Below are 44,210 nucleotides of genomic sequence, written 5' to 3' on the forward strand. Positions count from 1 at the left end.
CGTAGGCCGGGATCAGCAGCCCCTCCAGGATCATCAGCCAGGCGATGTAGCCGATGGGGGTGCCGGATGCGCGGACCCCCACGCCGTCGACGACCGTGTACGAGGCGATCGACAGGCCGGTTGCGAGGGCGGCCAGCAGGGCCGGCCAATGGGGCCGCGTGTCGGTGCCGCGGAAGCCCCAGAGAGCGACGCCGACGAGGCCCGCGGAGGCGACCGCTACACCCGCCAGCTGCCAGGGGCCCAGGCTCTCGCCGACGAAGACCGCGGCCAGCACGGTCACCACGAGCGGCGCCGTGCCCCGGGCGATCGGATACATCTGGCCGAAGTCGCCCAGGGTGAACGACCGCATCAGCAGCACCTGGTAGCCGACGTGCAGCAGCGCGGAAGCGATGAGGTAGGGCCATGCCGCGGCGTGCGGCAGCGGGGTGAGGAAGGCGGTCACCGCGCCGATCACCGCCGCGCCGCCCCCGATGAGCGTGAAGGCGACGAGCTGGTCCTTGATGGTGTGGGCGAGCGCGTTCCAGCCGGCGTGCGTGACGGCGGCCAGGAGCACCGCCGCGGCGACGAGCAGGGTCATGCGGTGCGCTCGCGTACGTCCGCGACCGTGGCCCCGGCGTGGGCGATCAGGGACCCGGGGGCGAGCGGGAACACCGTGTGCGGGTCCCCGGCCGCCGCCCAGACGACGTCATGCTCCAGCAGGCCCCGGTCGGCCACCACCCGGGTCTTCGTCCGGTGTCCGAACGGCGGCACACCCCCGATCGCGTAGCCCGTGGTCTCCCGCACCAGGTTCGCGTCCGCGCGCCTGACCGACGACGCCCCCAGCTCGCGGCGCAGCAGTTCCATGTCCACCCGCGACGAACCGTCCATCAGCACCACCACCGGCACCCGGTCCGCCTCGAAGACCAGCGACTTGACGATCTCGCCGACGTCGCAGCCGATGGCGGTGGCCGCCTGTGCGGCGGTGCGCGCCGCGTCCGGGAAGCGGCGTACCTCGACCTGCAGACCCAGCTCTCGCAGAGCCTCGGCGAAGCGGGGGTGGGCAAGCGATTCGGATGAGCTCATGGCCCGCACGCTAGCGTTGGTTGTACGGGCCATGCGACACCGTTTCGGTCCCTCGCTCAGCGTGCGTTCAGCACCGCCGCCACCAGGGGGCCGGCGGCGTCGCCGCCGTGCCCGCCCGAGTCCACGACCGCGGCGGCTGCCAGGTCGTCGGCGAATCCGGTGAACCAGCTGTTGGACGTGGCGTTCCCGTCGACCTCCGCCGAGCCGGTCTTCGCCCCCTTGTCCCCGCCGACCGACGCCATCGCGCCGGCACCGGTGCCGCTCGTCGCCGTACGCCGCATCATGTCGCGCAGCTGCTGGGCGACGGAGCCGGGCAGGCTGCGCGACGCGGTGGCCCGCTCACGGCCGTCGAGGTCCAGCGGCACGATGATGGGCTGCTTGAACGTGCCGCTCCTGGCGGTGGCGGTGATGGACGCCATGTTGAGGGCGTTCATCTGGACGGTGCCCTGCCCGATGTACTGCGCGGCCGCCTCGCCGCCCGTCTCCTCCGGCACGCTCCCGTCGACGGACGGAATGCCGGTCTGCCAGTCGAGTCCGATGCCGAAGACGTCCCGGGCCTCCTTCGCCAGCCCGGCGTCGTCCTTCGTGTCGTCGATCAGCTTGATGAAGGCGGTGTTGCAGGAGCGCGCGAAGCTCTGCGCGAAGGACCCGCCGTCGATCGTGAAGTGCTTGAGGTTGTTGAAGGTCCGTCCGTAGTACGTGGCGTACTCCGGGCACTCGACCGTGCGGTCGGCCGCCACCAGGCCCTTCTCCAGCAGCAACGCGGAGGTCACGATCTTCATCGTCGAGCCGGGTGCCTGCTTGCCCAGGAACGCGGCATTCCAGCGCCCCTCCCGGTTGTTGGCGACGGCCCGCACTTCACCCGTGCTCGCCTTGACCGCGACGACCGACGAAGCGCCGAACTTCATCACCGCCTTCTCGGCGGCGGCCTGTACGTCGGCGTCGAGCGTCGTCGGCAGCTCGCCCGGCTCCCCTTCGGAGAGCGCGAGGAGCACCTTGTCGGGTCCGCCCGTGCCGCTCTCGGCGACGAGCTCCACACCAGGCTTGCCGCCCGCCTTGTCGCCGTACTTCTTCCGCAGTTCGTCCAGGACCGGCCCGAGCGACGGGTACTTCTCCTTCGTCAGCTCCTCGCCCTTGCGATCGACCGCCTTGACCGGCGGCGTGGAGGAGGGGCCCGTCCGCAGCGAATCACCCTTGCCCAGCTGCGGATGGAGGACTGCCGGCCTCCAGTCGACGAGCGGCCTGCCGGTCGTCAGCCCACGCACGACGGTGAGTTCGGACTCGTACGTCAGGGGCTTGCGCTGCCCCTCGTAGGAGACCTCCGCGCTGACGCTGAACGGCACCTTGGTGCCCGTCGGCTGACCCGGTGTCAGCTTCACCCCGGAGATGTGCGCGCTGTCCTCGTACCCGGCGAGCGCCGGTTTCGCCTCGGTCGCGTTGTTGGTCAGATCCGCGGCAGCCCCGGCGTCCCCGCGCGCCCACGCGGCGAGGAAGTCCTCGGCCGTCGTGCGTATCTCCTCGGCGCTCGGGGGTCCGGTCTCCCCGGTGGCGGACAGGGACGTGGCGTCCGTGCCGCCGTCTCCCGAGCCGCCCGTCAGTACGTTGTACGCACCGTAGGTCACTCCCCCCGCGAACACGATGAACACGCCGCCGATGACGGCGACCTTTGCCCCACTGCGCATTGCTGCAGTCCCTCCCCCTGTGTGCCGGGTCCCTGCACGGTCCCCGGGCCTGAGCATGAACGCGTTCAAGTGGACGTGCTCACGATAAGTGGCAGCGGTGACTGCGGAGACGCCCGTTACCGGACCGGAATGGGAGAGGTCTAGACCCCATAGGATCCCGTCCTGCGGCGTCCTCGACGGCGGGCATCGCGGCCGCCCGGACCGGGGCGGCCTCCGGACGTCGCCCCGGCACTCCCGGGTGCCGGTGCCGGGCCCACCGTCATGCCTGCTGCACCCGGGAGTCGGACCACACCTGTTGCGCCACGCCTCCATCGGGATCGCGTCGCCCACGACTGTGCCACCGCGAGATCCCCGAACTGCCGCCCGGGGTACGGTCTGCACGTGATCTACCTGATAGGCGGCCCGCCACGGGTGGGCAAGAGCACCCTCGCATGGATGCTGCTGGAACGGGACGGCATCCCGGGATGTCCCACCGACGCTCTGGTCTCGATGCTGCAGCGCGCCGCGCCCCAGCACGGCGTGCGCCACGGCACGCACGCGGACAAGGCCGTACGGGCGCAGCCCTTCCTCCTTGAGTTCGTCCGTGCCACCGCGGAGAGCCTCGACGACTCCGATCCCCTGGACGGCTATGTGGTCGAGGGCGACATCGTCACACCGGCGGCGGCCACCGCCGCCGCCGGTCTCGGGATCCCGCTGAGCTGCGTCTTCCTTGGGAACGCGGAGCTGACCACCCAACACTTGAGGGCCGCCCCGGACTGGCTCGACGGAGCCGATGACACCACCTACCGGGAGATCGCCGCGTGGGTCAGGGAACAGAGCACTGCCCTGCGTGAAGCCTGTGCGGCCGGCGGGCACGTCTACGTCGAGTTGGGGGCCGGCTACGCCCAGGGCCTTGAGAGGGCCTACTCGACACTGGTGGAGAGGCGCTGACCGCCCACCGTCAGCACCCGCGGCGCGGGCGTGTTGGGGGGTCTCCGAACCCGGTGCGCACCCGGAACGCCGTTCCGGCGGGTGCGGACGGCGCGGCAGGTCCCGTAGGACCCGCCGGTGGCGGGGCGGCCACGCGCATGAGCGGGACGCAGCTTGACCCAGGGCCCTCCCTGGCCAGAGGCGTGAGGGGCGCGCCCCGTGGATCCTTCCCGGGCGGTCCGTGGGCCGTCTGTGGGCCGTCAAGCGACGGCCCAGGACGACCAGAGACGCCCATCAACGATCACGGCGGGCCCGGCACAACCACATGCCGGGCCCGTCATCGTGCCGGCTACACCCAGGTGTCGAACCACATCCTGTTGCGCCACTCGTCCATCGGGATCGCGTCGCCCGTGTAGATCGGCCAGAAGTAGATGAAGTTCCAGATGATCAGCAGGACCAGCACGCCCGCACCCACCGCGCCGATCGTCCTGCGCCGTTCGTCCGAGCCCGGTGGGCCGACGATCGCGCCGATCATCATCGCGACCGCGAGACAGAGGAACGGCACGAAGACGACCGCGTAGAAGAGGAAGATCGTGCGTTCCTGGTAGAAGAACCAGGGCAGCCAGCCCGCTGCGACCCCGCAGAGGATCGCGCCCGCCCGCCAGTCGCGGCGGAACGCCCAGCGCCACAGGACGTAGGCGAGTGCGAAGCAGGCCGCCCACCACAGCAGGGGCGTGCCGATCGCCAGGACCTCGCGGGCGCACTTGTCCACCGCCGTGGCCGGGCAGCCGTCCTGGCCGGCGGCCGGGTCCTCGTAGAAGTACGAGACCGGGCGGCCCAGGACGATCCAGCTCCAGGGATTGGACTGGTAGGTGTGACCGGACGTCAGATTGACGTGGAAGTTGTAGACCTCGGTCTCGTAGTGCCAGAGGCTGCGCAGCCAGTCGGGCAGCCAGGTCCAGCTCCCGCCGGGCGACTCCCGCGTGGCCCAGTCGCGGAAGTACCCCTTGTCCGTGACGATCCAGCCCGTCCACGAGGCGACGTACGTGACGATCGCGACCGGCACCGTCGAGACGAACGCCGGCAGGATGTCGCGCCGCAGGACCGCCCGGTACGGCTGTACCGCACCGGCCGTGCGCCGGGCGCCCGCGTCCCACACCACCGTCATCAGGCCGAAGGCGGCCAGGATGTAGAGGCCGTTCCACTTGGTCGCGAACGCCAGGCCCAGCATCAGTCCGGCCGTGATCCGCCACGGCCGCCACCCCAGCCGGAGGTTCTCGGCGATACCGGCGTCCGGCCGCAGCACGCCTTCGTCGTCCACAGGCAGCGCGGCGGAGAGCCGTCGGCGCGCCCAGTCGCGGTCGATGAGCAGACAGCCGAACGCGGCCAGCACGAAGAACATGAGCACCTGGTCGAGCAGGGCGGTGCGGCTCATCACGAAGTGCAGACCGTCCACGGCCAGCAGCGCGCCGGCGAGGCAGCCGAGGAACGTCGAGCGGAACAGCCGCCGCCCGATCCGGCAGAGCATCAGCACCGACAGCGTGCCGAGCACGGCCACCATGAACCGCCAGCCGAACGGCGTGAAGCCGAACAGCTGCTCGCCGATCCCGATGACCCATTTGCCGACCGGCGGGTGCACCACATAGCCCGGCTCCACCGGGACGGCGACCGCGTCCGGATTCGCCAGAATCGACTTGTCGATCTCCTTCGGCCAGGAGCCCTCGTACCCCTGGTTGATCAGTGCCCAGGCGTCCTTCGCGTAGTACGTCTCGTCGAATATCACCGCCTTGGGGCTGCCCAGGTGCCAGAAGCGCAGCACCCCCGCCACCAGGGCCACCAGCAGCGGCCCGCCCCACGCCACCGCGCGCTCCAGGGGCAGCACAGCCGTCGGCGGCACACCGAGCAGCGACCAGAGCCGCGTGGACGGACGGGTGTACGGCGGCACGAGGCGTTCGCGCAGCCCGGGAACGGGCAGCGGCACATGGCCGAATCTGCGCATGCGCTGCTGCCAGGTGGGCGTCTGTTCCACGGCGTCCGTCCCGTGCAGGGCCTGTGGGGCAGTACTGGTCACCGCGCCATCGTAGGGAACGCGCACGCCGTCGTACGGAACGCGCCTGCGCACGAGGGGCCGGTACGTCGTGCATCGGAAGGGTTCCGCCCTGCGAGGATGGCTCCCGTGACTGGATCGGTGACTGGAATGCTCGTACTCGCAGGGACGCCCATCGGCGATGTGGCGGACGCACCGCCGCGGCTGGCGGCGGAGCTGGAGACCGCCGATGTGGTCGCGGCGGAGGACACCCGGCGACTGCGCCGGCTCACCCAGGCGCTCGGGGTGCACACGAGTGGCCGGGTCGTCTCGTACTTCGAGGGCAACGAGGCGTCCCGCACCCCCGAGCTGGTCGAGGCGCTGGAGGGCGGCGCCAGGGTGCTGCTCGTGACCGACGCCGGAATGCCGTCCGTCTCCGACCCCGGCTACCGCCTCGTCGCCGCCGCCGTCGAGAAGGACATCAGGGTCACTGCCGTGCCGGGCCCGTCCGCCGTGCTGACCGCACTGGCGCTGTCCGGGCTGCCCGTGGACCGTTTCTGCTTCGAGGGGTTCCTGCCGCGCAAGGCGGGCGAACGGCTCGGCCGGCTGCGCGAGGTCGCGGACGAGCGGCGCACCCTCGTCTACTTCGAGGCGCCGCACCGCCTCGACGACACCCTGGCCGCCATGGCCGAGGTGTTCGGCCCGGACCGCAGGGCCGCCGTCTGCCGCGAGTTGACGAAGACCTACGAGGAAGTGAAGCGGGGCGGCCTCGGCGAACTGGCCGCGTGGGCGGCCGAGGGCGTACGCGGCGAGATCACCGTCGTCGTGGAGGGCGCCCCGGCCGCCGGCCCCGCCGAGCTGGACGCGGACGAGCTGGTGCGCAGGGTGCGGGTGCGCGAGGAGGCGGGGGAGCGCCGCAAGGAGGCCATTGCGGCGGTGGCCGTGGAGGCGGGGCTGCCCAAGCGGGAGGTGTTCGACGCCGTGGTCGCGGCGAAGAATGCGGAGCGGCAGCCCGGCCAACGGTAAAGGACTAACCTGAAAGGCAAAGCCCAGACCGTGTGACGGGCCTTTCGGGCATGGGAAGGCCAAATTTCCTCCCATCAATCGACAGGCGCTGATGCGCTCCCGCCGAAAAGGGCGTCCACTGGTTCGGTGGAGAGGAGCTCACATGAGCGAGATCACGGGTATCCGTATCGCGCACGAAGCCTATGCCTTCGCCTGTATGCGCTGCGGATACGGCTGGGAGCAGGCATACGAGATAGAGCACCACGCTGACGCCTCGGGGCACGACTTCGTCGTCTACAAGGCCGACGGAACACGCGTTCCGTCGCCGCTGAGCCGGCCGACGTGCCTGAACTGCGGTGGGCACACGGTGCGCATCATGCGGGCGGGTCAGGTCTCGTCGGTGGTGAACCCGCTCAACGCGCATTACCACTATCCCGTCGCACCGGGTATCGCGGGGCCCGTCCCGGCGACGTACTCGTCCGCCGGGAGGACGCCGGAGACGCCGGAGCCCGCGACAGCCCCCGAGGCCGACGCCCCGCGGCCGGCACGGCGCAGGCGCCTGTCAGGTCTGTTCCGCTCCTCGGACCGGGGGAAGCAACCGTAGTAAGGCGGATGGGGGCCGTCCGGCAGCGCCGCCTAGGATCGCAGTCATGAGCCCCCAGTCCGACGCCACCCCTCCACCGCCGCCGGTACCACTGCGTGTGCCGGTCGCGGACTCGCACACCCACCTGGACATGCAGAGCGGAACCGTCGAGGAGGGCCTCGCGAAGGCCGCCTCGGTCGGTGTGACGGTCGTCGTCCAGGTGGGCTGTGACGTCAAGGGCTCCCGCTGGGCCGCGGAGACGGCGGCCGCGTACGAGAACGTGCACGCCGCCGTGGCACTGCACCCGAACGAGGCCCCGCGCATCGTGCACGGCGACCCCGGGTCCCAGCCCTCCGGGGCCGGGGGAGGCCGGGCACGGCAGAGGGCGAGGGAGGCGGGCGGTGAAGCCGCCCTCGACGACGCGCTCGCCGAGATCGACCGGCTGGCCGGCCTCGAGCAGGTGAGGGCGGTAGGGGAGACGGGGCTCGACTTCTTCCGCACCGGACCTGAGGGAGTCGCCGCCCAGGAAGCCTCCTTCCGCGCGCACATCGAGATCGCCAAACGACACGGCAAGGCACTCGTCATTCACGACCGGGACGCGCATGACGATGTGCTCCGCATTCTTGCCGAGGAGGGCGCCCCCGACCGGACCGTGTTCCACTGCTATTCCGGCGACGCGGAAATGGCCCGGATCTGCGCGGACGCCGGTTACTTCATGTCGTTCGCCGGCAATGTGACCTTCAAGAACGCCCAGCCGCTGCGCGACGCGCTCGCGGCCGCCCCGCTGGAACTCGTTCTCGTCGAGACGGATGCGCCCTTTCTGACGCCCGCGCCCTACCGCGGCCGCCCCAACGCGCCCTATCTCATCCCGGTCACGGTCCGCGCGATGGCCGCCGTGCGGGGGATCGACGAAGACACCATGGCGGAGGCGATCGCGGCGAACACGGCGCGTGCGTTCGGCTACTGAGCAGCAGGTCCCGGGGCCTCCGAGGCCATGGAGCGGACCGCCCGCGCACGGCGACACCGGGTGACCGGGGTGCTTTGGAGAGTGACGGGGCTCCGCTAGGGTCCCGGCCTCGTGAGCACTTCGCAGGGCGGTCATCGTGCCGCACCGGACGGGGGCCGCGCCGAGGAGCGCAGTGCTGCCCGCTGCCGCGGAACGGGCCGGTCGTTCGTGTCCGGTTCCGCCGAAGGCCTGCGCCGTATCGTCCCGCAGGCGCTCGTCGTGGCCTTCCTGGCCGGCGGCACCGCACTCTTCGTCGTCGCCGACAAGGAGGTCCGGCTCAGTGTGGACGGGGTGCCCCGCATCCTGCACACCTTTGCCGACGACGTGGACGAGCTGCTTGCCGACGAGGGTCTCGCCGTGGATGCGCACGCCATCGTCGCCCCTGCCGGCGGCACCGCGCTTGCCGACGGCGACGAGGTCGTCGTCCGCTACGGACGGCCCCTCACTCTCACCCTGGACGGCCACCGCCGCCAGGTGTGGACCACCGCCCGCACGGTCGAGGACGCCCTGCGCCAGCTCGGGGTGCGGGCCGACGGCGCCTTCCTGTCCGCGTCCCGCTCCATGCCCATCTCCCGCAAGGGCCTCGCACTGGACGTACGCACCGAGCGGACCGTCACCGTCATCGCCGACGGCCGTGGGCGTACGGTCCGTACGAACGCGGCGACCGTGCGCCGGGCCGTCGAGGAAGCCGGCGTCACCCTGAACGGCCAGGACACCGTCTCCGTGCCGCCCGGCAGCTTCCCTCGTGACGGCCAGGCCGTCACGGTCACACGGATCAGCAGCAGCCGCGAGGTCCGCGAGGAGCCGGTCCCGTACCGCACCGTGAGGACCGCGGACCCGGACCTGCGCGCCGGCACCGAGGTCGTGACACAGCAGGGAAGGGAGGGCGTGCGCCGCGTCACCTACGTGCTGCGCAAAGTCGACGGGGTCAGCCGCAGACCGGAGAGGATCTCCGAGGAGGTCGTGCTCGCGTCCGTGGCCCGGCGGATCAAGGTCGGCACCGGGGCGCGACGCCCGGATTCCGCCGCCGGCACGGCCGGACTCGACTGGAAGGCGCTCGCCGCATGCGAATCGGGCGGCAGGCCCGATGCCGTCGACCCTTCGGGCACCTACGGCGGGCTCTACCAGTTCGACCGTGGCACCTGGCGCTCGCTCGGCGGCAAGGGCAGGCCCCAGGACGCGCCGGTCTGGGAACAGACGTACCGGGCGAAGAAGCTCTACGGGCAGCGGGGGGCGAATCCGTGGCCGCACTGCGGCCGTAGGCTGTACCGGTGAGCACCACCGATCCCGATGCCCTCCTCGGCCCCGCCGACATCCGTGAACTGGCCGCAGCGCTTGGCGTACGCCCCACCAAGCAGCGCGGCCAGAACTTCGTCATCGACGCCAACACGGTCCGCCGGATCGTCCGCACCGCCGAGGTGCGCCCCGACGACGTCGTGGTGGAGATCGGGCCCGGACTCGGCTCGCTCACCCTCGCGCTGCTCGAAGTCGCGGACCGGGTCACGGCCGTCGAGATCGACGATGTGCTCGCGGCCGCGCTGCCCGCGACGATCGCGGCCCGCATGCCGGGGAGGAAGGACCGCTTCGCGCTCGTCCACTCCGATGCCATGCAGGTCCGGGAGCTGCCCGGCCCGGCACCTACCGCGCTCGTCGCGAACCTTCCGTACAACGTGGCCGTGCCGGTGCTGCTGCACATGCTGGAGCGGTTCCCGACCATCGAGCGCACCCTCGTGATGGTGCAGTCGGAGGTCGCCGACCGGCTCGCCGCCCGGCCCGGCAACAAGGTCTACGGAGTCCCGTCCGTCAAGGCCAACTGGTACGCGGAGGTCAAGCGGGCCGGCGCCATCGGCCGCAATGTCTTCTGGCCCGCGCCGAACGTCGACTCGGGGCTCGTGTCGCTGGTGCGCCGCACCGAGCCGGTCAGCACCACGGCCTCCAGAACCGAGGTCTTCGCCGCCGTGGACGCGGCCTTCGCCCAGCGCCGCAAGACCCTGCGTGCCGCGCTCGCCGGCTGGGCGGGTTCCCCGGCCGCCGCCGAGGCCGCGCTCGTCGCGGCCGGGATCTCACCCCAGGCGAGGGGCGAGTCGCTGACGGTGGAGGAATTCGCGCGTATCGCCGAGCACAGGACCGCGTACGCGTCGGAGCACGAGGGGGATTCGGGCAAGTGAGCGTCACCGTACGGGTACCTGCCAAGGTCAACGTCCAGCTGGCCGTCGGCGGCGTCCGGGACGACGGGTACCACGACCTGGCCAACGTCTTCCTCGCCGTCGGGCTGTACGACGAGGTCACCGTCACCCCCGCCGAGTCGCTGACCGTCAGCTGCTCGGGCCCGGACGCGGACCAGGTCCCACTGGACCGGACCAACCTCGCCGCCCGTGCCGCCGAACTGCTCGCCGCCCGGCACGGCATCGACCCGGCCGTCCACATCCACATCGCCAAGGACATCCCCGTCGCCGGCGGTATGGCGGGCGGCAGCGCCGACGGCGCGGGTGCGCTGCTTGCCTGCGACGCGCTGTGGCGGCTGGACTCGCCGACACCGGAACTCCTCGACATCTGCGCCGAGCTCGGCAGCGATGTGCCGTTCAGCCTGGTCGGAGGTGCGGCACTGGGCACCGGCCGGGGGGAGCGGCTCACCGGCCTGCCGGTCGGCGGTGCCTTCCGCTGGGTGTTCGCCGTCGCCGACGGGGGGCTGTCGACGCCCGCCGTGTACCGGGAGTTCGACCGGCTGCACGAGGGCGTGGACGTGCCCGCCCCGGTCGCGTCGTCGACGCTGCTCGACGCCCTGCGCAGCGGGGACGCGGTCGCCCTGGCCGGTGCGCTGGTCAACGATCTGCAGTCCGCAGCGCTCTCCCTGCGCCCGTCCCTCGCGGACACGCTGACGGCCGGTACACAGGCGGGGGCACTCGCCGGACTGGTCTCCGGCTCGGGGCCGACCACGGCCTTCCTTGCGAAGGACGAGACGGCGGCGCAGCAGATCGCCGATGCCCTGCTCGCCTCCGGCACCTGCCGTGCCGCGCGCGTCGCCTCGTCCCCGGCCCGGGGTGCGACACTGCTCCGGCGCCGTGAAGAAGCGCTGTGACGGGGGACTCTCCCGTCGCATCCACTCGTTCACGGAGCACCGGATACTCATACCGGAGTTGAGTACGGGGGCGCTGACGCCCCGGGGGTCCCCGGCGCCAACGTAGCCGTATGGGATCAAGTGTTCGTGAGCTCGCCGAGGCCACCCCGGACACCCGGGACCGCTATGTCGATCTGCTGCGGGTCGCGTCGCTGGGGACGGTGGTGCTCGGCCACTGGCTGATGGCCGCCGTCACGGCCGACGGTGTGGGCAATCTGCTCGCCGTAGTTCCGGAGTTGCAGATCCTCACCTGGGCCCTGCAGATCATGCCGGTGTTCTTCTTCGTCGGCGGCTTCTCGCACGCGCTGTCGTACCGCTCGCTGCGCCGGGGGCAGCCCCGGAGGGCACCGGTGTACGCGGTGTTCCTGCGCGCCCGGTTGCGGCGGCTGCTGCGGCCCACGATGGTCTTCATCGGCGTCTGGGGAGCCGTGGCCTCGGCCGTGCAGCTCCTCGGCGGGGGCGACGGGCTGACCGGGGTGTCGCTCCGGCTCGTGGCCCAGCCGCTGTGGTTCATCGGGATCTATCTGGCGATGGTGGCCTTCACCCCGCCGCTGCTCCGGCTGCACGAGCGGTACGGCTGGGGAGCGTTCGGGGCGCTCGCGGGCGGCGCGGCCTTCGTGGACGTGCTTCGATTCGCGTACGGGGTCCCCTTCGTGGAGTTCCTGAACTTCGGCTTCGTCTGGCTCGCCGTGCACCAGCTGGGCTTCCTGCGGGCGGACGGCCGGCTGCGGTCGCCGTCCGTGCTCGCCCTGGGCGGTCTGGCCGGAGCTGCCGCACTCGTGGCCGTCGGCCCGTATCCGCTCTCCATGGTCGGCATGCCGGGCGAGAAGGTGTCGAACATGGCCCCGCCCACCTTCGCCCTCCTCTGCCACGGCCTGTGGCTCGTCGGAGCGGTCGAACTGCTGCGGGGACCCGGGGCGCGGTTCGTGGCCCGGCCGAGGGTGTGGCGCACGGTCGTCGCCGCCAACGGCATCGCCATGACCGCCTTCCTGTGGCACCTCACCGCCCTGCTCGGGGTCTACGGCGCCCTCCTTGCCGCGGGGGTTCCGCTGCCCGCACCGGCTTCGGCGGCCTGGTGGGCCCACATGCCGCTGCGGATCGCCGCCGCGGTGGCGGTCACTGCTGCCCTCGTCGCCGCCTTCCGCCGTGTCGAGCGGCCCTCGCCGATGCCCTCCACCCCCGGTTCGGGCCCGCTCGCGGCGCTCGGGATCACTCTCTGTCTGTTCGGGGTGCTCGGTCTTTCGACGGTCGGCTTCGGCGGGCTCCTGGAGGGGCACTCGGCCACACTCGTCGCGTTCCCCGTCACCGCCCCGGCCGCCGTGGCGATGACCCTCGGAGGCTGGCTCCTGGTGGAGGGGGCCGGCCGGCGCGGCCGGACCGTCTGACGGGGGCCGCCGGGACCGCGCGGACGGGGCCGCCTCCGCCGACGACTAGGCTGGGAACTCGTTCGATCCCCTCATATGGAGCGTTGATGGCCGTCAACCTGGTCAATGTCGAGGCAGTCAGCAAGGTGTACGGCACCCGTGCCCTGCTCGACGGCGTGTCCCTCGGCGTGTCCGAGGGGGACCGCATCGGAGTCGTCGGGCGCAACGGGGACGGCAAGACCACTCTCATCCGGATGCTCGCCAAGCTGGAGGAGGCCGACACCGGGCGCGTCACCCACAGCGGCGGGCTGCACATCGGGGTGCTCACCCAGCACGACTCGCTCGACCCCGGCGCCACCATCCGGCACGAGGTCATCGGTGACCTCGCCGACCACGAGTGGGCGGGCAACGCCAAGATCCGCGATGTGCTCACCGGGCTGTTCGGCGGTCTGGACCTGCCCGGCTTTCCGCAGGGCCTCGACACCGTCATCGCCCCGCTCTCCGGTGGTGAGCGACGCCGGATCGCGCTCGCCAAGCTGCTCATCGCGGACCAGGACCTGATCGTCCTCGACGAGCCCACGAACCACCTCGACGTGGAGGGCATCGCCTGGCTCGCCCGCCATCTCCCGGCGCGCCGCTCGGCCCTCGTCTGTGTCACGCACGACCGCTGGTTCCTCGATCAGGTCTGCACCCGTATGTGGGACGTCCAGCGCGGCACGGTCTACGAGTACGAGGGCGGCTACTCGGACTATGTCTTCGCGCGCGCCGAGCGCGAGCGCATCGCCGCGACCGAGGAGACCAAGCGGCAGAACCTCGTCCGCAAGGAGCTGGCATGGCTGCGGCGGGGTGCCCCCGCCCGCACGTCGAAGCCGCGCTTCCGCGTCGAGGCCGCCAATGAGCTGATCAAGGACGTGCCGCCGCCGCGCGACACGTCCGAGCTGATGAAGTTCGCCTCGTCCCGGCTCGGCAAGACCGTGTTCGACCTGGAGAACGTGACCGTCCAGGCGGGACCGAAGGTGCTGCTCAAGCATCTGACGTGGCAGCTCGGCCCCGGCGACCGGATCGGTCTCGTGGGGGTGAACGGTGCGGGCAAGACCTCGCTGCTGCGCGCCATGGCCGAGGCGGCCCGCAGCGACGGCGAGAAGCAACCGAGCTCTGGTCGGATCGCCACCGGCAGGACCGTGAAGCTGGCCTATCTCTCCCAGGAGGTTGCCGAACTCGACCCGGCCCTGCGGGTGCTGGAGGCCGTCCAGCAGGTGCGCGACCGTGTCGACCTCGGCAAGGGCCGGGAGATGACGGCGGGGCAGCTCTGCGAGCAGTTCGGCTTCTCGAAGGAGAAGCAGTGGACGCCGGTCGGCGATCTCTCGGGCGGTGAGCGGCGCCGGCTCCAGCTGCTGCGGCTTCTCATGGACGAGCCGAACGTGCTCTTCCTCGACGAGCCCACCAACGACCTGGACATCGAGACACTCACCCAGCTCGAGGACCTGCTCGACGGCTGGCCGGGGTCGATGATCGTCATCTCCCACGACCGTTTCTTCGTCGAGCGGACGACGGACCGGGTGTTCGCGCTGCTCGGCGATGGCGCGCTGCGGATGCTGCCACGCGGTATCGACGAATACCTCGAGCGCCGGCAGAAGATGATCGAGGCCGCGGCTCCTTCGCCGTCCGCGGCGCCCGCCAAATCCGCGGCTCCGGAGAAATCCGCCGCTGACGTACGCGCAGCGAAGAAGGAACTCCAGAAGATCGAGCGTCAGTTGGACAAGGTCTCCGACAAGGAGAGCAAGCTGCACTCGCAAATCGCCGAAAACGCCACCGACTTCGAGAAGGTGGCGAAACTCGACGCGGAGCTGCGTGAACTCGCAGATGAGCGCGAAGGGTTGGAGATGCGCTGGCTGGAGCTCGCCGAGGACGCCTGAACGGGCGCGCGGAGAAGGTGTACAGAGCCGGTAACGGCGGCATCACGGGCCGGTCCTCCCTTGGGTACAGGGGCGGACCGGCCCGGCTTTTGGCGTCACCCGAGTGATACAAAGAAGGCCCGCTCGAATGACGTAACGTTGCGCCATCCACGTCCGATTCGCTCCTTTCCTTACGGCAAATGCCCTGAGGAATCGCGGGGGAGGCCGGTCGGGCTGTGGACCGCACGAAGGGGGGAGCGCTGACATGACTCAGCCGCCCAGCCAGCAACCGCCGCAGGGAGGCCAGGGCCACGAAGGGCCTTCGCCGGACCAGCAGAACCAGGTCCCCCAGGCACCGGGGCAGCCGCCCCAGATGCCGCCGGTCCCGCCCCAGGCCCCTCCGGCGGCCCCGCAGCCCGGTTACGGCTACCCGCAGCAGGCGCCGGGGCAGCCCGGCCCGTACAACCAGCCCGGCCCGTACGGCCAACAGCCCGGCCCGTACAACCAGCCCGGCCCGTACGGCCAGCAGCCGGGTCCGTACGGCCAGCAGCCCGGCCCCTACGGCAGCCCCCAGGGCGGTTACGGCTACCCCAACCAGCCGCAGTACCCCGGCGCCCCCGTCCCGCCGCCTCCCGGCGCGGGCGGCGGAAACCCCTTCAAGGGCAAGCCCGGTGTCGTCATCGGCGCGGCCGTGGCCGCCCTCCTGGTGGTCGTCGGCGGCGGCACCTGGTTCGCGCTGAGCGGCGGTGACGACGACACGAAGCCCAGGGCCAAGCAGAGCACGGGCCCCCAGCCGACCGGTTCGGAGTCCGTGGACCAGGGCGACGGCAGCGGTGACGGCGGCGGTGACGGCGACAACGGTGAGGAAGACCTCAACGCCGGGCGCAAGCCGGGCGAGGCGAAGGTCCTGTGGCTCGCCAAGAACGACGTCGACCTGCCGCGCAACGGCGCAGAGGTGCACGGTCCGTGGGTCGTCGGCGACACCGTCGTCAAGGGCATGTACAAGGAGCTCGTGGGCTACTCGGCCACCGACGGCAAGAAGAAGTGGACCCTTCCTTTCCCTGCCGAGCTGTGCGCCGCGGCGCCGCAGACCACGACCGACGGCAAGCTGGTCGTCGCCTACAAGGACGCCGAGGGCGACAAGGCCAACTGCACCCAGGTGCAGATGGTCGACGCCAACACCGGCAAGGGCGGCTGGAAGAAGACCATCGTCAAGAAGGGACTGTGGGACTTCACCTCCGACATCACGCTGGCCATCAGCGGTGGCACCGTGACCGCGGCCCGCACCGGCAACGCCGAAGCGTTCCGGGTCAGCGACGGCAAGGAGCTGTTCGGCAAGCTGCCGGGCAACTGCCAGCCGCAGGCGTTCGCCGGCGGTCCCAAGCTGATCGCCGCCGAGACCTGTCCGACGAGCGGCGGCAAGTCCCAGGAGCAGGTCCAGGAGCTCGATCCGGTCACCGGCAAGGCCAGGTGGACGTACCCGGTCAAGGCGGGCTGGGAGGTGGACAAGGTCTACTCGGTGAACCCGCTGGTGATCTCCCTGACCCACCGCGAGGACAAGAAGTGGAGCGTCATCGCGCTCAACGCGAACGGCACGCCCCGCTCGCAGATCGACGGCGGCAAGGACAAGTACCAGCCCCGCTGCGGTAGTTCCTTCATCGTCTTCGGCGCCCAGCTGGAGGGCTGCACCGGCGTCGCGGCGGACGCCGGCACCTTCTACATGGCGACCGAGGCCCAGACATCCGGCACGGCGCGAACCAACGCGGTGGTCGCCTTCGACCTCGGCACGGGCAAGCGGAAGTGGCGTGCCGAGGCGCCCGAAGGCCGTACCGTGTCGCCGCTGCGGATGGAGGGGGCGAACGTGCTCCTCTACATGGAGCCCTCGTACGACCAGGGTGGCGCGGTCGCGACCCTGGCGCCGACGGGCGGCAAGCCGAAGGTCATCCAGCAGCACTCCGCGTCCACCGTGTCGGCCGAGCGCGACTTCTGGTCGCCGAAGATGGTCTACCAGGACGGCCGGTTCTACATCGCCAGCGGCCGGGTCTCCGCGACCAGCGACGCCGAGGAGAAAGAGACCAAGACGATCATGGCCTTCGGGAAGTAGAGGCCCCGGAAACCGATGACTCATCACCATCATCCACCGACTCCGCCTGGACACAACCAGCCGGGCCCCCAGGCGCCGCAGGCGGGTCCCTACGGCAGCCTGAACCCGTACGGAGGCACTCAGGCGCCGGGCCCCGTGCCTCCCGGACCGGCCATGCCCGCCGCTCCGGCCCGGCGGCGGCTCACCGGCCGGCCCGCGATGCTGCTCGCCGCGGGCCTGGCCGCACTGCTGGCGGTCGGCGGCGGCACCTGGTTCGCCCTGTCCGGCGACGACGACAGGACCGCCGTCACCGCGAAGGACAAGAAGCCCGCGGCAGGGGCCAGTCCGAGCCCTTCCGGGAGCGCTCGCGGAGGACAGAAGGCGGACGACGTACCGCCCGGTTCCTCGGCACCCGACGCCGCCGTGGCCGCCCGCCTCAACACCGGTCGCAAGCCCGGCGACGCCAAGGTGCAGTGGTACCGCGCCAACGATGTGGACGTGCCCGCTCTGGGCGGCGATGTGTTCGGCCCCTGGATCGTCGGGGACACCGTCGTCACCGCCATGTACCGCACGATCACGGCCCATTCGGTGGCCGACGGCACCCTCAAGTGGAGCCTGCCGCTGGGCACCGGTATCTGCCGGGCCCCACAGCACGCCTCTCCGGACGGGAAGATCGTCATCGCCGTGGAGGAGCAGCCAGGCAAGGACGGCGACGAGTGCCGCTCGCTGCGGATGATCGACCTCCGTACGGGCAAGCAGGGCTGGCAGCAGAAGATCGTCAAGGAGGGCAACTTCGACTGGTTCGACGAGTACTCCATCACCATCACGGGGAACACCGTCACCGCCGGCCGGCACGACCACTCGACCGCCTACCGGCTCAGCGACGGCAAGCAGATGTTCGGCCGCTGGAAGGACAGCACCTGCCAGCCGTACGCGTACGCGAGTGACGGGACGACACTCGCCGCCGCCGTCGCCTGCCCGTTCAAGAACAAGGACCACACCAAGCCGCAGGAGGAGGTCCACGGGATCGACCCGGCAACCGGAGCCTCCCGGTGGAAGTACCGGCTGCCCGTCGGCTACGCGGTCGACCACGTCTACTCGGTCAAGCCCCTGGTCGTCTCGGCCACCGACCAGGCGGGCAACAGGCACGGTGTGCTCGTGCTCAATGACAACGGGACGAAGCGCAGCTCGCTCAAGGGGAATGACCAGTACGCCACCGGGTGCGCCGACGCGCTGTCCGACGAAGGCAATCTGCAGTCCTGTCAGGTGGTCGTGGACGGCAACACCCTCTACATGGCCACTGCCGAGGCGAGCCTGCGCAAGGGCAACGAGATCGTCGCCTTCAACCTGGACACCGGTACCGAGGTGCGGCGCATCAAGGCCCCCGGCAGGCACACGATCATGCCCCTGCGCATGGAGGGGAAGAACCTGATCGTCCACACCAGGGCGACCCTGGACGAGAAGGCGTCGGGTGCGGTGGCCTCCGTGGCGCCGGGCGGTACCCGGCCGCGCGACCTGCTCCGGTTCCCGCTGCGGACCGCCGACACCGAGTGGCGGTTCTCCAGCCCCAGGACGGTGTACGAGAACGGCCGCTTCATTCTCGTGAACCACAGCATCACCGGCATGGACGACGAGAAGGAGAAGGAGAGTCCGACGATGATGGCCATCGGCGAGTGATCCCGCCCGGGTGCACGCCCCGGACCCGGCCCCCCGACTCCCTTCCCTGCAGAGGTACCCACGCATGACACAGCCACCACAGCCGCCGAACCAGCCCCAGCAGCCGCCGAACCAGCCGCCGAACCAGCCCCAGCAGCCACCGCAGGGCGGCTTCGGCGCACCGCAGGACCCTCCCCCCGGCGGGTTCGGCGCGCCCACTCCGCCGCCGGACCCGGGTTACGGCTATCCCGGGACGCCCCCGCCGGGCCAGCCCGCCGGGTACGGCTATCCCCAGGCGCCGGGCCAGTCCATGGGCCAGCAGCCGTACGGCAACGGCTACGGCTACCCCGGTCAGCAGCCCGTACAGCCGCAGTATGCGCCTCCACCCGGGCCGGGGAAGAAGCTCAGCACCCAGGCGCAGATCATCATTGCTGCGGTCGTCGCGGTGGTCCTGATCGTCGGCACCGGCATCTGGTACGCCTCCACCAAGGGTGACGGGGACGCGAACAACCAGGCGCGGAACGGCTCGCAGCAGACGAAGGGCGACGGGGACAAGCCCGCGGGCGGGACCGAGAAGGTCCCGTCCGACCCCAAGTCGAAGACGCTGGTCAACGTTCCCCAGCCCAAGGTCGAGGACCTCGTGGACGTCGGGGGCTCCTGGCTCACCGACACGGTCTATGCCAAGTCCGACGTACTCAAGGTCGTCGGCTACGAGCTGACCAGCGGAAGTGTGAAGTGGACGCTCCCGCTCCAGGGTCAGGTCTGCGGCGCTTCCAGGCATGTCGCCGGAAACAGGACCGCGATCCTCTTCGAGCCCTCCAAGCGCAAGAACAAGAACGACCACAAGGACTGCTCCGAGGTCGGCGTCATCGACCTCGACGCGGGCAGGATGGTGTGGAGCGAATCCGCCAAGGGCGCCAACAGCGGTGACCAGAAGGTCGACTTCCAGGAGGTCACCATCAGCGGGAGCACCGTCGCCGCCGGCGGGCTCCAGGGCGGCGCGGCCTGGAACCTCGCCGACGGCAAGAGCCTGTGGACGCCCACGGCAGACAACAACGCCTGCTACGACGCCGGCTACGGAGGCGGCGAGGCCCTCGCGGCGGTGCGCAAGTGCGGCGACTACGACAACCGGTACCTGCTCATCCAGAACCTGAACCCGAAGACGGGCGCGCCCCTGTCCACGTACAAGATGCCCGCCGGTGTCGAGTACGCGAGCATCGTGTCCACCAAGCCGCTGGTCGTCGCCGCCGACGTCGGTGACACCGCGGGTGACGGCAGCGGTATCTCGGACTACTTCTCCATCGACGAGAAGACCGGCAAGCTGAAGGTGAAGATCGCGGCGGACGCCGATCGGTACGGTGCGGAGTGCCGCTCCACCGAGGTCGAGTCGTGCCATCTGGCGGTCGTCGGCAACGGCCGGCTGTACCTGCCCACCGAGGAGCACGAGGGCACCGGCGAGTACGGCGACACCAACGAGATCGTCTCGTTCGACCTCACCACCGGGAAGGCGACGGCGGACAAGGCCGATGCGGGCGACCGGTACACGCTGTTCCCGCTGCGCATGGACGGCTCCGACATCATCGCCTACAAGTGGCCGCCGTACGACAGGGGCGGACGGATCGTCAGCATCGACTCACGGACGATGAAGCAGACCGTGCTCATGGAGAACCCGGGCGAGGAGAGCATCCGCGACGCGGAGACCAGCTTCTCGGTGGACGACGCGGAGGTCCTGTACGGAAACGGCCGGCTGTTCCTGGCCGAGACGCTCATCAGCAAGCCGTACAGCGACGACGCCAGCCGCAAGGACTATCTGTTCGTCTCCTACACCACCGGCTGATGTGCCGGGGCGCGGTACCGCCCGTGGATCCGTGCGGTACCGCGCCCCGTCATCGCTCTTCGTGCCGCCCCGCTATGAGATCGACGAGTCGTCGAACGGCGCGTTCATCACCTTCGAGGCGTGGCAGCTCTGGATGACGTTGTTGCTGGCCTTGATCTTGCAGACCTCGAACCAGGCGCTCTTGATCCAGCCGCCGGGCTGGGCGTACGTCACCCAGCCGGCCTCGTCCTGCCCGCTGGGGATGGTGCGCATCTTCCAGGTGATCCTGCCCGCTGCGCCGTCCGTGACGAGGCGGACGCCAATGGCGTAGCCGTCCGTGGCCTTGTCCTTGACGTGGATCTGCACCGGGTCGAGCCGGTACGGGTTGAGCCTCCAGCCCAGAACCACGTTGCCCCAGTAGGCGGATGCCGAGACGGTTTCCTCGGTCCTGTTCGAGGCCGCGGCGGCGGGGCTCGCCATGAGCGGGGTGACCACGGCTGCCAGCGCTGCGGCCGTGGCGACCAGGCTCTTCCTGAAACGCAAGACTTCTCCCTGATATGTGTTCGTACGCAGGATCGGCACTTTACCCGCTCTTCGGGAGTATTCGATTAGGCGTCAACTCACCGCGGATCTGCCCGCATTAGGCATTCTGGGGGGCTTCTGGCACGTAAGGGGCGCGCAACGTCGAACAAGCGTGTAGCTTGCCGGGTCAGTAGGGCTGGGGGGCCGGGGGGCCGACTCCAGGGGTTATGGGGGGAGTTGCTCGATGGGTGTGCGGCTCGTGGTGGTCGACGATCACCGACTGCTCGCCGAGGCACTCGCGTCGGCGCTGAAGCTGCGCGGGCACCGTGTGCTCGCGGCGGCGGCGCCGACGGCGGGGGCGGCCGAACTCGTCGTCTCCAGGGCACCGGAGGTGTGCCTGCTGGGAACGGCGACACCGGCGGAGCCAGGGGTCTTCGAGCCGATCGTGCGGATCAAGCGGGAGCGCCCGCAGATGGCGGTGATCGTGCTGGGCCCCGTTCCGTCGCCGCGCGGGATCGCGGCGGCGTTCGCGGCCGGTGCGTCCGGCTACGTACGCCACGACGAGCGGATCGAAGGCGTCGAGCGGGCCATGATGAAGGCCCGTTCGGGCGAGGCGGCGGTGGCGCCCCAGTTGCTCCAGGGCGCCTTCACCGAGCTGCTCAATCCGGCTGCCCAGCCGGACGACGAGGGCCAGCGGCTGCTCCAGATGCTCACGCCGCGGGAGGTGGAGGTGCTGGTCCGGGTGGCGGAGGGTGAGGACACCCGGCAGATCGCGTCGGGCATGGGCATAGCCCCCAGTACGGCCCGTACGCATGTCCAGCGTGTGCTCATGAAACTGGGCGTGGGCTCCCGTCTGGAGGCCGCCGCGCTGGCGGCCCGCACGGGACTGCTGGACCGCGCGCCGGTGCCCCGCCAGGGTGCGGCCGAACCTCCCGAAGGGCACTGACCGGCCGCCCTGGACCGCACGCACCGGCCGGCCGGCCCAGGCTGAGCGCACTGACCGGCCTGCCGGCCCGAACTGTGCGCACTGACCGGACGCCCTGGACCGCACGCACCGGCCGGCCGTCCGGCCCGTACATCGGGCGAACTCGGCTGCCGCGGCATGCCCATTGACGTGATCTGTTCGGTCGTGCTTCTTTGTGTGGGCTTCTGTTTGCTTGTGTCCATGGGAGGAGAGCCGGTGTGAAGAAGACGGCGACCAGGCTCGCCGACGGCCGGGAGCTGCTCTACTACGACCGCCGTGACGACACCGTCAGGGAAGCCGTCGACCGGCGGCCGCTCGACACCGTGGCCACCACCGCCGAGATCCGCCACGACCCACTGCTCGGCGACGCGGTCGCCGTCGCCTCCCACCGCCAGGGCCGTACCTACCACCCGCCCGTCGGCGAGTGCCCCCTCTGTCCGTCCCGGGACGGCTGGCTCAGCGAGATCCCCGACAGCGACTACGACGTCGTCGTGTTCGAGAACCGCTTCCCCTCACTCGCCGGGGACTCCGGCCGCTGCGAAGTCGTCTGCTTCACCCCCGACCACCACGCCTCGTTCGCCGCTCTCACCGAGGAGCGGACGGCCCTCGTCCTGGACGTCCTGACCGACCGCACCGCGGAACTCTCCGGGCTCCCGCAGGTCAGACAGGTGTACTGCTTCGAGAACCGGGGCGCGGAGATCGGCGTGACGCTGGCTCATCCGCACGGGCAGATCTATGCGTATCCCTTCGTCACCCCCCGTACCGCCCTCATGCAGCGGTCGGTCGCCGGACACCTCGCCGCCACAGGCCGCAATCTCTTCGACGACACCGTCGAGCGGGAGCTCGCCGACTCCGTCCGGGTGGTTCTGGAAGGTGCGCACTGGGTGGCGTTCGTCCCGTACGCGGCGCGCTGGCCGTACGAGGTCCATCTCTATCCGCGGCGCAGGGTGCCGGATCTGCTGGGGCTCGACGGCGCGGCGCGCACAGAGTTCCCACAGGTCTATCTGGAACTCTTGAGGCGCTTCGACCGGATCTTCGGTGCGGACGCGCTGCCGACGCCGTACATCGCCGCCTGGCACCAGGCGCCGTTCGGTGACGGACAGCGAGGTGATTTCGCACTGCACCTCGAGCTTTTCACCGTCCGCCGCACTTCCGGAAAGCTGAAGTTCCTCGCCGGTTCCGAGTCCGGCATGAGCGTGTTCACCAACGATGTGCGGCCCGAGGCGGCGGCCCAGCGACTGCGAGAGGTAGCGAGCACATGAGCAAGTACCTGGTGACGGGTGGTGCCGGCTATGTCGGCAGTGTCGTGGCCGCTCATCTGCTGGAGGCGGGGCACGAGGTGACCGTGCTCGACGACCTCTCCACGGGCTTTCGCGAGGCAGTGCCGGACGGTGCCTTGTTCATCGAGGGCCGCGTCCAGGACGCCGCCCGCTGGCTCGGCCCCTCGTACGACGGCGTGCTCCACTTCGCCGCGTTCTCGCAGGTCGGCGAGTCGGTCGTGAACCCGGAGAAGTACTGGCTGAACAACGTCGGCGGGACCACCGCGCTGCTTGCCGCGATGCGCTCCGCAGGAGTGCGCAAGCTGGTCTTCTCGTCCACGGCCGCCACCTACGGGGAGCCGCTCCGCACGCCGGTCACCGAGGCCGCACCGACGGCCCCGACCAGCCCGTACGGTGCGTCCAAACTGGCCGTCGACCACATGATCGGCGGGGAGTGCACCGCGCACGGGCTGGCCGCGGCGTCGCTGCGCTACTTCAACGTGGCCGGCGCCTACGGCAGCTGCGGCGAGCGTCATGACCCCGAGTCGCACCTCATTCCGCTCGTCCTCCAGGTCGTACTCGGTGCGCGGGAGTCGATCTCGGTCTACGGCGACGACTACCCGACCCCCGACGGCACCTGTGTGCGTGACTACATCCATGTCGCCGACCTGGCCGAGGCACATCTGCTCGCCATGGACAGGATCACCCCGGGCGAGCATCTGATCTGCAACCTGGGCAACGGCAACGGCTTCTCGGTCCGTGAGGTCATCGAGACCGTGCGCAAGGTGACGGGCCACGCCGTCCCCGAGGTGTCCGCGGGCCGCCGCGCCGGTGACCCGGCCGTGCTGGTCGCCTCCGCCGCCACCGCGCACGAGCTGCTGGACTGGAGCCCCTCCCGGGCGGACCTCGCGGGCATCGTCGCGGACGCGTGGGAGTTCGCGCGCGAGAGGCGGCAGAGGGCGACGCCGGGGTGAGCGTCGCCGGCCGGTTCAGGGAGCTCTACGGGTACGCCCCCGAAGGTGTGTGGGCCGCGCCCGGCAGGGTCAATCTGATCGGTGAGTACACCGACTTCAACGACGGCTTCGTGCTGCCACTCGCCCTTCCGCACACCGTCGTCGCGGCGGTGGCGCGGCGCTCCGACGGAGTACTGCGCGTCCACTCGGCCGATCTGGAGCAGGGCGTCGTGGAACTGGCGGCCGACCGACCGGCACCCCACCCCGACTCGGCCTGGGCCGCGTACCCGGCCGGCGTGCTCCGGGCACTGCGGGAGGCCGGGCACCAGGTCACCGGGGCGGACATCCATCTCGCGGCCACCCTGCCCGCCGGCGCGGGGCTCTCCTCGTCGGCGGCACTGGAGGTCGTCGTCGCGGTCGCCCTGAACGATCTCCATGGACTCGGTCTGGGGCGGGAGCGGCTGGCGCTGCTCGCGCAGCGCGCGGAGAACGCGTTCGTGGGCGTTCCGTGCGGGGTCATGGACCAGATGGCGTCGGCCTGCTGCATCGAGGGCCACGCCCTCTTCCTCGACACCCGTGACCTCACCGCTCGTCAGGTCCCCTTCGATCCGGGGGCAAAGGGCCTGTGCCTCCTGGTGGTCGACACCCGTGTCCGGCACACGCTCGGGGACGGCGCGTACGCGCAGCGGCGCGCCGGGTGCGAGAACGGTGCGCGGGCGCTCGGTGTACGCACGCTGCGCGAGGTCCCGTACGCACAATTGCCCGACGCCCTCGCGCGTTTGGGCGACGAAACGACTCGCCGGTACGTCCGTCATGTCGTGACCGACAACCACCGCGTGGAGCGGACGGTCGCGCTCCTCGACGCTGGTGACCTCCGTGCCGTCGGTCCGGTCCTCACGGAAGGGCATGCCTCGCTCCGGGACGATCTGCGCGTCTCCTGCGAGGAGCTGGACCTGGCGGTCGCCACGGCGAACGCGGCCGGCGCGCTCGGTGCGCGGATGACCGGCGGCGGTTTCGGCGGTTCGGCGGTCGTCCTGGTCGAGCAGGACACGACCGAAGCGGTGACCGAGGCGGTCGAGGACGCCTTCGCGGCGGCGGGACACGGCGCGCCGAGGATCCTCCGCGCGGTCCCCTCGGGCGGTGCGCGCCGCATCGCGTGAGGGGAAGGAGCGGGTGTGCAGTCGACCGTCCGACCGGGAATCGGATCGATCTCTGTCAACTTCCGTCTCAGTTCAGAACATCAGGCACACGCCAAACACCCTGGCCGACCAGTTCTGCAAATGCCCTTCCCCTCCCGGCACCCGGCCCTACTCTGATGCACAGCACCGGTGGGGGCCGGTGCCGGTCAGGGGGCGAGACGGTCGGGTACGTCGCCCGGGGGCGGGGTAGCAGTCAAGGGCACGGCGGCGGCCGTGGGACTGCGTACGACTTTGTTCCCGCGCGCCGTACCCGCGCTATTCGGAGTCCGCCGGAAAGCGCAGTTGGGGGTGTCTGTGGTTCGTATCCGGGTCCTTGTGGTCGATGACCACCGGATCTTCGCCGAGTCTCTCGCCGCGGCTCTCGCGGCGGAGCCGGACGTCGACGTGGCCGCGGCAGGCAGCGGCCCGGCCGCGCTGCGCTGTCTGGAGCGCGCGGCGGCGGACGGCCGCAGATTCGATGTGATGCTGGTCGACGCCGACCTGGGTGTGGCCCCCGCGCCGGCCGCCCCGGTGGTCGCGCGCGCCGTCCCCGACAACGGGGAGGGCGGCTTCGTCGACGGCATCTCCCTGGTGGCGGCGGTCCGTTCGGCCAGGCCGGCGGTCCGCTCGGTGGTGCTGGCGGAGAAGGACGACCCTCGTAGGGCCGCGCTCGCGCTCCAGGCGGGGGCCTCGGGCTGGGTGGCCAAGGACTGTTCTCTGCAGCGGCTGCTCACGGTGATCCGCGGAGTCCTCCGCGAGGAGACGCATCTGCCGCCGGCGCTGCTCACCGGCGTACTGCGGGAGCTGACCGCCGCGCGCAAGCACCGTACCGAGAGCGAGCGGCTCGTCGAGTCCCTCACCCCGCGCGAGCGCGAGGTGTTGCGCTGCATGGTGGCGGGCCTCGGCCGCAAGGCGGTCGCGGAGCGTCTCTTCCTCTCTCCGCACACGGTCCGCACCCATATGCAGAACGTGCTGGGGAAGTTGGGCGTGCACTCCACCCTCGCGGCGGTGGCGCTGGCGCGCCGGGCCGGGGTCGGCCCCGCCGAGCTGGACCTGCCGGCAGTGGGCAGCGCCGGGTAGCAGCAGGGCACCGGGCGGGACCGGGCGCGGGTGACCGCGGGGTCCCGCCCGTTCGTGCGTCCTCAGCCGGGGACGTTGTCGAACGGCGCCGTCAGGCGGCGCAGCAGTGCAGCGAGCTCGCCGCGCTGAGCGCGGGAGAGCTCGGCAAGGATGGCCCGCTCCTGGGCGAGCAGCCCGGCGAGCGCCTGATCGGCACGGTCACGGCCTTCGGGGGTGAGCCGCACCAGCACCCCGCGCCGGTCGCTCGGATCGGGCAGTCGCTCGACCAGGCCCTTCTTCGCCAGCCGGTCGATGCGGTTGGTCATCGTGCCGGAGGTCACCAGGGTCTGCGTCAGCAGCTGTCCGGGGGAGAGCTGATAGGGCGCCCCCGCACGCCGGAGCGATGTCAGTACGTCGAACTCCCAGGGCTCCAGGCTGTGCTCGGAGAACGCGAGCCGACGGGCACGGTCGAGATGCCGGGCCAGTCTGGAGATACGGCTGAGCACCTCGAGTGGTTCCACGTCGAGGTCGGGGCGCTCACGGCGCCATGCAGCAACCAGTCGGTCGACCTCGTCCTCCATGACGATCAGTGTAGTTGGTCTGTCGACGTGAAGTCTCTTGACATCAAGATATATTTGGCTGGACTATTGGGCATGGTCGGGCCGGAACCTCGTTCCGCTTGGCTGTTCCATTCCAGCAAGGGGGCTAGAAGATGCATTCCGCACCAACCTGGGATCCGCAGCAATACCTCCGCCACTCGGGGCATCGGGCCCGACCGTTCCTCGATCTTCTCTATCGGATACCTGAACTACCGCATAACGGGCATTCCGCCCGGATTGCCGACATCGGCTGCGGGCCCGGCAATGTGACCGCCCTGCTCGCCGACCGCTGGCCGGAGGCCCGCATCACCGGCCTCGACCTCTCCCCGGAGATGCTCGACCGCGCCGAGAAGGAGTACGCGGGGACCACCCCCGGCGGTGGCCGGCTCGACTTCCGCCTCGCCGACGCCGCTCACTGGACTCCCGACGAGCCGTACGACCTGATCGTCTCCAACGCGGCACTGCAGTGGGTGCCCAGCCACCCGGAATCCTTCTCCGCCTGGATCGAGGGCCTCGCCCCCGGCGGCACGTTCGCCTTCCAGGTGCCCGGGAACTTCACCTCGCCCAGCCACGCCCTGCTCGGCGAACTCTGCGACTCACCGCAGTGGCACGAGCGCCTCGGCGAACACGGCCGTCGCTTCGTCCACGTCCTGGAACCCGCCGACTATCTGGTGCGCCTGGCCGACCTCGGCTGCGCGACCGACGTCTGGGAGACGACGTACTCCCAGCTCCTCCAGGGTGAGGATCCGGTCCTCGACTGGGTGAAGGGCACAGCCCTGCGCCCGGTGCTCACCGCGCTGCACGGTGACGACGAGGCCATCGGTGAATTCCTCGACCAGTACCGCGATCTGCTGCGCAAGGCATATCCGCCGGGGCCGCACGGCACCGTGTTCCCGTTCCGCAGGATCTTCGCCGTGGCACGCAAACCGCGATAGCCGACTTTCGATCGAAAAGGGGGACATGGTGCTGACCGCTGTCGACCACGTTCAGCTCGCCGCACCGCCCGGTACCGAGGACGCCCTGCGCGCCTACTACGCCGGAGCGCTCGGCATGACCGAAATTCCCAAGCCACCGGTTCTCGCCGCGCGCGGTGGCTGCTGGTTCCAGGCAGGGGCCGTCCAGCTCCATCTCGGGGTCGAGCAGGACTTCCGCCCGGCCCGGAAGGCGCATCCAGGTCTGCGCGTCACCGGTATAGAGGCCTACGCCGACCGCCTCGTGTCCCACGGCGCCGAGGTCGTCTGGGACCACGACCTTCCCGGTCACCGCCGCTTCTACTCCGAGGACCCGGTCGGGAACCGGCTGGAGTTCCTCGAGCCGGTGCGGTGACCGGCTTACGCCTGGTCGGCGGTCGGTCCGCCAACGGCAACGGACCGCCGACCGGGCCACCGGCGATTCCCCGGCTTCCCCGGTTCCCATCGTTGAGGCGATCCCCCGGGCCCGAAAGCGATCCGGCGCACGCCCTCTGCGGCTCAGCTCTTGCGATGGCCTATCAGACGCGGCTTCTGCTCCAGGCCGTCGAGGCCGTGCCAGGCCAGATTCACCAGATGCGCCGCGACCTCGGCCTTCTTCGGCTTGCGGACGTCCAGCCACCACTGGCCGGTCAGGGCGACCATCCCCACCAGTGCCTGCGCATACAGCGGAGCCAGCTTCTGGTCGAAGCCGCGCGCCTTGAATTCCAGGCCCAGGATGTCCTCGACCTGGGTGGCGATATCGCTGATCAGTGAGGCGAAGGTGCCCGTCGACTGGGCAACCGGCGAGTCGCGGACCAGGATGCGGAACCCGTCCGTGTACGACTCGATGTAGTCGAGCAGCGCGAACGCGGCCTGTTCCAGCAGCTCACGCGGGTGCCCTGCGGTGAGCGCCCCGGTCACCATGTCCAGGAGCTGGCGCATCTCGCGGTCCACCACGACGGCGTAGAGCCCCTCCTTTCCGCCGAAGTGTTCGTACACCACAGGCTTGGAGACCCCGGCCTTCGCGGCGATCTCCTCCACGGATGTGCCCTCGAAGCCCTTCTCGGCGAATACCGTGCGGCCGATGTCGAGCAGTTGCTGGCGGCGCTCGGCCCCCGTCATCCGGACTCTGCGCCCGCGCCGGGGCCTCTCGCTGCTGGTACTGCCGTCGATCGCCACGTCCTCAATCATGCCGCCTCTGCGGCCTCCGTCTTGCGCCGGGCGTCGATACGGGACGCGCTCGGCCAGCGGACGTCGTACGCCCAGCCCAGCAGCTCGAACCAGCGGATCAGCCGGGCGCTGGAGTCGATCTGCCCGCGCATCACACCGTGCCGTGCGCTGGTCGGGTCGGCGTGATGCAGGTTGTGCCAGGACTCGCCGCAGGACAGCACGGCCAGCCACCACACATTGCCCGAGCGGTCACGCGACTTGAACGGGCGCTTGCCCACGGCATGGCAGATGGAGTTGATCGACCAGGTGACGTGGTGCAGCAGCGCCACCCGGACCAGGGAGCCCCAGAAGAACGCGGTGAACGCGCCCCACCACGACATCGTCACCAGACCGCCGACCAGGGGCGGGATCGCCAGCGAGACGATCGTCCACACCACGAACTGGCGGGAGACGGCACGAATCGCCGGGTCCTTGATCAGATCCGGCGCGTACTTGTTCTGCGGCGTCTGCTCCTCGTCGAACAGCCATCCGATATGGGCCCACCACAGCCCCTTCATCAGTGCCGGGATCGTCTCGCCGAAGCGCCACGGCGAATGCGGGTCCCCCTCGGCGTCCGAGAACTTGTGGTGCCTGCGGTGGTCCGCCACCCAGCGCACCAGCGGGCCCTCCACGGCCAGCGAGCCCATGACCGCGAGCGCGATCCGCAGAGGGCGCTTCGCCTTGAAGGAGCCGTGCGTGAAGTAACGGTGGAAACCGATCGTGATGCCGTGGCAGCCGATGTAGTACATCGCCACCATCAGGCCGAGGTCGAGCCAGCTCACGCCCCAGCCCCAGGCCAGAGGCACTGCGGCCAGCAGGGCGAGAAAGGGCACCGTGATGAACAGCAGCAGGGCGATCTGCTCGATCGAACGCTTCTTGTCGCCGCCGAGTGTGGCGGAGGGGAAATCGGGGCCGGAGGACTTCCGGGCGTCGTCGATCACATCGGGGCTTGTGGTCATGGGGTGTCCCCTGGGGGGTGAGGTGTGCGAATGGTCCGTGCCTACGGATCCGTAACCTACGGCGTCGTAAGTATGGCAGTGCGAAGCCTCGCGGCAAGAGGGCTGTGGACAACGGCGCAGGAACGGACACCTATCCTGGGTGTCGTCGGACAGCGCGGTCCGCAAGCCTCCCGGAAAACCTCCAGACGTGCTCAAACACTGCAAGGAGCCGCACCTGTGAGCAGTGCCGACCAGACCTCCACCGCCAGCGCCGAGCTGCGCGCCGACATCCGCCGACTGGGCGATCTGCTGGGCGAAACCCTCGTACGCCAAGAAGGACCCGAGCTACTCGATCTCGTCGAACGCGTCCGCGCCCTCACCCGTACGGACGGCGAGGCAGCGGCGACGCTGCTCGGGCAGACCGACCTGGAGACGGCCGCGAAGCTCGTACGCGCCTTCTCCACGTACTTCCATCTTGCCAACGTCAGCGAGCAGGTGCACCGTGGCCGCGAAATGCGCGAGCGGCGCGCCGCCGAGGGCGGGCTGCTCTCCCGCACCGCGGACATGCTCAAGGACGCCGACCCCGAGCACCTGCGCGAAACGGTCCGGAATCTGAACGTCCGGCCGGTGTTCACGGCCCACCCGACCGAGGCCGCACGCCGGTCGGTACTCAACAAGCTCCGGCGCATCGCGGAACTCCTCGAGAACCCGGTCATCGCCGCCGACCGGCGCCGGCACGACCTGCGGCTCGCCGAGAACATCGACCTCGTCTGGCAGACCGACGAGCTCCGCGTCGTCCGCCCCGAGCCCGCTGACGAGGCACGCAACGCCATCTACTACCTCGACGAGCTGCACGCGGGCGCCGTCGGCGACGTTCTCGAGGACCTCGCGGCCGAGCTGGAGCGCGTGGGCGTGGAGCTGCCCTCCGGCACCCGTCCGCTCACCTTCGGCACCTGGATCGGCGGCGACCGCGACGGCAACCCCAACGTCACCCCGGACGTCACCCGCGAGGTGCTGATCCTCCAGCACGAGCACGGCATCACCGACGCCCTGGAGGCGGTCGACTCGCTGCGCGGACTGCTGTCCAACTCCATCAGGTACGCCGGAGCCACCGAGGAACTCCTCGCCTCCCTCCAGAACGACCTGGAGTGCCTGCCCGAGATCAGCCCGCGCTACAAGCGGCTGAACGCCGAGGAGCCCTACCGCCTCAAGGCCACCTGCATCCGCCAGAAGCTGGTCAACACGCGCGAGCGCCTCGCCAAGGGCACGTCGCACGAGGCCGGCCGCGACTACCTCGGCACGGCCGAGCTGCTGCACGACCTGCAACTGATCCAGACGTCGCTGCGCGAGCACCGCGGCGGACTGTTCGCCGACGGTCGCCTGGACCGTACGATCCGCACGCTCGCAGCCTTCGGACTGCAGCTCGCCACCATGGACGTACGGGAACACGCGGACGCCCACCACCATGCACTCGGCCAGCTCTTCGACCGGCTGGGCGAGGAGTCGTGGCGGTATGCCGACATGCCGCGCGACTACCGCCAGAGACTGCTCGCGAAGGAGCTCCGCTCCCGCAGGCCGCTCGCCCCGACCCCGGCGCCCCTCGATGCCGCGGGGGCCAAGACCCTCGGCGTCTTCCACGCCGTGAAGGAGGCCTTCGAGCGGTTCGGACCCGAGGTCATCGAGTCCTACATCATCTCGATGTGCCAGGGCGCGGACGACGTCTTCGCGGCGGCGGTACTCGCACGCGAGGCCGGCCTGATCGACCTGCACGCCGGCTGGGCCAAGATCGGCATCGTGCCGCTGCTGGAGACGACGGACGAGCTGAAGGCCGCGGACGTCATCCTCGACGGGATGCTCGCCGATCCCTCGTACCGCCGCCTCGTCTCGCTGCGCGGCGATGTGCAGGAGGTCATGCTCGGCTACTCCGACTCGTCGAAGTTCGGCGGCATCACCACGTCGCAGTGGGAGATCCACCGGGCCCAGCGCAGGCTCCGCGACGTCGCCCACCGGTACGGGGTGAGGCTGCGGCTCTTCCACGGCCGGGGCGGCACGGTCGGCCGCGGTGGCGGCCCCTCGCACGACGCGATCCTCGCGCAGCCGTGGGGCACGCTGGAGGGCGAGATCAAGGTCACCGAGCAGGGCGAGGTCATCTCCGACAAGTACCTGATCCCGTCCCTGGCACGCGAGAACCTCGAGCTGACGGTCGCCGCCACCCTGCAGGCGTCCGCCCTGCACACCGCGCCGCGGCAGAGCGGCGAAGCACTGGCGCGCTGGGACGCGGCGATGGACACGGTGTCCGACGCGGCGCACGCCGCGTACCGGCGCCTCGTGGAGGACCCGGACCTGCCCGCCTACTTCTTCGCATCCACGCCCGTCGACCAGCTCGCCGACCTCCACCTGGGCTCGCGCCCTTCGCGCCGCCCGGACAGCGGCGCAGGGCTGGACGGCCTGCGGGCCATCCCCTGGGTGTTCGGCTGGACCCAGTCGCGGCAGATCGTGCCGGGGTGGTTCGGAGTGGGCTCGGGACTGAAGGCGCTCCGGGAAGCCGGGCTCGAGTCCGAGCTGGAAGAGATGTACGGACAGTGGCACTTCTTCCGGAACTTCATCTCGAACGTGGAGATGACGCTCGCGAAGACGGATCTGCGGATCGCCCGGCACTACGTGGACACACTGGTGCCGGAGCACCTGAAGCACGTCTTCGAGGACATCGAGGCGGAGCACGAGCTGACGGTCCAGCAGGTGCTGCGGGTGACGGGCGGGAAGGAACTGCTCGACTCCAACCCGGTGCTCCAGCAGACCTTCGCCATCCGGGACGCGTATCTGGACCCGATCTCGTATCTGCAGGTCTCGCTGCTGGCTCGGCAGCGGGCCGCCGCCGAGCGCGGTGAGCCGGCCGACCCGCTCCTGTCGAGGGCACTGCTGCTGACGGTCAACGGCGTCGCGGCGGGCCTGCGCAACACGGGCTGACGTCCGGCCCTGCCACGTCCTTGCCCGCTGCCCGGCCCGGAGGCCGGGCAGCGGTGCGAGGACGTGGTCTTTCCGTCTCACCCCGGGGTGGGGCACCTGCTGCGTCGCCGGCCTGTCCGTCCGCGCCGCCCCGGCGCCGGCCGGCCCTTCGGGTGCAGGGACCAGCCGTGGCGCGCCCGGCGGGCCCGCCCGGGGAACCGCGGGGCTTCCGGGGCCGGGAGCCCTGCGCGGTGGGGGACGACTGCCGCGGCGCTGCGGCGGCGCGCCCGGGAAAGGCTGCCTCCGTATCTGCCGTGCGGCGGCGGACGCTGCCGCGTCGGTGTTCGCGCCGGACCCGGCGGCGGCACTTGACGAGCGACCGGGCCGGGGCGAGCAGGGCGGCCCTGTCGCGGAGAGCCGCGCCGTTGGAGGCACTGGAACCGGTCCGGGCTGGGCGCCCGGGGGCCTCCGGAGGTCCGGGCGCGGACGGGGACGGGCATCGGGCCGGGGCCGGACGGAGGCGGCTACGTGCCCGTTGGACGGCAGGATTCCGCGTCCGAGGGCTTTCTCGCCGGGACTGTTGCCCCCGGCTCGTCGGCCGGCTCGCCCGGACGCGTCAGAGCGCGAAGAAGGCCCCGACCAGCAGCGCACCTCCCAACGCCGCCGTGCCCCAGGCCAGCCGGGTCATGCGCAGGCCGCCACCGATGACAAGGGCTGCGAGGAGCAGGGCGCCGCCGAGGGGAAGCCAGGCGTGCAGGCCGCCCGCCCACCCGGTGCGGACCACCTCGTCGGTGCCGGGCTTCACGACGACGTCGAGCTTCGCGCCCTTGCTGACCGCGACCGAGCGCTCGATGGTCATGCCGGTGCGGGCCGCCCCGGGGCCCCGGGGGTCGAACGGGCCCGTGCACGTCTTCTCGCCGCAGCTCGCCACGGTGAGCGTGCCGTGCTCGCGGCCCTTGGCGAGCAGGACGTGCTGGGCGGTGCCCCAGGACGACCAGGCTCCGGCGGCGAGCAGCAGCAGGACGATCAGGACCGTGGCGGTGCGTCGGCCATGGTCGAGCATCCGGCCGGAGGAGTTCCGCTTCATGGGGCGCGATCCTTCGACAACCGACCGCACCTGGTCAACCTCGGACCGGCGCTATGCGTTCCTTGTCAGGAGTTGTACGCACTCTGTGCGCGCTCCAGCCCCTCCGTCACCAGACACTCCACCGCATCGGCGGCCCGGTCCACGAAGTAGTCCAGCTCCTTGCGCTCCGTCGACGAGAAGTCCTTCAGCACGAAGTCCGCGACCTGCATCCGGCCGGGCGGCCGCCCGATGCCGAAACGGACCCGGTGGTAGTCCGCGCCCATCGCCTTCGTCATGGACTTCAGCCCGTTGTGGCCGTTGTCACCGCCGCCCAGCTTCAGCCGCAGCACGCCGTAGTCGATGTCCAACTCGTCGTGGACCGCGACGATGTTGGCGGTCGGCACTTTGTAGAAGTCCCGCAACGCCGTGACCGGGCCGCCCGACAGGTTCATGTACGACATCGGCTTCGCCAGGACCACCCGGCGGTTCGCGGGCCCCGGAGCGCCGATCCGGCCCTCGACGACCTGGGCCTGTGCCTTCGTCGCCCGCTTGAAGTTCCCGCCCATCCGGTCGGCGAGCAGGTCGGCCACCATGAACCCGACGTTGTGGCGGTTCGCCGCGTAGCCGGGCCCGGGATTGCCGAGCCCCACCACGAGCCAGGGGGCGTTCGCGTCCGTCGTCATCTGCTCCATGTCTCCTTCATAGCGCCACCGCCCCCCGCACCGGGGGGTGCGGGGGGCGGTGGTGACGAATTCCGTGACCCGAAAGGATCCGTGGGCCCGGAGAGATCCGGAAGGATCAGGCCTCGGTGGCCGCTTCGCCCTCGGCAGCCTCTTCGCCCTCGGCGGCCGGCTCCTCGGCCTGCGCGGACAGGACCTGCAGGACGACAGTGTCGTCCTCGACGGCCAGGGTGACGCCCTTGGGCAGCTCGACGTCCTTGGCGAGGACGGAGGCGCCGGCCTCCAGGCCCTCGACGGAGACCGTGAACGACTCGGGGATGTGGGTGGCCTCGGCCTCGACCGGCAGCGCGTTCAGCACGTGCTCCAGGAGGTAGCCGCCCGGCGCCAGCTCGCCCTCGGCCTGGACCGGAACCTCGACGGTGACCTTCTCGCCGCGCTTCACGATCAGCAGGTCGACGTGCTCGAGGTAGCCCCGCAGCGGGTCGCGCTGCACGGCCTTCGGGATCGCGAGCTCCTTCTTGCCCTCGATGTCCAGCGACAGCAGGACGTTCGGGGTGCGCAGCGCGAGCAGCAGTTCGTGGCCCGGGAGGGTCAGGTGGATCGGGTCGGAACCGTGGCCGTAGAGAACGCCGGGAACCTTGTTGTCGCGACGGATACGGCGGGCGGCGCCCTTGCCGAACTCGGTGCGCGACTGGGCGGCGAGCTTCACCTCGGACATGTGCACTCCTCGTAGTACAGAAGACGAATGTGGCGGTCACCCGGCCACACGACTGGCCTGCTACGAAGAGCGCGTCGATAACGGACAGCCGTACCACCGGAACACGTCCGGAACGAGTACGGCCTCCCTCGCCGAGCAACCTGGACAGTCTACTCGGCGGGGAGGCCTTACCCAAAAGGATCTTCGCCGCGGGCGAAGGGTGCTTACTGCTCCTCGAACAGGCTCGTCACCGAACCGTCCTCGAACACCTCGCGCACCGCGCGCGCGATGGTGGGAGCGATCGACAGAACGGTGATCTTGTCGAGTTCCAGATTGCTCGGGTCCGGCAGCGTGTTCGTGAACACGAACTCGCTCACCTTGGAGTTCTTCAGACGGTCCGCCGCCGGGCCGGACAGCACACCGTGCGTCGCCGTCACGATGACGTCCTCGGCGCCGTGCGCGTACAGCGCGTCCGCGGCCGCACAGATCGTGCCACCCGTGTCGATCATGTCGTCCACCAGGACGCACACCCGGCCGTCGACGTTGCCGACGACCTCATGAACGGTGACCTGGTTGGCGACGTCCTTGTCGCGGCGCTTGTGCACGATCGCCAGCGGTGCGTCCAGGCGGTCGCACCACCGGTCGGCAACGCGCACACGGCCGGCATCGGGGGAGACCACGGTCAGCTTCGAGCGGTCCACCTTCGCACCCACGTAGTCCGCGAGCAGCGGCAGCGCGAACAGATGGTCCACCGGCCCGTCGAAGAAGCCCTGGATCTGGTCGGTGTGCAGATCGACCGTGAGGATCCGGTCCGCACCCGCGGTCTTCATCAGGTCGGCGACCAGGCGGGCCGAAATCGGCTCACGGCCACGGTGCTTCTTGTCCTGACGGGCGTAGCCGTAGAACGGCACGATCACGGTGATGCTCCGGGCCGAAGCCCGCTTCAGAGCATCGAGCATGATCAGCTGTTCCATGATCCACTTGTTGATCGGAGCCGTGTGGCTCTGGATCAGGAAGCAGTCGGCGCCACGCGCCGACTCCTGGAAACGGACGTAGATCTCGCCGTTGGCGAAGTCGAAAGCCTTGGTCGGCACCAGACCGACACCCAGCTGATGGGCGACCTCCTCGGCCAGCTCGGGGTGGGCGCGGCCGGAGAAGAGCATCAGCTTCTTCTCGCCGGTCGTCTTGATCCCGGTCACAGCACTGTCTCCTCAGACGTGTTTCTCTGCTGCTGATCCGCCCGTCCCTCGTGCGGCGAGCCAGCCCGATGTTCACCCGGGGGGCACCTTCAGGACCCCCGTTCATGCACGTATCACGGTACGCCGAGATCGGCGCACCCGTTTTCGGTCAACCCTCGTCGTTGAACTGCTTGACCGCCTCCGTCGCCGCCTGGGCGGCCGCGCTCCCGGGACGCTTCCGTGCGACCCAGCCCTCGATATTCCGCTGCTGGCCACGGGCGACGGCAAGTGAACCGGGCGGCACGTCCTTGGTGATGACCGATCCGGCGGCGGTGTAGGCGCCGTCCCCGACTGTGACGGGAGCAACAAACATATTGTCCGAGCCGGTCTTGCAGTGGGAACCAATCGTCGTGTGGTGCTTGGCCTCACCGTCGTAGTTCACGAAGACGCTCGCCGCGCCGATGTTCGTGTACTCACCGATCGTCGCGTCACCGACGTACGAGAGGTGCGGGACCTTCGTGCCCTCGCCGATCGACGCGTTCTTCATCTCCACATAGGTGCCGGCCTTGGCCTTCCGGCCGAGCTTCGTGCCGGGGCGGAGGTAGGCGTACGGCCCCACCGAGGCGCCCTCGCCGATCTCGGCCGATTCGGCCACCGTGTTGTCCACCCGGGCGCCCTTGCCCACCACGGTGTCCCTCAGCCGGCTGTTCGGGCCGACCTCGGCGTCCTCGGCGACATGCGTCGCACCCTGCAGCTGCGTACCCGGGTGGATCAGGGCATCGCGTTCGAACGTCACCGTCACGTCGACCAGGACGGACGCCGGATCGACGATCGTCACACCGGCCATCATCGCCTGCTCGAGCAGCCGCTCGTTCAGCAGCCTCCGCGCCTCCGCCAACTGCACGCGGTTGTTGATGCCCAGGATCTCCCGGTGGTCGCCGGCAACGGACGCGCCGACGCGGTGACCGGCCTCGCGCAGGATTCCGAGCACATCGGTGAGGTACTCCTCGCCCTGGCTGTTGTCCGTGCGCAGCTTGCCGAGCGCATCCGCGAGGAGCTGCCCGTCGAAGGCGAACACCCCGGAGTTGATCTCCCGGATCGCCCGCTCGGCCTCGGTCGCGTCCTTGTGCTCGACGATCGCGGTCACCGCACCCGTCGCCGCGTCACGAACGATCCGGCCGTACCCCGTCGAGTCGGGGACCTCGGCCGTCAGCACCGTCACCGCATTGCCGTCGGCCGTGTGCGTCGCGGCCAGCGCGGTCAGTGTCCCGCCGGAGAGGAGCGGGGTGTCGCCACAGACGACGACCACGGTTCCCTCGGGCGTCCGCCCGAGCTCCTCCAGGGCCATCCGCACGGCGTGACCGGTTCCGTTCTGCTCGGCCTGGTACGCGGTGCGCGTCCCCGCATAGTTCGCGGCGAGGTGCTCCTTGACCTGCTCGCTCGCGTGGCCGACCACCACGACGAGCTCTTCGGGCTGCAGCTCGCGGGCGGCGGACACGACATGACCGACGAGCGAGCGCCCGGCGATGTCATGCAGGACCTTGGGGGTCTTCGACTTCATGCGGGTGCCCTCACCCGCTGCAAGGACGACGACGGCGGCCGGGCGGTTGGCGCTCACGGATATGCCCTTCGGCTTCGGGTGGTGGACACCCGCAGGATACCGGGGGGTTTCAGGAGTGAAATGAGGGCGGGTCCTGACCAGGACGGTCAGGACCCGCGACGCTTGAGCTCCCCCGCCAGGACTCGAACCCGGACATAAGGCACCAAAAGCCTCAGTGCTGCCAATTACACCACAGGGGATGAAACCCGACTGAACCGGACATGAGGTCGGTCTGCCGGACCGGCACCCCAACACTATGCCGTACCAAGCGCCTTCCGTGCGACGGCGGAGGGGCGGTGCTGCCTTTGCCGCAGCCGGCGAGGCAGCCGCGACGGGCGTTCCCGTGTTCCCGTGCGGAGTCCGGGGGTCCGGTACGGCGTCCGGGGTGCGGCGTCCTGAGGTGTTTCCGGCGGTCCCGAGGTCTTGTGTCCGCCGCCCTGCGACAACTCGGCGGGGTGCACCGCGTCGGCCGCGGGGGAGCGTGCACCACCTACGGCGCGATCGAGACCTTGGAGCCCCCCGCTCGACATGGATCCGGACGCGCTCGATCCACCGGGTTCGATAGGTCGCCGCAGGTTGCGGCCCTGTGCGATGACGTTCCGTGCTGCTGAAGTCACCGAAAAATCGGTCGCGCGGTTTCGTAGGCTGAGAGACATGACCACATCGGGGGCACACCAGGACTCTGCGGGCGACGACGCCCGTTCCTGGCTGTGGTGGGGGAGACGGCGAAGTGTCGCACTGGATGTCGGGCTGGGTGTCGCGTCCGCGCTGGAGTGTGCGCTGGAGGGCATCAGGTTCGCGGGCGCCGCCGGGCTGCCGGTGCAGCTCGGAGTGCTCTTCGGGCTGATCGCCGGATCGGTGCTGGTGCTGCGGCGGCGCTGGCCGGCGAGTGTGGTGCTGGTCTCGATCGCGATCACGCCGGCCGAGATGGGCTTCCTGCTGGCGATCGTCGGGCTGTACACGCTCGCGGCATCCGAGGCGCCCCGGCGGATCACCGTCGCGCTGGCCGGGATGTCCCTGCTGGGGACGTTGATCGTGACCTTCGTACGGACGCGGCAGGACATCACATCTGCGGACGTCGACCCGGGGTCCTGGTACGTGCCGGTCGTCTCCCTCGTCATGTCGGTCGGACTCACCGCGCCGCCCTTGCTGCTCGGCCTCTATGTGGGGGCGCGTCGTCGCCTGATGGAGAGCCTCCGGGAGCGTGCGGACAGCCTGGAGCAGGAACTGTCGCTGCTGGCGGACCGGGCCGAGCAGCAGGCCCAGTGGGCGCGTACGGAGGAGCGGACGCGGATCGCGCGCGAGATGCACGATGTGGTGGCGCACCGGGTGAGTCTGATGGTGGTCCATGCGGCGGCGCTGCAGGCCGTGGCGTTGAAGGATCCGCAGAAGGCGGTGAGGAACGCCGCGCTGGTGGGTGACATGGGGCGCCAGGCGCTGACGGAGCTGCGGGAGATGCTCGGCGTGCTGCGGGCCGGGGAGGACGGTACCGAGCGGGTGGCGACCGTGGGGCCGGTCCCCGGCGCGCAGCCGGTGCCGCTGGCGGCGGTCGGGATGGCGGCCGCTGCCGCGGCTGCCGCTGCGGCGGACGACGGTCCGTCGTTGGCCGACCTGGAGCCGCTGGTGGAGCAGTCCCGGCAGGCGGGCATGGTCGTGGAGCTGATGGTGCAGGGCGAGGTGCGCCCGTACCGCGCGGAGGTCGAGCAGACGGCTTACCGGGTGGTGCAGGAGGCGCTGACCAATGTGCACAAGCATGCGGCGGGCGCCCGGACGTGGGTGCGGGTCGCCCACCGTGGTGCGGAGATCGCGATGCAGGTGGAGAACGGTCCTTCGGACCGGGGTGCGGCGGACGCCGGTCTGCCGAGCGGGGGCAATGGTCTGGTCGGCATGCGGGAGCGGGTGGCGGCGCTGGGCGGGGTGTTCGTCTCGGGCCCCACGGACGGGGGCGGGTTCCGGGTGTCGGCGGTGCTGCCCATGGAGGCGCCGGGGATGTAGTCGGTGGCGGTTCGGTGGTGGCCCCGGTGTCCGTCGGACGTTTCTCGACGCGGGCGCTGCCCTGCGGGGCCGCTGGCATGGCGGACGGGGCCGGGTGGTGCGGACGAGGCCGCCCGGGTGCCGCCACCGGTCATGGGTACGGGGTGCGCGGCAGGACGGGCGGATGCGGTTCCGTGCTGCGGTGAGCCGGGCGGGCTGGGCTCAGGACGTGGTGAGCCGGGCGGGCTCGGCTCCGGACGTGGTGAGCCGGGCGGGCTCGGCTCCGGACGTGGTGAGCCGGGCGGGCTCGGCTCAGGACGTGGTGAGCCGGGCGTGCTGGGCTCCGGACGTGGTGAGCCGGGCGGGCTGGGCTCCGGACGTGGTGAGCCGGGCGGGCTGGGTGCCCGTGATCAGGGTGGCCAGGGCCTGGTCGAGGTTCGCGCCGAGGTACCAGTCGCCGGTGTGGTCGAGGCTGTAGACCCGTCCTTCGGTGTCTATGGCGAGTACGGCCCGGGCGTCGCCCTCCTCGCCGAGTGGGGTGAGCGCGGTGTCGAGGGCACGTCCGAGGTCACCGAGGGTCCGGGCGAGGTGCAGGCCGGCCAGCGGATCGAAGCGGACGGCCGTGGGGGCGACCTGGCGGCCCTGCCCGGGCGGGCTGATGCGCAGGCCGCCGAATTCCGCCCAGGCCTCGACGGCGGCGGGGAAGACGCTGTGGCGGTGGCCGCCGGGGGATTCGTGGGTACGCAGGCTGTCGGCCCAGTGCTCGGCCTGTTTGATGTTCCAGCGGCCGGGCTGCCAGCCGGCTTCGCGGAGTGCTGCGTCGACGGCGACGGGGAAGCGGGTGGTGCTGTGCTCGTTCACGTTCCGGGTCAGCCGTTCCTGTTCTGGGTCGGGTCGACGGTCCTCACGCCGAAGTGGGCGAGCATCGCGGCGCAGGAGCGGCAGGGTTCCGCGTAGCTGCCGTGCAGGGGGTCACCGTCCTCCCGTATGCGCCGGGCGGTGAGTTTGGACTGTTTGAGGGAGCGACGGGCCTCGCCGTGGGTGAGGGGTTTGCGCTGGGCCCGTTTCGAGCGGGCGCTGTCGGCGGCGGTGAGGTGGCGGGAGAGCAGGATCGCCTCCGGGCACCGCCCGGTGAACCGCTCCCGCTGGCCGCTGGTGAGGGTGTCGAGGAAGTCCTGCACGAGGGGGTGGAGCGCGGGTGGCTGGTCGGCCCTGCCTGCGGTGCAGGTGAGCGTCTCGCCGCGGACGGAGAGTGCTGCGGCGACGGTCGGCAGTATTCCGTCCCGGCGGAAACGCAGTACCGGCGCGACTCCGGCCGGCTCCGTACTGCTCCAGTTGAGCCTGGGATCACCGGTTGTGCCTGATGGTGCCGTGTGCATGGTGCTGTTGTTCCCTCCCGTGCCAGCGGCACCGGCCGCTGTCGTGCACGCCCCCGAGTTGAAGGGACAGCGTGCCAAACGGGGCGCCTCGTGTGGAAGCTGGGTGACTGAATCGTGTACGGGTGTCGTCCGTCTTCGGCTGAGGGTCACCCCGGAGTGACGGTTCGTTACGGAAGCGGAGGGGTGTCGCGCAGGGGGGTACGGGGACGGTACTGGCTGTTGCGCCACCGCATAGGCTGTGGTCAACCAGCCAGATCCAGCAGGGGGCATAACGCCATGACGACAGGTCGGCAAGGGCTGGGGGCTTCTCCCGGCCCCCTGGCCGGGGGACACCCCGCGCCGCCGAACGCGGCCTACGCCGGGCAGGTCGTGCATTTCCCGGACCCGGTCCGGGCCGCCAGGCACCCCATGGGGGTGCGGGTGGATGAGCACGGATATCCGGACTTCTCGCCGTATGCGCGTGCCGTTGCGGAGATCGCCGAGCCCCCGGAGGGCTTCGGTGTCGACGAACTGCGGCTCACCGATTACGTGTCGGCCAACGCCGCACTTGCCGCCGACGGTCATGAGCTGTGGGACACGATTCCCGCAGTGGCCACGCCGCACGGCTGGACGTGGCATCACGTCGCGGGCGGACGTCGGCTCGAGCTGGTGCCGGTGGAGGTGAAGGCGCTGCTGCGGCACCATGCCGGGATCGCGACGGCCGCTGTCGACCATGGGAAGCGCGGCACGCGTCCGCTGCAGGAGACCCGGCCCGCACACTTCGGCCTGCCCAAGGGGGTGGTGTCGGTGACGGAGCAGCAACTGCTCGGTGTGGAGGAGGACTTGGGGTACCGGTTGCCGGGTGCCTACCGGTCCTTCCTGAAGGCGGCGGGCGGCTGCGCGCCGGTGGGCGCGGCGCTGGACGCGGAGCTGGGGCTGTTGGTCGACCAGCCCTTCTTCACTGTGCGTGAGGAAGCTGCGGTCAACGACCTGGTGTATGTCAACAAGTGTCTGCGGGACCATCTGACGAAGGACTACCTCGGTGTCGCATTCGTCCAGGGCGGACTGCTCGCGGTGAAGGTCCGTGGCAGTGGGGCCGGTTCGGTGTGGTTCTGTGCGTTCGACGATGCGCGTGACCAGGACGGCTGGTCGGTGGACGAGCGAGTGGAGCGGCTGTTGCTGCCCTGTGGTGAGGACTTCGACGCGTTTCTGTCGCGCCTTGCGGGGAATCCGCCGGAGCTGGAGACCGTGGCGAACCTGATGGTGGACGGCGGCTTTGCGCGTGCCGTTCCGGTTTCGGTGGAGGGGTGACGGCCGGATGGTGACCTTTGCGCAGGCGCAGGAGCGCGCGGAAGAGTGGATCAACGGTGACGTGCCCGCGTACCAGCACCGCGAGGTGCGGGTGCGGGAGTTCGAGCTCGGCTTCGTCGTGTGGGCGGAGGACCGCGCGGAAGGGCCCACGTCGGACGACGGCCGGCAGCGGCTGGTGATTGCCCGGGACAGCGGGGAGGTCACGCTGTGGCCGGGGCTGCCGGTGGGCGAGGTGATCCGGCGGTACGAGGAGGAGTACGGCGTTCCGGATGTCGTGCAGGCTCCGGCCGCGCCGCAGCCGGAGCGTATCGACCTGAACCAGACGTCGTTCCTGCTGAGCCCGCCCGAGTGGCTGCAGGAGGCGGCGGACAGGATGGGCATTCCGGACCAGCGCTCGGGGTCCGGCTCCGGTTCCGGCGCGGGTTCCGGGGCCGTGCCGGCTCCGGGCGCGCCTCCGGCCGACGCACCTTCCCCCGCCCCGGCGGCCGCGAGCCGGGGCGGTCTCCCGGCGGACGACGGTCTGCCAGGTGCCGCTCCCGGTGCCACCAGTGGCCGTGGCTCTCATGTGGGCGGGAACGCATGGCCGGGCGCCGGCTCGGGTCCTGCGTCGTCCGCCGGGGCCGTGCCGGTGCAGCCGGGCGCGGGGGAACCCGGGCACGGTCCGGCCGCGGCGGCGGGCGGTTCCGCCGCGCCGACGGGCGCGGACGCATGGGCGGCATCCGGTCGCGGGGACCACGAGCCCACGGCGCCGGAGGGCGTACCGCCCGCGCCTGCCGTGCCGGGCGGGGCGACTCCCTGGGCCGGGACGGACACGAACGCCCCGTCGGAGGACGGCTCCGTGCCGCTGCCGGCCACGGTGTTCGCGCCGCCGCTGTCAGGGGCGGACGACGACGACACACCGCCGCCGTCGGTGGGCGCGGATGCGCCGACCGCGCTGATGTCGGGCGGCAGCCAGCTGCCGCGGACCGCGGTGGCCCCTGCCTTCGACCCGCAGCAGGGCCCGCAGGCTCCCGCGCCGCAGCCGTCGGCCGGACCCGGCCCGGCCGGTGCGCATGACATCGCCGATGCCGCGACCAGCAAGGCCGCGGTGCCACCGCGTGCTTCGCGGGGGAGTGGCCCCACGACTCCGCCGCCTCCTGCCCCGCCGGGTGTTCCCGGTGCGAGGCCGGGAGCGACGCCGCCGCCGTCGGGTCCCGGTGCGCCGGGAGCCCCTGCGGGGGGTTACGTGCCGACGCAGCTGGTCTCCCAGCTCGGCCCCGACGGACCGCAGCCTCCGGGTCCGCCGGGTGCGCCGCAGCCGCCGCAGCCTCCGGGTCCGCCGGGTGCTCCCGGTGTGCCTGGTACTCCTCCGGGTGGGGTGCACCATGCGGCGACGATGCTGGCGAATCCGAGCCCGAATCCGAGCCATGGTGGTCCGGGTGTGCCGCAGCCGCCGGGTCCGCCGGGTGCGCCGCAGCCGCCGCAGCCTCCGGGTGCTCCCGGTGTGCCTGGTACTCCTCCGGGTGGGGTGCACCATGCGGCGACGATGCTGGCGAATCCGAGCCCGAATCCGAGCCATGGTGGT

37 protein-coding genes, 1 tRNA gene and 1 pseudogene (1 of these 39 running past the window's edge) are annotated in these 44,210 nt (G+C 70.8%); 23 read left to right on the top strand and 16 right to left on the bottom strand.

What is annotated here, in order from left to right; all coding sequences use genetic code 11:
• The 3 genes in view from AC068D_RS12660 to AC068D_RS12670 are tightly spaced (at most 56 nt apart) and all read right to left on the bottom strand, a layout consistent with a single transcriptional unit that may run on beyond the window.
• On the bottom strand, positions 1–577 hold the 5' portion of the coding sequence (locus tag AC068D_RS12660) for an EamA family transporter (RefSeq protein ID WP_478822969.1). It extends 275 nt beyond the left edge of the window; 577 of the gene's 852 nt are visible here — the first part of the coding sequence; the start codon lies at positions 575–577; its stop codon lies beyond the left edge, outside the window.
• Positions 574–1,062 (bottom strand): YbaK/EbsC family protein, encoded by a 489-nt coding sequence (locus AC068D_RS12665; RefSeq protein WP_478822970.1) that lies wholly within the window; start codon positions 1,060–1,062, stop codon positions 574–576. Before AC068D_RS12665 ends, AC068D_RS12660 begins: the two co-directional genes overlap by 4 nt.
• A 56-nt stretch (positions 1,063–1,118) precedes the next feature.
• Positions 1,119–2,744, bottom strand: coding sequence for a penicillin-binding transpeptidase domain-containing protein (locus AC068D_RS12670; RefSeq protein ID WP_478822971.1), 1,626 nt, complete (start codon positions 2,742–2,744; stop codon positions 1,119–1,121).
• Between the two features lie 381 nt (positions 2,745–3,125).
• On the opposite strand from AC068D_RS12670, the gene AC068D_RS12675 reads away from it, so the two are divergent.
• Positions 3,126–3,674 (top strand): hypothetical protein, encoded by a 549-nt coding sequence (locus AC068D_RS12675; protein ID WP_478822972.1) that lies wholly within the window; start codon positions 3,126–3,128, stop codon positions 3,672–3,674.
• A 328-nt stretch (positions 3,675–4,002) separates the two neighbouring features.
• Here AC068D_RS12675 and AC068D_RS12680 read toward each other — a convergent pair whose 3' ends face one another.
• Positions 4,003–5,724 (bottom strand): dolichyl-phosphate-mannose--protein mannosyltransferase, encoded by a 1,722-nt coding sequence (locus AC068D_RS12680; RefSeq protein WP_478822973.1) that lies wholly within the window; start codon positions 5,722–5,724, stop codon positions 4,003–4,005.
• 96 nt (positions 5,725–5,820) lie between these two features.
• Between AC068D_RS12680 and rsmI the strand changes: the two genes are divergently transcribed.
• The 11 genes from rsmI (at position 5,821) to AC068D_RS12735 (ending at position 20,226) form a co-directional block, all read left to right on the top strand.
• A complete protein-coding gene (gene rsmI / locus AC068D_RS12685) occupies positions 5,821–6,705 on the top strand; it encodes a 16S rRNA (cytidine(1402)-2'-O)-methyltransferase (RefSeq protein ID WP_478822974.1) in 885 nt (294 codons plus the stop codon).
• A 142-nt stretch (positions 6,706–6,847) separates the two neighbouring features.
• Positions 6,848–7,288 (top strand): hypothetical protein, encoded by a 441-nt coding sequence (locus AC068D_RS12690; RefSeq protein ID WP_478822975.1) that lies wholly within the window; start codon positions 6,848–6,850, stop codon positions 7,286–7,288.
• Positions 7,289–7,334: 46 nt separating this feature from the next.
• Positions 7,335–8,234, top strand: coding sequence for a TatD family hydrolase (locus AC068D_RS12695; protein WP_478822976.1), 900 nt, complete (start codon positions 7,335–7,337; stop codon positions 8,232–8,234).
• 111 nt (positions 8,235–8,345) lie between these two features.
• On the top strand, positions 8,346–9,548 hold the full coding sequence (locus AC068D_RS12700) for a ubiquitin-like domain-containing protein (RefSeq protein ID WP_478822977.1): 1,203 nt from the start codon (positions 8,346–8,348) through the stop codon (positions 9,546–9,548).
• Positions 9,545–10,441 carry a 16S rRNA (adenine(1518)-N(6)/adenine(1519)-N(6))-dimethyltransferase RsmA gene (gene rsmA, locus AC068D_RS12705; protein WP_478822978.1) on the top strand — a complete coding sequence of 299 codons (897 nt, stop codon included), beginning with the start codon at positions 9,545–9,547 and terminating at the stop codon, positions 10,439–10,441. The genes AC068D_RS12700 and rsmA overlap by 4 nt, the downstream gene beginning before the upstream one ends.
• Positions 10,438–11,352 carry a 4-(cytidine 5'-diphospho)-2-C-methyl-D-erythritol kinase gene (locus AC068D_RS12710; protein ID WP_478822979.1) on the top strand — a complete coding sequence of 305 codons (915 nt, stop codon included), beginning with the start codon at positions 10,438–10,440 and terminating at the stop codon, positions 11,350–11,352. The genes rsmA and AC068D_RS12710 overlap by 4 nt, the downstream gene beginning before the upstream one ends.
• 110 nt (positions 11,353–11,462) lie before the next feature.
• On the top strand, positions 11,463–12,776 hold the full coding sequence (locus AC068D_RS12715; RefSeq protein ID WP_478822980.1) for an acyltransferase family protein: 1,314 nt from the start codon (positions 11,463–11,465) through the stop codon (positions 12,774–12,776).
• 86 nt (positions 12,777–12,862) lie between these two features.
• A complete protein-coding gene (locus AC068D_RS12720; protein ID WP_478822981.1) occupies positions 12,863–14,671 on the top strand; it encodes an ABC-F family ATP-binding cassette domain-containing protein in 1,809 nt (602 codons plus the stop codon).
• Positions 14,672–14,915: 244 nt separating this feature from the next.
• Positions 14,916–16,754 (top strand): outer membrane protein assembly factor BamB family protein, encoded by a 1,839-nt coding sequence (locus AC068D_RS12725; RefSeq protein ID WP_478822982.1) that lies wholly within the window; start codon positions 14,916–14,918, stop codon positions 16,752–16,754.
• A gap of 153 nt (positions 16,755–16,907) precedes the next feature.
• Positions 16,908–18,410, top strand: coding sequence for an outer membrane protein assembly factor BamB family protein (locus AC068D_RS12730; RefSeq protein WP_478822983.1), 1,503 nt, complete (start codon positions 16,908–16,910; stop codon positions 18,408–18,410).
• 64 nt (positions 18,411–18,474) lie between these two features.
• Positions 18,475–20,226, top strand: a complete 1,752-nt coding sequence (locus tag AC068D_RS12735; protein WP_478822984.1) for a proline-rich domain-containing protein — start codon at positions 18,475–18,477, stop codon at positions 20,224–20,226.
• 72 nt (positions 20,227–20,298) lie between these two features.
• On the opposite strand, the gene AC068D_RS12740 is transcribed toward AC068D_RS12735, so the two are convergent.
• On the bottom strand, positions 20,299–20,748 hold the full coding sequence (locus AC068D_RS12740; protein ID WP_478822985.1) for a hypothetical protein: 450 nt from the start codon (positions 20,746–20,748) through the stop codon (positions 20,299–20,301).
• A 223-nt stretch (positions 20,749–20,971) separates the two neighbouring features.
• Here AC068D_RS12740 and AC068D_RS12745 point away from each other — a divergent pair, with 223 nt between their 5' ends.
• The 5 genes from AC068D_RS12745 to AC068D_RS12765 all read left to right on the top strand — a co-directional run bounded on the left by AC068D_RS12745 (position 20,972) and on the right by AC068D_RS12765 (position 26,161).
• A complete protein-coding gene (locus tag AC068D_RS12745; protein ID WP_478822986.1) occupies positions 20,972–21,673 on the top strand; it encodes a helix-turn-helix transcriptional regulator in 702 nt (233 codons plus the stop codon).
• A gap of 236 nt (positions 21,674–21,909) precedes the next feature.
• The gene (gene galT / locus AC068D_RS12750) at positions 21,910–22,953 is read left to right on the top strand and encodes a galactose-1-phosphate uridylyltransferase (RefSeq protein WP_478822987.1); all 1,044 of its coding nucleotides are present in this window, start codon (positions 21,910–21,912) and stop codon (positions 22,951–22,953) included.
• Positions 22,950–23,924 carry a UDP-glucose 4-epimerase GalE gene (galE, locus tag AC068D_RS12755; protein ID WP_478822988.1) on the top strand — a complete coding sequence of 325 codons (975 nt, stop codon included), beginning with the start codon at positions 22,950–22,952 and terminating at the stop codon, positions 23,922–23,924. The genes galT and galE overlap by 4 nt, the downstream gene beginning before the upstream one ends.
• Positions 23,879–25,063 carry a galactokinase gene (galK, locus tag AC068D_RS12760; protein ID WP_478822989.1) on the top strand — a complete coding sequence of 395 codons (1,185 nt, stop codon included), beginning with the start codon at positions 23,879–23,881 and terminating at the stop codon, positions 25,061–25,063. Before galE ends, galK begins: the two co-directional genes overlap by 46 nt.
• Positions 25,064–25,396: 333 nt before the next feature.
• Positions 25,397–26,161 (top strand): LuxR C-terminal-related transcriptional regulator, encoded by a 765-nt coding sequence (locus AC068D_RS12765; protein ID WP_478823140.1) that lies wholly within the window; start codon positions 25,397–25,399, stop codon positions 26,159–26,161.
• Between the two features lie 62 nt (positions 26,162–26,223).
• Here the strand turns inward: AC068D_RS12765 and AC068D_RS12770 are convergent, their stop codons facing one another.
• A complete protein-coding gene (locus AC068D_RS12770) occupies positions 26,224–26,721 on the bottom strand; it encodes a MarR family winged helix-turn-helix transcriptional regulator (RefSeq protein WP_478822990.1) in 498 nt (165 codons plus the stop codon).
• Between the two features lie 131 nt (positions 26,722–26,852).
• Between AC068D_RS12770 and AC068D_RS12775 the strand changes: the two genes are divergently transcribed.
• Both AC068D_RS12775 and AC068D_RS12780 read left to right on the top strand, forming a co-directional pair.
• Positions 26,853–27,674, top strand: coding sequence for a trans-aconitate 2-methyltransferase (locus AC068D_RS12775; RefSeq protein WP_478822991.1), 822 nt, complete (start codon positions 26,853–26,855; stop codon positions 27,672–27,674).
• Between the two features lie 28 nt (positions 27,675–27,702).
• Entirely contained in the window at positions 27,703–28,065 is a 363-nt protein-coding gene (locus AC068D_RS12780; RefSeq protein WP_478823141.1) for a VOC family protein, read from the top strand.
• 143 nt (positions 28,066–28,208) lie between these two features.
• Here AC068D_RS12780 and AC068D_RS12785 read toward each other — a convergent pair whose 3' ends face one another.
• The gene (locus tag AC068D_RS12785) at positions 28,209–28,880 is read right to left on the bottom strand and encodes a TetR family transcriptional regulator (RefSeq protein ID WP_478822992.1); all 672 of its coding nucleotides are present in this window, start codon (positions 28,878–28,880) and stop codon (positions 28,209–28,211) included.
• Entirely contained in the window at positions 28,877–29,857 is a 981-nt protein-coding gene (locus AC068D_RS12790) for an acyl-CoA desaturase (RefSeq protein ID WP_478822993.1), read from the bottom strand. Before AC068D_RS12790 ends, AC068D_RS12785 begins: the two co-directional genes overlap by 4 nt.
• 216 nt (positions 29,858–30,073) lie before the next feature.
• On the opposite strand from AC068D_RS12790, the gene ppc reads away from it, so the two are divergent.
• On the top strand, positions 30,074–32,803 hold the full coding sequence (gene ppc, locus AC068D_RS12795; RefSeq protein ID WP_478822994.1) for a phosphoenolpyruvate carboxylase: 2,730 nt from the start codon (positions 30,074–30,076) through the stop codon (positions 32,801–32,803).
• 595 nt (positions 32,804–33,398) lie between these two features.
• On the opposite strand, the gene AC068D_RS12800 is transcribed toward ppc, so the two are convergent.
• From AC068D_RS12800 to AC068D_RS12825, 6 genes are all read right to left on the bottom strand, one after another.
• Positions 33,399–33,869 carry a hypothetical protein gene (locus AC068D_RS12800; protein ID WP_478822995.1) on the bottom strand — a complete coding sequence of 157 codons (471 nt, stop codon included), beginning with the start codon at positions 33,867–33,869 and terminating at the stop codon, positions 33,399–33,401.
• A gap of 65 nt (positions 33,870–33,934) precedes the next feature.
• Positions 33,935–34,531, bottom strand: a complete 597-nt coding sequence (gene pth, locus AC068D_RS12805; protein ID WP_478823142.1) for an aminoacyl-tRNA hydrolase — start codon at positions 34,529–34,531, stop codon at positions 33,935–33,937.
• 115 nt (positions 34,532–34,646) lie between these two features.
• Positions 34,647–35,246: a 50S ribosomal protein L25/general stress protein Ctc gene (locus AC068D_RS12810; RefSeq protein ID WP_478822996.1), complete on the bottom strand. Its 600-nt coding sequence runs from the start codon at positions 35,244–35,246 to the stop codon at positions 34,647–34,649.
• A 203-nt stretch (positions 35,247–35,449) separates the two neighbouring features.
• Positions 35,450–36,424: a ribose-phosphate diphosphokinase gene (locus tag AC068D_RS12815; protein WP_478822997.1), complete on the bottom strand. Its 975-nt coding sequence runs from the start codon at positions 36,422–36,424 to the stop codon at positions 35,450–35,452.
• A 148-nt stretch (positions 36,425–36,572) separates the two neighbouring features.
• Positions 36,573–38,021 (bottom strand): bifunctional UDP-N-acetylglucosamine diphosphorylase/glucosamine-1-phosphate N-acetyltransferase GlmU, encoded by a 1,449-nt coding sequence (gene glmU, locus AC068D_RS12820; RefSeq protein ID WP_478822998.1) that lies wholly within the window; start codon positions 38,019–38,021, stop codon positions 36,573–36,575.
• Positions 38,022–38,131: 110 nt separating this feature from the next.
• Positions 38,132–38,203, bottom strand: a tRNA-Gln gene (locus AC068D_RS12825).
• Positions 38,204–38,657: 454 nt separating this feature from the next.
• Here AC068D_RS12825 and AC068D_RS12830 point away from each other — a divergent pair.
• Positions 38,658–39,998: a sensor histidine kinase gene (locus AC068D_RS12830; protein ID WP_478822999.1), complete on the top strand. Its 1,341-nt coding sequence runs from the start codon at positions 38,658–38,660 to the stop codon at positions 39,996–39,998.
• 291 nt (positions 39,999–40,289) lie between these two features.
• Here the strand turns inward: AC068D_RS12830 and AC068D_RS12835 are convergent, their stop codons facing one another.
• Together AC068D_RS12835 and AC068D_RS12840 are read right to left on the bottom strand one after the other, a co-directional pair.
• Positions 40,290–40,838 (bottom strand): SUKH-3 domain-containing protein, encoded by a 549-nt coding sequence (locus AC068D_RS12835; RefSeq protein WP_478823000.1) that lies wholly within the window; start codon positions 40,836–40,838, stop codon positions 40,290–40,292.
• Positions 40,839–40,846: 8 nt separating this feature from the next.
• Complete coding sequence (locus AC068D_RS12840; RefSeq protein ID WP_478823001.1) at positions 40,847–41,356, bottom strand: YwqJ-related putative deaminase; 510 nt, start codon at positions 41,354–41,356, stop codon at positions 40,847–40,849.
• Between the two features lie 276 nt (positions 41,357–41,632).
• On the opposite strand from AC068D_RS12840, the gene AC068D_RS12845 reads away from it, so the two are divergent.
• On the top strand, positions 41,633–42,646 hold the full coding sequence (locus tag AC068D_RS12845; protein ID WP_478823002.1) for an HNH endonuclease: 1,014 nt from the start codon (positions 41,633–41,635) through the stop codon (positions 42,644–42,646).
• A 7-nt stretch (positions 42,647–42,653) separates the two neighbouring features.
• Positions 42,654–44,210 (top strand): annotated as a pseudogene (locus tag AC068D_RS12850) (SUKH-4 family immunity protein); the annotation flags it as partial.

Source organism: Streptomyces sp. NPDC043861 (genome assembly GCF_056435905.1).

Excerpts from the sequence above, each read along its gene's own strand:
- AC068D_RS12665 (WP_478822970.1), bottom strand. The coding sequence starts at position 1,062 with ATGAGCTCATCCGAATCGCTTGCCCACCCCCGCTTCGCCGAGGCTCTG.
- AC068D_RS12670 (WP_478822971.1), bottom strand. The coding sequence starts at position 2,744 with ATGCGCAGTGGGGCAAAGGTCGCCGTCATCGGCGGCGTGTTCATCGTG.
- rsmI (WP_478822974.1), top strand. The coding sequence starts at position 5,821 with ATGGCTCCCGTGACTGGATCGGTGACTGGAATGCTCGTACTCGCAGGG.
- AC068D_RS12690 (WP_478822975.1), top strand. The coding sequence starts at position 6,848 with ATGAGCGAGATCACGGGTATCCGTATCGCGCACGAAGCCTATGCCTTC.
- AC068D_RS12695 (WP_478822976.1), top strand. The coding sequence starts at position 7,335 with ATGAGCCCCCAGTCCGACGCCACCCCTCCACCGCCGCCGGTACCACTG.
- AC068D_RS12715 (WP_478822980.1), top strand. The coding sequence starts at position 11,463 with ATGGGATCAAGTGTTCGTGAGCTCGCCGAGGCCACCCCGGACACCCGG.
- AC068D_RS12720 (WP_478822981.1), top strand. The coding sequence starts at position 12,863 with ATGGCCGTCAACCTGGTCAATGTCGAGGCAGTCAGCAAGGTGTACGGC.
- AC068D_RS12725 (WP_478822982.1), top strand. The coding sequence starts at position 14,916 with ATGACTCAGCCGCCCAGCCAGCAACCGCCGCAGGGAGGCCAGGGCCAC.
- AC068D_RS12730 (WP_478822983.1), top strand. The coding sequence starts at position 16,908 with ATGCCCGCCGCTCCGGCCCGGCGGCGGCTCACCGGCCGGCCCGCGATG.
- AC068D_RS12735 (WP_478822984.1), top strand. The coding sequence starts at position 18,475 with ATGACACAGCCACCACAGCCGCCGAACCAGCCCCAGCAGCCGCCGAAC.
- AC068D_RS12745 (WP_478822986.1), top strand. The coding sequence starts at position 20,972 with ATGGGTGTGCGGCTCGTGGTGGTCGACGATCACCGACTGCTCGCCGAG.
- galE (WP_478822988.1), top strand. The coding sequence starts at position 22,950 with ATGAGCAAGTACCTGGTGACGGGTGGTGCCGGCTATGTCGGCAGTGTC.
- AC068D_RS12770 (WP_478822990.1), bottom strand. The coding sequence starts at position 26,721 with ATGGAGGACGAGGTCGACCGACTGGTTGCTGCATGGCGCCGTGAGCGC.
- AC068D_RS12775 (WP_478822991.1), top strand. The coding sequence starts at position 26,853 with ATGCATTCCGCACCAACCTGGGATCCGCAGCAATACCTCCGCCACTCG.
- AC068D_RS12785 (WP_478822992.1), bottom strand. The coding sequence starts at position 28,880 with ATGATTGAGGACGTGGCGATCGACGGCAGTACCAGCAGCGAGAGGCCC.
- AC068D_RS12790 (WP_478822993.1), bottom strand. The coding sequence starts at position 29,857 with ATGACCACAAGCCCCGATGTGATCGACGACGCCCGGAAGTCCTCCGGC.
- AC068D_RS12800 (WP_478822995.1), bottom strand. The coding sequence starts at position 33,869 with ATGAAGCGGAACTCCTCCGGCCGGATGCTCGACCATGGCCGACGCACC.
- pth (WP_478823142.1), bottom strand. The coding sequence starts at position 34,531 with ATGACGACGGACGCGAACGCCCCCTGGCTCGTGGTGGGGCTCGGCAAT.
- AC068D_RS12810 (WP_478822996.1), bottom strand. The coding sequence starts at position 35,246 with ATGTCCGAGGTGAAGCTCGCCGCCCAGTCGCGCACCGAGTTCGGCAAG.
- AC068D_RS12830 (WP_478822999.1), top strand. The coding sequence starts at position 38,658 with ATGACCACATCGGGGGCACACCAGGACTCTGCGGGCGACGACGCCCGT.
- AC068D_RS12840 (WP_478823001.1), bottom strand. The coding sequence starts at position 41,356 with ATGCACACGGCACCATCAGGCACAACCGGTGATCCCAGGCTCAACTGG.
- AC068D_RS12845 (WP_478823002.1), top strand. The coding sequence starts at position 41,633 with ATGACGACAGGTCGGCAAGGGCTGGGGGCTTCTCCCGGCCCCCTGGCC.